The 55,166-nt window shown below is 62.7% G+C and carries 58 protein-coding genes and 1 pseudogene (2 of these 59 running past the window's edge); 30 read left to right on the top strand and 29 right to left on the bottom strand.

Features of this window, described 5'->3' with window-relative positions:
* A protein-coding gene (gene rsmA, locus NKJ12_RS23420) for a 16S rRNA (adenine(1518)-N(6)/adenine(1519)-N(6))-dimethyltransferase RsmA (protein ID WP_352705350.1) crosses the window boundary here: on the top strand, positions 1–445 show its 3' portion. It extends 386 nt beyond the left edge of the window; the window shows 445 of its 831 coding nt (coding positions 387–831); the start codon falls outside the window, past its left edge; the stop codon is at positions 443–445.
* 75 nt (positions 446–520) lie between these two features.
* Positions 521–807, top strand: a pseudogene (locus tag NKJ12_RS23425) (DUF1330 domain-containing protein).
* On the opposite strand, the gene gmk reads toward NKJ12_RS23425, so the two are convergent.
* The 7 genes from gmk to fabD all read right to left on the bottom strand — a co-directional run bounded on the left by gmk (position 808) and on the right by fabD (position 7,324).
* The gene (gmk, locus tag NKJ12_RS23430; RefSeq protein ID WP_254820312.1) at positions 808–1,464 is read right to left on the bottom strand and encodes a guanylate kinase; all 657 of its coding nucleotides are present in this window, start codon (positions 1,462–1,464) and stop codon (positions 808–810) included. It lies immediately after the preceding pseudogene.
* Positions 1,465–1,497: 33 nt separating this feature from the next.
* Positions 1,498–2,388 (bottom strand): YicC/YloC family endoribonuclease, encoded by an 891-nt coding sequence (locus NKJ12_RS23435; protein WP_023677702.1) that lies wholly within the window; start codon positions 2,386–2,388, stop codon positions 1,498–1,500.
* Positions 2,389–2,525: 137 nt separating this feature from the next.
* Complete coding sequence (gene mltG / locus NKJ12_RS23440) at positions 2,526–3,746, bottom strand: endolytic transglycosylase MltG (RefSeq protein WP_352705352.1); 1,221 nt, start codon at positions 3,744–3,746, stop codon at positions 2,526–2,528.
* 93 nt (positions 3,747–3,839) lie between these two features.
* Entirely contained in the window at positions 3,840–5,102 is a 1,263-nt protein-coding gene (fabF, locus tag NKJ12_RS23445; protein WP_352705354.1) for a beta-ketoacyl-ACP synthase II, read from the bottom strand.
* Between the two features lie 34 nt (positions 5,103–5,136).
* Complete coding sequence (locus tag NKJ12_RS23450) at positions 5,137–5,373, bottom strand: acyl carrier protein (RefSeq protein ID WP_006203723.1); 237 nt, start codon at positions 5,371–5,373, stop codon at positions 5,137–5,139.
* Between the two features lie 187 nt (positions 5,374–5,560).
* Complete coding sequence (gene fabG, locus NKJ12_RS23455; RefSeq protein WP_352453223.1) at positions 5,561–6,298, bottom strand: 3-oxoacyl-[acyl-carrier-protein] reductase; 738 nt, start codon at positions 6,296–6,298, stop codon at positions 5,561–5,563.
* A 60-nt stretch (positions 6,299–6,358) separates the two neighbouring features.
* Positions 6,359–7,324 (bottom strand): ACP S-malonyltransferase, encoded by a 966-nt coding sequence (gene fabD / locus NKJ12_RS23460; RefSeq protein WP_352507935.1) that lies wholly within the window; start codon positions 7,322–7,324, stop codon positions 6,359–6,361.
* Between the two features lie 247 nt (positions 7,325–7,571).
* Between fabD and NKJ12_RS23465 the strand changes: the two genes are divergently transcribed.
* The 15 genes from NKJ12_RS23465 (at position 7,572) to NKJ12_RS23535 (ending at position 22,512) form a co-directional block, all read left to right on the top strand.
* A complete protein-coding gene (locus NKJ12_RS23465) occupies positions 7,572–9,497 on the top strand; it encodes an LTA synthase family protein (RefSeq protein WP_352507936.1) in 1,926 nt (641 codons plus the stop codon).
* Between the two features lie 551 nt (positions 9,498–10,048).
* Positions 10,049–10,540 carry a 30S ribosomal protein S6 gene (gene rpsF, locus NKJ12_RS23470; RefSeq protein WP_254820244.1) on the top strand — a complete coding sequence of 164 codons (492 nt, stop codon included), beginning with the start codon at positions 10,049–10,051 and terminating at the stop codon, positions 10,538–10,540.
* On the top strand, positions 10,540–10,788 hold the full coding sequence (gene rpsR / locus NKJ12_RS23475) for a 30S ribosomal protein S18 (RefSeq protein WP_006203718.1): 249 nt from the start codon (positions 10,540–10,542) through the stop codon (positions 10,786–10,788). Before rpsF ends, rpsR begins: the two co-directional genes overlap by 1 nt.
* A 214-nt stretch (positions 10,789–11,002) precedes the next feature.
* Complete coding sequence (gene rplI / locus NKJ12_RS23480) at positions 11,003–11,587, top strand: 50S ribosomal protein L9 (RefSeq protein ID WP_254820243.1); 585 nt, start codon at positions 11,003–11,005, stop codon at positions 11,585–11,587.
* Positions 11,588–11,740: 153 nt separating this feature from the next.
* Positions 11,741–13,030 (top strand): cyclopropane fatty acid synthase, encoded by a 1,290-nt coding sequence (locus NKJ12_RS23485; protein ID WP_352507937.1) that lies wholly within the window; start codon positions 11,741–11,743, stop codon positions 13,028–13,030.
* A gap of 81 nt (positions 13,031–13,111) precedes the next feature.
* Positions 13,112–13,435: a YnfA family protein gene (locus NKJ12_RS23490; protein ID WP_352507938.1), complete on the top strand. Its 324-nt coding sequence runs from the start codon at positions 13,112–13,114 to the stop codon at positions 13,433–13,435.
* A gap of 3 nt (positions 13,436–13,438) precedes the next feature.
* Entirely contained in the window at positions 13,439–14,407 is a 969-nt protein-coding gene (locus NKJ12_RS23495) for a small ribosomal subunit Rsm22 family protein (RefSeq protein WP_352507939.1), read from the top strand.
* 207 nt (positions 14,408–14,614) lie between these two features.
* Positions 14,615–16,105, top strand: coding sequence for a replicative DNA helicase (locus NKJ12_RS23500; RefSeq protein WP_023677714.1), 1,491 nt, complete (start codon positions 14,615–14,617; stop codon positions 16,103–16,105).
* 1 nt (position 16,106) lies between these two features.
* Positions 16,107–16,619 carry a hypothetical protein gene (locus NKJ12_RS23505; RefSeq protein ID WP_352479227.1) on the top strand — a complete coding sequence of 171 codons (513 nt, stop codon included), beginning with the start codon at positions 16,107–16,109 and terminating at the stop codon, positions 16,617–16,619.
* Positions 16,620–16,890: 271 nt separating this feature from the next.
* Positions 16,891–18,309, top strand: coding sequence for a DNA repair protein RadA (radA, locus tag NKJ12_RS23510; protein ID WP_352705357.1), 1,419 nt, complete (start codon positions 16,891–16,893; stop codon positions 18,307–18,309).
* 46 nt (positions 18,310–18,355) lie between these two features.
* The gene (locus tag NKJ12_RS23515; protein ID WP_254820238.1) at positions 18,356–19,027 is read left to right on the top strand and encodes a CvpA family protein; all 672 of its coding nucleotides are present in this window, start codon (positions 18,356–18,358) and stop codon (positions 19,025–19,027) included.
* 132 nt (positions 19,028–19,159) lie between these two features.
* On the top strand, positions 19,160–20,629 hold the full coding sequence (gene purF / locus NKJ12_RS23520; protein ID WP_254820237.1) for an amidophosphoribosyltransferase: 1,470 nt from the start codon (positions 19,160–19,162) through the stop codon (positions 20,627–20,629).
* Positions 20,630–20,703: 74 nt separating this feature from the next.
* On the top strand, positions 20,704–21,444 hold the full coding sequence (locus NKJ12_RS23525) for an SDR family NAD(P)-dependent oxidoreductase (RefSeq protein WP_352507942.1): 741 nt from the start codon (positions 20,704–20,706) through the stop codon (positions 21,442–21,444).
* An 80-nt stretch (positions 21,445–21,524) separates the two neighbouring features.
* The gene (locus NKJ12_RS23530; protein ID WP_352705359.1) at positions 21,525–22,154 is read left to right on the top strand and encodes a hypothetical protein; all 630 of its coding nucleotides are present in this window, start codon (positions 21,525–21,527) and stop codon (positions 22,152–22,154) included.
* A 136-nt stretch (positions 22,155–22,290) separates the two neighbouring features.
* A complete protein-coding gene (locus tag NKJ12_RS23535) occupies positions 22,291–22,512 on the top strand; it encodes a hypothetical protein (protein WP_254820234.1) in 222 nt (73 codons plus the stop codon).
* A gap of 160 nt (positions 22,513–22,672) precedes the next feature.
* Here the strand turns inward: NKJ12_RS23535 and NKJ12_RS23540 are convergent, their stop codons facing one another.
* Positions 22,673–23,179 (bottom strand): OsmC family protein, encoded by a 507-nt coding sequence (locus NKJ12_RS23540; protein WP_352647369.1) that lies wholly within the window; start codon positions 23,177–23,179, stop codon positions 22,673–22,675.
* Between the two features lie 328 nt (positions 23,180–23,507).
* Here NKJ12_RS23540 and NKJ12_RS23545 point away from each other — a divergent pair, with 328 nt between their 5' ends.
* Complete coding sequence (locus NKJ12_RS23545; protein ID WP_352705361.1) at positions 23,508–24,416, top strand: DMT family transporter; 909 nt, start codon at positions 23,508–23,510, stop codon at positions 24,414–24,416.
* A 195-nt stretch (positions 24,417–24,611) separates the two neighbouring features.
* Here NKJ12_RS23545 and NKJ12_RS23550 read toward each other — a convergent pair whose 3' ends face one another.
* Complete coding sequence (locus NKJ12_RS23550) at positions 24,612–25,466, bottom strand: LysR substrate-binding domain-containing protein (RefSeq protein WP_352705363.1); 855 nt, start codon at positions 25,464–25,466, stop codon at positions 24,612–24,614.
* Positions 25,467–25,580: 114 nt separating this feature from the next.
* On the opposite strand from NKJ12_RS23550, the gene NKJ12_RS23555 reads away from it, so the two are divergent.
* Both NKJ12_RS23555 and NKJ12_RS23560 read left to right on the top strand, forming a co-directional pair.
* Positions 25,581–25,988 carry a tautomerase family protein gene (locus NKJ12_RS23555; protein WP_352705365.1) on the top strand — a complete coding sequence of 136 codons (408 nt, stop codon included), beginning with the start codon at positions 25,581–25,583 and terminating at the stop codon, positions 25,986–25,988.
* A 139-nt stretch (positions 25,989–26,127) separates the two neighbouring features.
* Entirely contained in the window at positions 26,128–28,350 is a 2,223-nt protein-coding gene (locus NKJ12_RS23560; protein WP_352705435.1) for an AMP-binding protein, read from the top strand.
* Positions 28,351–28,368: 18 nt separating this feature from the next.
* On the opposite strand, the gene NKJ12_RS23565 is transcribed toward NKJ12_RS23560, so the two are convergent.
* From NKJ12_RS23565 to NKJ12_RS23580, 4 genes are all read right to left on the bottom strand, one after another.
* Positions 28,369–28,632 carry a hypothetical protein gene (locus NKJ12_RS23565; RefSeq protein ID WP_352705367.1) on the bottom strand — a complete coding sequence of 88 codons (264 nt, stop codon included), beginning with the start codon at positions 28,630–28,632 and terminating at the stop codon, positions 28,369–28,371.
* 191 nt (positions 28,633–28,823) lie between these two features.
* Positions 28,824–29,639, bottom strand: coding sequence for a CDP-alcohol phosphatidyltransferase family protein (locus NKJ12_RS23570; protein WP_352705369.1), 816 nt, complete (start codon positions 29,637–29,639; stop codon positions 28,824–28,826).
* A gap of 3 nt (positions 29,640–29,642) precedes the next feature.
* Positions 29,643–30,341, bottom strand: coding sequence for a phosphatidylserine decarboxylase (locus tag NKJ12_RS23575; protein WP_352705371.1), 699 nt, complete (start codon positions 30,339–30,341; stop codon positions 29,643–29,645).
* Positions 30,342–30,474: 133 nt separating this feature from the next.
* The gene (locus NKJ12_RS23580) at positions 30,475–31,803 is read right to left on the bottom strand and encodes a DMP19 family protein (protein WP_352705372.1); all 1,329 of its coding nucleotides are present in this window, start codon (positions 31,801–31,803) and stop codon (positions 30,475–30,477) included.
* Between the two features lie 229 nt (positions 31,804–32,032).
* On the opposite strand from NKJ12_RS23580, the gene NKJ12_RS23585 reads away from it, so the two are divergent.
* Positions 32,033–32,899: an SMP-30/gluconolactonase/LRE family protein gene (locus NKJ12_RS23585; RefSeq protein ID WP_352705374.1), complete on the top strand. Its 867-nt coding sequence runs from the start codon at positions 32,033–32,035 to the stop codon at positions 32,897–32,899.
* A gap of 5 nt (positions 32,900–32,904) precedes the next feature.
* On the opposite strand, the gene NKJ12_RS23590 is transcribed toward NKJ12_RS23585, so the two are convergent.
* The 4 genes from NKJ12_RS23590 to NKJ12_RS23605 form a co-directional block, all read right to left on the bottom strand.
* Complete coding sequence (locus NKJ12_RS23590; RefSeq protein ID WP_352647426.1) at positions 32,905–33,252, bottom strand: antibiotic biosynthesis monooxygenase; 348 nt, start codon at positions 33,250–33,252, stop codon at positions 32,905–32,907.
* 89 nt (positions 33,253–33,341) lie between these two features.
* On the bottom strand, positions 33,342–35,228 hold the full coding sequence (locus NKJ12_RS23595; RefSeq protein ID WP_352705375.1) for an ABCB family ABC transporter ATP-binding protein/permease: 1,887 nt from the start codon (positions 35,226–35,228) through the stop codon (positions 33,342–33,344).
* A gap of 20 nt (positions 35,229–35,248) precedes the next feature.
* A complete protein-coding gene (locus NKJ12_RS23600; RefSeq protein ID WP_352705377.1) occupies positions 35,249–35,638 on the bottom strand; it encodes an ArsR/SmtB family transcription factor in 390 nt (129 codons plus the stop codon).
* 60 nt (positions 35,639–35,698) lie between these two features.
* Positions 35,699–37,144, bottom strand: a complete 1,446-nt coding sequence (locus NKJ12_RS23605) for a LysM peptidoglycan-binding domain-containing protein (RefSeq protein WP_352705379.1) — start codon at positions 37,142–37,144, stop codon at positions 35,699–35,701.
* 113 nt (positions 37,145–37,257) lie between these two features.
* Between NKJ12_RS23605 and NKJ12_RS23610 the strand changes: the two genes are divergently transcribed.
* Positions 37,258–37,869 (top strand): LOG family protein, encoded by a 612-nt coding sequence (locus NKJ12_RS23610; RefSeq protein WP_352705437.1) that lies wholly within the window; start codon positions 37,258–37,260, stop codon positions 37,867–37,869.
* A gap of 132 nt (positions 37,870–38,001) precedes the next feature.
* On the opposite strand, the gene rarD is transcribed toward NKJ12_RS23610, so the two are convergent.
* The 9 genes from rarD to cysS all read right to left on the bottom strand — a co-directional run bounded on the left by rarD (position 38,002) and on the right by cysS (position 45,779).
* Positions 38,002–38,934: an EamA family transporter RarD gene (gene rarD, locus NKJ12_RS23615; RefSeq protein WP_352705381.1), complete on the bottom strand. Its 933-nt coding sequence runs from the start codon at positions 38,932–38,934 to the stop codon at positions 38,002–38,004.
* A 154-nt stretch (positions 38,935–39,088) separates the two neighbouring features.
* On the bottom strand, positions 39,089–39,628 hold the full coding sequence (locus NKJ12_RS23620; RefSeq protein ID WP_352479210.1) for a hypothetical protein: 540 nt from the start codon (positions 39,626–39,628) through the stop codon (positions 39,089–39,091).
* Positions 39,629–39,632: 4 nt separating this feature from the next.
* Positions 39,633–41,255 carry a citramalate synthase gene (gene cimA / locus NKJ12_RS23625; RefSeq protein ID WP_352705383.1) on the bottom strand — a complete coding sequence of 541 codons (1,623 nt, stop codon included), beginning with the start codon at positions 41,253–41,255 and terminating at the stop codon, positions 39,633–39,635.
* A complete protein-coding gene (gene pip, locus NKJ12_RS23630) occupies positions 41,252–42,208 on the bottom strand; it encodes a prolyl aminopeptidase (RefSeq protein ID WP_352705385.1) in 957 nt (318 codons plus the stop codon). Before pip ends, cimA begins: the two co-directional genes overlap by 4 nt.
* A complete protein-coding gene (locus tag NKJ12_RS23635; RefSeq protein ID WP_352705386.1) occupies positions 42,205–42,681 on the bottom strand; it encodes a GFA family protein in 477 nt (158 codons plus the stop codon). The genes pip and NKJ12_RS23635 overlap by 4 nt, the downstream gene beginning before the upstream one ends.
* On the bottom strand, positions 42,678–43,169 hold the full coding sequence (locus NKJ12_RS23640; protein ID WP_352479207.1) for a GFA family protein: 492 nt from the start codon (positions 43,167–43,169) through the stop codon (positions 42,678–42,680). The genes NKJ12_RS23635 and NKJ12_RS23640 overlap by 4 nt, the downstream gene beginning before the upstream one ends.
* 6 nt (positions 43,170–43,175) lie before the next feature.
* Positions 43,176–43,562 carry a VOC family protein gene (locus NKJ12_RS23645; protein ID WP_352705388.1) on the bottom strand — a complete coding sequence of 129 codons (387 nt, stop codon included), beginning with the start codon at positions 43,560–43,562 and terminating at the stop codon, positions 43,176–43,178.
* Positions 43,559–43,966: an endonuclease domain-containing protein gene (locus NKJ12_RS23650; RefSeq protein ID WP_352705439.1), complete on the bottom strand. Its 408-nt coding sequence runs from the start codon at positions 43,964–43,966 to the stop codon at positions 43,559–43,561. Before NKJ12_RS23650 ends, NKJ12_RS23645 begins: the two co-directional genes overlap by 4 nt.
* 280 nt (positions 43,967–44,246) lie before the next feature.
* On the bottom strand, positions 44,247–45,779 hold the full coding sequence (cysS, locus tag NKJ12_RS23655) for a cysteine--tRNA ligase (RefSeq protein WP_352705389.1): 1,533 nt from the start codon (positions 45,777–45,779) through the stop codon (positions 44,247–44,249).
* Positions 45,780–46,197: 418 nt separating this feature from the next.
* Between cysS and NKJ12_RS23660 the strand changes: the two genes are divergently transcribed.
* Positions 46,198–46,347, top strand: coding sequence for a hypothetical protein (locus tag NKJ12_RS23660; protein ID WP_254820210.1), 150 nt, complete (start codon positions 46,198–46,200; stop codon positions 46,345–46,347).
* Between the two features lie 57 nt (positions 46,348–46,404).
* Here NKJ12_RS23660 and NKJ12_RS23665 read toward each other — a convergent pair whose 3' ends face one another.
* A complete protein-coding gene (locus NKJ12_RS23665; RefSeq protein WP_352705441.1) occupies positions 46,405–47,166 on the bottom strand; it encodes an SOS response-associated peptidase in 762 nt (253 codons plus the stop codon).
* Positions 47,167–47,287: 121 nt separating this feature from the next.
* Here NKJ12_RS23665 and NKJ12_RS23670 point away from each other — a divergent pair, with 121 nt between their 5' ends.
* The 4 genes from NKJ12_RS23670 to NKJ12_RS23685 all read left to right on the top strand — a co-directional run bounded on the left by NKJ12_RS23670 (position 47,288) and on the right by NKJ12_RS23685 (position 49,654).
* Positions 47,288–47,713 (top strand): NUDIX hydrolase, encoded by a 426-nt coding sequence (locus NKJ12_RS23670; RefSeq protein ID WP_352689570.1) that lies wholly within the window; start codon positions 47,288–47,290, stop codon positions 47,711–47,713.
* A 48-nt stretch (positions 47,714–47,761) separates the two neighbouring features.
* Positions 47,762–48,139, top strand: a complete 378-nt coding sequence (locus NKJ12_RS23675) for a TIGR02301 family protein (protein WP_023677748.1) — start codon at positions 47,762–47,764, stop codon at positions 48,137–48,139.
* Positions 48,140–48,512: 373 nt separating this feature from the next.
* Positions 48,513–48,770 (top strand): hypothetical protein, encoded by a 258-nt coding sequence (locus NKJ12_RS23680; RefSeq protein WP_008874920.1) that lies wholly within the window; start codon positions 48,513–48,515, stop codon positions 48,768–48,770.
* An 80-nt stretch (positions 48,771–48,850) separates the two neighbouring features.
* The gene (locus NKJ12_RS23685) at positions 48,851–49,654 is read left to right on the top strand and encodes a hypothetical protein (RefSeq protein ID WP_352705391.1); all 804 of its coding nucleotides are present in this window, start codon (positions 48,851–48,853) and stop codon (positions 49,652–49,654) included.
* Between the two features lie 33 nt (positions 49,655–49,687).
* Here NKJ12_RS23685 and NKJ12_RS23690 read toward each other — a convergent pair whose 3' ends face one another.
* A complete protein-coding gene (locus NKJ12_RS23690) occupies positions 49,688–51,019 on the bottom strand; it encodes a dihydroorotase (RefSeq protein WP_352705393.1) in 1,332 nt (443 codons plus the stop codon).
* Between the two features lie 83 nt (positions 51,020–51,102).
* Between NKJ12_RS23690 and ygfZ the strand changes: the two genes are divergently transcribed.
* From ygfZ to NKJ12_RS23705, 3 genes are all read left to right on the top strand, one after another.
* Positions 51,103–51,963 (top strand): CAF17-like 4Fe-4S cluster assembly/insertion protein YgfZ, encoded by an 861-nt coding sequence (ygfZ, locus tag NKJ12_RS23695; protein ID WP_352705395.1) that lies wholly within the window; start codon positions 51,103–51,105, stop codon positions 51,961–51,963.
* Positions 51,963–52,595, top strand: coding sequence for an HD domain-containing protein (locus NKJ12_RS23700; RefSeq protein WP_023677753.1), 633 nt, complete (start codon positions 51,963–51,965; stop codon positions 52,593–52,595). Before ygfZ ends, NKJ12_RS23700 begins: the two co-directional genes overlap by 1 nt.
* Before the next feature lie 64 nt (positions 52,596–52,659).
* Entirely contained in the window at positions 52,660–54,798 is a 2,139-nt protein-coding gene (locus NKJ12_RS23705) for a putative bifunctional diguanylate cyclase/phosphodiesterase (protein WP_352705397.1), read from the top strand.
* 129 nt (positions 54,799–54,927) lie between these two features.
* On the opposite strand, the gene NKJ12_RS23710 is transcribed toward NKJ12_RS23705, so the two are convergent.
* Positions 54,928–55,166 carry the 3' portion of a DUF3303 domain-containing protein gene (locus tag NKJ12_RS23710; protein WP_254820204.1) on the bottom strand. The gene runs 34 nt beyond the window's last position, so 239 of the gene's 273 nt are visible here — the last part of the coding sequence; the start codon falls outside the window, past its right edge — the gene reads right to left on this strand; it ends in the stop codon at positions 54,928–54,930.

The following is a 55,166-nucleotide window of genomic DNA, read 5'->3' on the forward strand; positions in this document are numbered from 1 at the left end:
CGGCACCGAATTGCTGATCCGCTGGCTGACCGTGACCGAGTGGCCGCCTTTCTACGCGTCGATGACGCTGATGTTCCAGCGCGAGGTCGCCGAACGCATTGCAGCCAGCCCCGGCAGCGAGGCCTATGGCCGGCTCGGCGTGCTTGCAGGCTGGCGGACGGAGGCGAGGATCGTCTTCGACGTGCCGCCCCAGGCGTTCACGCCGCCACCCAAGGTGACGTCCTCGGTGGTGCATCTAGTGCCGCGCGCCAGCCCCTTGCTGGCAGAGGTCAAACGGCTTAGCCGCGTCACCGAAGCGGCGTTCGGCCAGCGCCGGAAAATGCTGCGGCAGAGCGTGAAAAGCCTCGGCGGCGAGGCACTGCTCATCCGCGCCGGCATCGATCCGACCAGGCGTGCGGAGACGCTCAGCGTCGAGGAATTCGTTCGCCTGACCAACGCGGTGTGATGCCGGGAAGCGTCCGCGTGGAATTTCCGCTCTCATGGCATAGATAGCCGGACAAACCCTGCCCGGAGACAAACAGTGGCCGCCTATGTCATTTCCGACGTCACGATCCGTGACACAGAGGCTATCGAAGCCTATCGCGCCCGTGCGGCTGCCTCCATCGCCCAGCATGGCGGGCGCTATCTGGTACGCGGCGGCGAGGTGGAAATGTTGGAAGGCGACTGGTCTCCCGGATCATCGTGGAATTCCCCGACATGGACACGGCGCGGCGTTGGTACCGCTCCGCCGAATATGCCGCGGCATTGGAACTGCGCGACGCCGCGCTCAGCCGCAATCTGATCCTGGTCGCGGGGACAACGCCTTGATCAATCCGTCTTCTCATCGAGCAGCCCCGAGACGAAATCGAACAGGCCCGGCCGGCGATCGCGTCTGAGCCGTTCGGCCGTGACGATGCCGCGCACCTCGGCGAAAGCGCGGTCGAGATCGTCGTTGACGATGACGAAATCATACTCCTTCCAGTGCTCGATCTCGTTGCGGGCGTTCTTGAGCCGCGTCTCGATCACCGCTTCCTGGTCCTCGGCGCGACGCTTCAGCCGCGCCTTCAATTCCTTCATCGATGGCGGCAGGATGAAGATCGAGACGATGTCGGCGCGCATCTTCTCCTTGAGCTGCTGAGCGCCTTGCCAGTCGATGTCGAACAGCATGTCGCGGCCTTCGGCCAGCGCCTGTTCGGCCGGCTCGCGCGGCGTCGCGTAGCAATTGCCGTGCACCTCCGCCCATTCGAGCAGCGCATCGGAATCGCGTAGCCGCTCGAACTCGCGCATGGTGCGGAAGTGGTAATGGACGCCCTCGATCTCGCTGCCGCGGCGTGGCCGCGTGGTGACCGAGACCGACAATTCGAGGCTGGAATCGCTCTCCAGCAGATTGCGCGCAATCGTCGACTTGCCGGCGCCTGACGGCGACGACAAGACCAGCATCAGCCCGCGGCGCCGAATGCGGGAACCCAAATCCCTAGCGGTCATGGGGCTTGGCAGTCATGTGGCTTGGCATCGGGATCATTCCAGATTCTGGACCTGTTCGCGAAACTGGTCGACGACCGCCTTCAGCTCCAGCCCGATGGCGGTGACTGCGGCAGCATTCGACTTGGAACACAGCGTATTCGATTCGCGGTTGAATTCCTGTGCCAGGAAATCGAGCTTGCGGCCGATGGCGCCACCGCCGGCGAGCAGCGCCCGCCCCGACGCCACGTGCGTCTTCAGCCGGTCGATTTCCTCGCGTATGTCGGCCTTGGTGGCCAGAAACGCCGCTTCCATATGCAGCCGGCTGGCGTCCAGATTGGCGGACGCGTCCATCAACAGCCGGATCTGCTCGGCGAGCCTTTCGCGGATCGTGGCCGGCTCGCGTGATGGATCGGCCTCGGCCCGCAGCGTCAGCGCCTCGATGGCATCGATATGGCCGGACAGCAGGGAACGAAGTGCGGCACCTTCGCCCTGGCGCGCCTGCTGCAGCCCGTTCAGTGCTGCTTCCAGCGCCGACAGTATTGCGGTATCGAGCGCACTGCGCGCCTCTTCGGTTTCGATGGTTTCGGGAATGTCGAGGACGCCGCGCAGCGCAAGCAGGCCGTCGGCCGCCGCAGGGGCTACTCCGAACTGCTCCTGCAGCCGCTTGGCCAAGCCCGCCAGATCCTTCAGGAAAGCCTCGTTGACCACGGGTTGCGCTTGCGCGCCGGCGGCGCGGCCAATGGTCAGCGTCATCTGGAAATTGCCGCGCGCAAAACGCTTTTGCACCGTCTGCCGGACGGCCGGCTCCAGCCGGTCGAAACCTTGCGGCAGCCGCAACCTGACCTCGACGCTTTTGCCGTTGACGGACTTGGCTTCCCAGGCAATCGAAGTGCCGTCGTGTTCGGCGACACTGCGCGCAAAACCGGTCATGCTCTGCAAGTTCATGTAGCGGTGCGTCCCTTTGCCGAATGCCCTCAAGCCGGAGCGATTTTCTCCGGGCAGGATCATGTGAATTTCAATGCCATAGCAGCCCTTGCACATCCACCCGGACATGCACAGGGCCAACCTGATGGCGTCCGGCCCTACTGGGCGGCGGTGGCGCCCGCATCGTCAACGATGGCTCCCGCCGGCGTGTCGGCTCCGGTATTGGTTGCCCCGGCCTTGCCGGCGTCCTGCGCCTGCTTTTTCAGCAGTGCCCGGTAGCGAGCGACATTCTCGTTATGCTCATCGAGCGTCGAGGCAAAGACGTGGCCGCCGCTGCCGTCGGCGACGAAGTAGAGATCGCTGGTCTTCGACGGATTGGCGACGGCCTCCAGCGCCGCACGGCCGGGATTGGCGATCGGCGTCGGCGGCAAACCGTTGATCAGATAGGTGTTGTAGGGTGTCGGCTTCTGGATGTCCGACTGATAGATCGGGCGGTCGATGGGTTTGCCCTTGCCGCCGAACAGGCCGTAGATGATGGTCGGGTCCGACTGCAGCCGCATACCCTTGGCCAGCCGATTGAGGAAGACGGCGGCTACGCGCGAGCGTTCATCGCCCTTGCCGGTCTCCTTCTCGACGATCGAGGCCAGGGTGACAAAATCCTCAACATTGGCGATCGGCAGATCCGGCGCTCGGCGCTGCCAGACCTCGTCGACCAGCTTCTTCTGGTCGGCCAGAAGCTTGTCAACCATCTGCTGGCGTGTTGCGCCGCGGGTGAAGCGCAGCGTGTCGGTGGCGAGGCTGCCCTCAGGTGGGGTGGTCGACGGCATATCGCCGGTCAGCGCGTCCTGCTCGGCGATCCGTTGCAGCGCCTGCTCGACCGTCAGCCCCTCGGGGATAGTCAGCGAATACATCACCGACTTGCCGCTCTTCAGGAGTTCCATGATGTCGTGCATCGACGCCTGCGGCTTGATCTCGTATTCGCCGGCCTTCAGGGCGGAATCATTGCCGAAGGCGCGCACCCCAAGGCGGAAAATGCGGGCGTCGCTGATCAGTCCTCGCCGCTCAAGCTGGTCGGCGATCTCCTGGACGCCGCTATTCGGCTTGACCAGGAAGGTGTCCCCATTGGCCGACGGGCCGGGCTCGTTGAACTCCTGCTTGCCGAAATACAGCGCAACGCCCGCCGCCAGAACCATCAGCATCACCGAAGAGATGACGAAGTTCATGAACACGACGAACTGGCTGCGCGAGGCACGCGAGCGCTTCGGCGGCGGCGTGCCGGCCTCGGGCCGCAACGCCTCGCTGGCCGTTTTCGGCACGATCGGGCCGGACGTTGCTGGCCGTTGCCCAAATTCCCCGTTATCGGCCAGATTTGTGTTCATAGCGCCCTACCATCTGATCTTGCGACGAATCCCCTCGGGCAGAGTAGGGGCGAATATGGCAAAATTGACGGCAGACGGAAACCGGCAGAGCGGTCAGCCATTGTAGCGCTGGAAGACGAGCGAGGCGTTGGTGCCACCGAAGCCGAAGGAGTTGGACAGCGCCACGTCGATCTGCCGGGCTCGCGGCTTGTGCGGCACCAGGTCGATCGCCGTTTCGCGCTCCGGATTGTCGAGATTGATGGTCGGCGGCGCGATGTTGTCGCGAATGGCGAGGATCGAAAAGATCGCCTCGGCAGCACCAGCCGCGCCCAGCAGGTGGCCAATCGACGATTTGGTCGACGACATCGATATCTTAGAGGCGGCGTTGCCGACCAGCCGCTCGACGGCGCCGAGTTCGATCGTGTCGGCCATGGTCGATGTGCCGTGCGCGTTGATGTAGTCGACATCTGCGGGCGTCAGCTTCGCCCGGTCTAGCGCCGCTGTCATGCAACGGAAAGCGCCGTCGCCATCCTCGGCAGGCGCGGTGATGTGATAGGCGTCACCGGTCAGACCGTAGCCGGTGACCTCGGCATAGATCTTGGCGCCGCGGGCCTTGGCGTGTTCGAGTTCCTCGAGCACGACAACACCGGCGCCCTCACCCATGACGAAGCCGTCGCGATCGCGATCATAGGGGCGCGAGGCCGTCTGCGGGGCATCGTTGCGCTCGGTGGAGAGGGCGCGGCAAGCGGCGAACCCGGCGACGGACAGTCTCGTCACCGGCGCTTCAGCGCCGCCTGCGACCATAACGTCGGCATCGCCCCAGATGATCAGGCGGGCGGCGTCGCCGATGGCGTGCGCACCGGTCGAGCAAGCGGTGACAACGGCGTGGTTTGGGCCTTTCAGCCCATGCCGGATCGAGACCTGGCCGGAGACGAGGTTGATGATCTGGCCGGGGATGAAGAACGGGCTGATGCGGCGCGGGCCGCGTTCCTTGAGGATCATCGCATTCTCGGCGATGCCTTCGATGCCGCCGATGCCAGAACCGATCAGCACGCCGGTGGCGCACTGATCCTCGTGCGTCTTCGGCTGCCAGCCGGAATCCTTGAGTGCCTCGTCGGCGGCCGCGATTCCGTACAGGATGAAGTCGCCGATCTTGCGCAGTTCCTTCGGCTCGAGAACGGCTTCAGGATTGAAAGTGGCGTTGGAGCCGTCACCGCGCGGAATGACGTGGGCGACCTTGCAGGCAAGGTCTTCCACCTCGAATTCGGTGATGCGTTTGGCTGCGCTGCGGCCGGTTAGAAGCTCCTTCCAGCTGTGCTCGAAGCCCATGCCGAACGGCGAAAGCAGCCCAAGGCCCGTGACGACGACACGCCTCATCGCAGGTCCTCCTCGGTGATGACTGCAAATAGCGTCAGGCCGAGGCCTTGTCGATGTATTTCACCGCATCGCCAACAGTCAGGATGGTCTCGGCGGCGTCGTCCGGGATCTCGACACCGAACTCTTCTTCGAACGCCATAACAAGTTCGACCGTGTCGAGGCTGTCCGCGCCCAGATCATCGATGAAGCTCGCCTGCTCCGTCACCTTGTCGGCATCGACGCCAAGGTGCTCGATGACGATCTTCTTGACGCGCTCTGCGGTGTCACTCATTTGGGCATCCTCGTCTTTTGGTTGTCTGTCTTCGTTAGCGGGCAGAATGCCGCTAATCAAGCTGAAAGATGGTCCTGCCGGAAACGCAGCGGAACAGGACCGGTTTTTGCCCGAACCGCCGGGTTGCGGGCGGCATTACACGAAAAATCCCATGCATCCAAGACGGAATGAAGCGTTTTCCCAAATGTTAGATCATTGCCATGCCGCCATTGACATGAATGGTCTGGCCGGTGACGTAGGCTGCCTCGTTGGAAGCGAGGTAGGCGACGGCAGAGGCGACTTCGGCGCCCGTGCCCATGCGCCGGGTCGGGATCGCCGCCATGATCGCCTCTTTCTGCTTGTCGTTGAGCTTGGCGGTCATCGCCGATTCGATGAAGCCCGGGGCGACGCAGTTGACGGTGATATTGCGGGTGGCGATCTCCTGCGCCAGCGATTTGGAAAAGCCGATCATACCGGCTTTGGAGGCGCAGTAATTGGTCTGGCCGGGATTGCCGGTGACGCCAACCACTGAAGTGATGTTGATGATGCGGCCATGGCGGCGCCGCATCATCGGATGGGTAAGCTCGCGGGTCAGCCGGAACACGGCGGTCAGGTTGACCTCGAGCACGCTATCCCAGTCGGCGTCAGCCATGCGCACGAACAACCCGTCCTTGGTGATGCCGGCATTGTTGACGAGGATGTCGACGCCTTCGAGGTCGGCCTCCGCCTTCTGGCCGAGCGCCTTGACGTCGTCGCGGTTGGAAAGATTGGCCGGGAAAAGCTTGACCCGGTCGCCCAATTCGGCGGCCAGCGCCTCCAATTTCTCGATACGTGTGCCATGCAGGCCGACGATGGCGCCCTGGCCGTGCAGCACGCGGGCGATCGCCTCGCCGATACCTCCCGATGCGCCGGTGACGAGCGCCTTGCGGCCGGTCAATTCGAACATTCTTGCCTCCTGATCTGAGCGAACACCCTTTGCATGGAGCGGGGTCAAATCGCCAGTTGATTATGCAAGCGCCGCCAGCGCCGCCTCGACATCCGCCGCGGATCCGATGGCAGTGGTGGCAATATCGCGGTTGATGCGGCGGGCCAGCCCCGACAGCACCTTGCCGGCGCCCACTTCGTAAAGCGTCGCAACGCCGTTGCTGCCGAACCACTCCACCGTTTCGCGCCAGCGCACGCGCCCGATCACCTGTTCGACGAGGCGGCGGGCAATCTCGTCAGGATCGCTCGTCGGGGTCACAGTAACATTCGAGACCAGCGGCACGACCGGCGCACGCTTCGTCACGGCGGCCAACGCCTCCCGCATGATCTCGGCCGCAGGCTTCATCAATGCCGAATGGAAGGGCGCCGAGACCTGCAGCATCAGCGCCCGCTTGGCGCCCTTTTCCGTGCATAGCTTCGCCGCCAGTTCGACCGCCGGCCTGGCGCCGGAGATCACCAGCTGGCCGCCGCCATTGTCGTTGGCGATCTGGCACACCAAGGCTTGCGCGGGATCTTTGGCGGTGCCTTGGGCGGCCTCTGCGCAAGCGGCCTCGACGTCGGCCTGTTCCAGCCCGATGATCGCCGCCATCGCGCCCTCGCCGGCCGGTACAGCCGCCTGCATGGCATTGCCGCGGATACGCAACAGCCGGGCGGCGTCGGCGACCGAAACGAAACCAGCGGCCGCAAGTGCCGAATATTCACCGAGCGAATGGCCGGCGACATAGGTGACCTTGCCGTTCAGGGAGAAGCCGCGCGCCTCCAGCGCCCGGACTGCGGCAAGTGACACCGCCATCAGCGCCGGCTGAGCATTGGCGGTCAGCGTCAGCGTCTCTTCCGGGCCTTCCCAGATCAGCTGCGATAGTTTTTCACCGAGCGCGTCGTCGACTTCCTCGAAGATCTGCCGCGATTCCACAAAAGTATCGGCGAGGTCCTTGCCCATGCCGACAGCCTGGCTGCCCTGCCCCGGAAAGGTGAATGCGATGGCCATCGTCGGCTCCCAGCTGCTGGTTCTCGCTGCCTGTGACGCAAGGCGTGCGCCCAAGTCAAGTCCAACCTTGACCGCTCGGCGTCGGCCGAGTGCCTGTTTCGGCAGGCTTTTTGGCGATCACTCATGATGAAAACCGCTCACGATTTGTTTGCTGGCTCTTCTTATTTCCGCCGCAGGCGCTAGGCTTTGCGTGACAGTTCGATGACAATCGAGTGACGCCTTTGTTGCGGGCCGGGGAACTATTGAAGTGGCAAAGACCAAGCAGAGCGCAGCCGAGGCGGCGCCACAGTTTCTTGAAGGCGATCCGTCGACTGGCTATCTGCCGGCGCGCAGATGGCCTGTCATCCGCTATGGCCTTATCAGCTTGCTGGCTGCGGCTATCCTGGTGTTTGCCATCGAACTGATCGTGCGCGGCAACTTTGCCGGCACCATTGATTTCTTTCTGCAGCCTTTCAAACCCGGCTGGACCACGATCATCATTTTTGCGCTGATCCTCATCGGCCTCGACGCCGTGCTCGGCCGCAGCCATCAGAGCCTGATGATCGTCGCGCCGCTGACATTGTCGCTGGCGTTCGTCGGCCACCAGAAGTCGCTCTATCTCGGCGATCCGCTCTATCCGACCGATTTCCTCTATTCCCGGCAGATCGTGGCACTGATGCCACTCCTGGTCCGCGATCGCCCGGGAACCGCCATTGCCCTGGCGATCGGCATCGTCGGCGGGCTGTCGCTGCTCGTCTATGGCTGGCGGTTATGGCGCCGCCGCGTTCCGGCGCTCAGCCACAAGGGCCGCCTTGCCCGGCTGACGCTGACGGTGCCGCTGATCGCTTTCTTCGTCTCCATCATGGACTATGCCACTTTCTCGTGGACGCGCGACCGGCTGCAGATCATCCCGATTATGTGGGACCAGAAGGAAAACTATGCCTCGAACGGTTTTGCGCTCGCCTTCGCGCTGAACGTCCCGATGGCGCATGTCTCGGCGCCGCCCGGCTATTCCGACAAGGCGATCGAAGCGATCGGCAAACCGCAGGTGATCGCCTCGGTACCTGCCGAGAAGCCCGACATCATCGTCGTGATGAGCGAATCCTTCTGGGATCCGACCAAGCTGCCCGGCGTCACCATCACACCCGACCCTATCCCCAATGTGCGGGCACTGCGCACGGGCTACATGTTCTCGCCCGAGTTCGGCGGCATGACGGCCAACATCGAGTTCGAGGCCCTGACCGGCTTTTCCAACGCCTTCCTGCCGGCGGGCAGCATTCCCTACCAGCAATATGTGCGGACACCGACTCCCTCGCTGGCGACCTTCCTGAAAAGTCAGGGCTACCGAGCGCGCGCCATCCATCCCGGCACCAACTGGTTCTGGAACCGGGGGGCCGTCTATGCCGATTTCGGCTTCAACGACTTCAAGTCCGAGGAGACGTTGCCGCCCATGCAGAAGCGCGGACCGCTCGCGTCGGACGCAGCGATGACCGACGAGATCATCCGCGAAGCCGATACCAGCGCCGAGCCGGTCTTCTTTTTCGCCGTCAGCCTGCAGAACCACGGGCCGTATGAGCCGTATCGCTATACCAATCCGACCCACAAGGTGCAGGCGCCGATCAGCCAATGGGCACGTGAATCGCTGTTGAGCTACGCCGAAGGCTCTTCCGACGCGGACCGCGGCCTCGAGCGGCTGATCGAATGGGCGAAGAAACGCGAGCGGCCGACCGTCATCGCATTCTTCGGCGATCACCTGCCGCCGCTTGGGCCGGTCTACGTCGAGACCGGTTTCCTGAAGGACAATGTCGCGCCGCGCAAGGAGCCGGCCGACCAGATGCTGCAGCACCACCAGACGCCATTGATCGTCTGGTCGAACCGCAGCGGCCCCTCCGAGGATCTGGGCGCCGTCAGCCCGGCCTTCCTGCCCTACCATATCCTGAAAACGGCCGGCATCAGCCATCCCTATTACACCGGCTTCCTCGGCCAGTTGCGAGAGCGCTACCGCGTCATCGACCGTAATTTGCTGTTGGCACCGGGGGGCGAGGCCACCCCCGATTGGTCGCGTCAGAAAGAGATCGACCCGGCAATCCGCGACTTCCGTCTGCTGCAATACGACATGATGTTCGGCAAGCGCCATGCGGCGCCCGATTTCTTCCCCGAAACCACAGGCAAAGTGGCTGCACACACGAGCTGAGGCAGCTGAAGTTGCAGCGTGATGCGCGAACTCCGATCGTGTCGTCGAGAGACGGGAATTGTTGCAGCTGATTGCCGACTGCGTAGAGCTGTTCGATTTGTTGGCGTTACCTCGACCGTCTCCCGCGATTATACGAACAGGGCATCCGGTTTGTTTTGTCAGGCGAGGAAAACATTCTTGGGTCCGGGCAGGGAATCCGTAAGACCTTGCGAATGAGGCCAGCAGCCCAATAAGACCGGACAACTCATGTGCTACCTAATCCGGACAACTCATCTGCTTACGACACGTCGGCCGTTTGCCCTTGCCTTGCGGCCAAATTCCTGTATAGACGCCCGCAATCTGCCGGTCCTTGCTGGGGGCTGAACGGAGGGCCGGAGGTTTTTCGAAACCTTCGCGTGAAGCCAGAAGCGCTTCCGCCTCCCGTGTCTCCGCTCTCGACCGTCTCGTCATGCTCCTTTCTTCCCCGCCTTCGCAAGGATTGCGGGTCAGAGAAGTTGCAGAGGCTTTTGCCGCCGGGAACCGGGAGAGAAACGAAGAAAGGCACGAACACTATGGCTCTATACGAACATGTGTTTCTTGCTCGGCAGGACCTCTCGCAGCAGCAGGTCGATGCGCTTGTCGAACAGTACAAGGGCGTCATCACCGCGAATGGCGGGTCCGTCGGCCGGGTCGAGAACTGGGGACTGAAGTCCCTCACCTACCGGGTCAACAAGAACCGGAAGGCATATTATACACTCATGGACATCACCTGCCCCCCGGCCGCGCTCAACGAAATGGAGCGCCAGATGGGTCTGTCCGAGGACGTACTGCGTTTCCTGACCATCAAGGTCGATGCGCATGAGGAAGGTCCGTCGGCAATGATGCAGAAGCGCGAAGAGCGCTCGGAACGCGGCGGCTTCGGCGACCGCGACCGTGGCCCGCGCTCATTCGGCGACCGCGATCGCGGTGACCGTGGTGATCGTCCGCCGCGCAGCTTCGGCGATGGCGGTGCCGATCGTGGCCCGCGCCGTCCGCGCGAAGGCTTTGAAGGAGCCGCAGAATAATGGTCGACATCAATCAGATCCCAACCCGGCGCCCCTTCCACCGCCGCCGCAAGACTTGCCCGTTCTCTGGCGCCAACGCGCCGAAGATCGACTACAAGGACGTGCGGCTTCTGCAGCGCTACATCTCCGAGCGCGGCAAGATCGTGCCATCGCGCATCACCGCCGTCAGCCAGAAGAAGCAGCGCGAACTCGCCAAGGCGATCAAGCGTGCCCGCTTCCTCGGCCTGCTGCCCTACGTGGTCCGCTAAATCTACGCGGGCGGTTCGCCGCCCGCTTTTTGTCACCGGCCACGACGGGCGTAGCCGGATCGAACACCAAATCCCGGGTTGGATTTCGACACGAGATCCTAACTGCCGCGACAGGCAGGACAGCGACACAGGCGGTGACGCCCCAGCTTTCTGACCTGTTCCAGACAACTCGGCGCCGATCCTGAGGATAGCGCCCAAGCGAAGGAACAAAACCATGGAAGTCATTCTTCTCGAACGCGTTTCCCGCCTCGGCCAGATGGGCGACACCGTCAAGGTCAAGGACGGATTCGCCCGCAATTTCCTGTTGCCGCAGGGCAAGGCGCTGCGCGCCAACGAAGCTAACAAGAAGAAGTTCGAGGGACAGCGGGCGCAACTGGAAGCCCGCAACCTGGAGCGCAAGTCCGAGGCCGCGCAGATTGCAGAAAAGCTCGACGGCAAGAGCTTCATCGCCGTGCGCTCAGCCGGCGAGACCGGTCAGCTTTATGGTTCGGTCTCGACACGCGACATCGCCGAGCTGGTGACGGCGGAAGGTTTTTCGGTCAACCGCAACCAGATCCTGCTCAACCAGCCGATCAAGACCATTGGCGTCACCAATGTGGCGATCGCGCTGCATCCGGAGGTCGAGGTTACCATCACGCTCAACATTGCCCGCACGGCCGACGAAGCCGAGCGCCAGGCCAAGGGCGAAACGCTGACAACCGCGGAAGCCATCTACGGCGAGGACATCAACGATAATGCGCGGCCGGAAAACTTCTTCGATCCGAATGCGGAGTTCGAGGGCGGCGAAGACAACGGCTGATCGTCATTCGTCGGCATTCGCCGGCTAATCGCTATTCTGGACCAATGCCCGGGCCTCGTACCCGGGCATTTTTATGCCAAATGGAACTTTTCGAACCCCTATATCTTGATGCAGAATAAGACAGCCTGTCTGACCGAGAGGGGACATTTGGTCATGAATATTCTGCTGAAACGCATTCTCGACCGCCTGGTCCGCACAGGCAATCTCAAGGTGACAGGGCCGCAAGGCTCGATGGTGACTTTCGGTGACGGCAGCGGCGAACCGGTGCACATGCACATCAAGACCAGGCATGCCGAGCGCGCCATCACTTTCGATCCGATGCTGGCGGTGCCGGAAGCCTACATGGACGGTGAACTCGACATTCTCGAGGGCGGCGTGCTGGGGGTGATGCGGATTGCCTTCCAGAACATGGGCAGCGGCGGTATCGATGCCACCTGGTCGAAAGCAATCGAAGGTCTGCGCCACGCCTTCCGGCGCCTGCAGCAGATCAACACGGCGTCGCGGGCGCGCCGCAACGTGCAGCGCCATTACGATCTGTCGGGCGACCTCTACCGCCTCTTCCTCGATGAGGACATGCAATATTCCTGCGCTTATTTCGAGCAGCCGGATATGACCCTCGACGAGGCACAAGCGGCCAAGAAGCGCCATATTGCCGCCAAGCTCAGGCTGAAGGCCGGCCAGACGGTGCTCGATATCGGCTCCGGCTGGGGTGGGCTTGGCCTTTATCTCGCCAAGGCGTTCGACGTCGACGTACAGGGCGTGACGCTGTCGACCGAGCAGCACGGCGTTGCCACCGACCGCGCCCATGCGCAGGGCCTGCAAAACCGGGTTCATTTCGACATTAAGGACTATCGCGAACTCAATGAACGTTTCGATCGCATCGTCTCGGTCGGCATGTTCGAGCATGTCGGCGTCAATCATTTCCGCACCTTCTTCGACAAGTCGGCGACGCTGCTGAAACCGGACGGCGTCATGCTGCTGCATACGATCGGCCGCTCCGGCGTGCCGTGGGCGACCAGCGCCTTCATCCGCAAATACATCTTCCCGGGCGGCTATATTCCGTCGCTCTCCGAAGTGATGCCGGCCATCGAAAAATCGGGGCTCGTCGTCACCGACATCGAGGTTCTGCGGCTGCATTATGCCGAGACGCTGAAGCATTGGGGCGAACGCTTCGCGGCCAACCGCGACAAGGCCAAGGCGATTTATGACGAGCGCTTCTGCCGTATGTGGGAGTTCTATCTTGCCGCCTCGGAAGCTGCGTTCCGCTGGCAAGATCTGGTGATCTTCCAGATCCAGATTGCCAAGAAGAACGACACGCTGCCGATGACGCGCGACTACATGGCCAATTGTGAGAAGGCGCTGGAGATGCGCGATCTTGGACGTCGTGAAAAGGCTCCGGCGGCCAAGCCCGCTCGCCGCCGCAAAATGGTGGATCCGGAGTAGACGGCCGGCGATCGCGCCATTGCCGCTTGCCATTTGCCGACTGGCACGCTGAAAAGGCTCCCGTCAACGCGGGACCTTTTTATGACCTACCTCCTCTACGTCGCTGCCGCACTTGCCGAGATCGCCGGCTGCTTTTCGTTCTGGACATGGTGGCGGCTGGAAAAATCGCCGCTGTGGTTGGCGCCCGGTCTCGTCTCGCTGGTGCTATTCGCGTGGCTGCTGGCGCTGGTCGACACCAGCGCCGCGGGCCGGGCCTACGCCGCCTATGGCGGCATCTACATTGCCGCCTCGCTGGCCTGGCTGTGGCTGGCGGAAGGCGTGCACCCCGACCGCTGGGATCTTGCCGGTGCCGCGATCTGCATCGTTGGCGCCTCGGTCATTCTGCTCTCACCTCGGACTGTCTAAGCGATGGAACTGCCCGTCCCGCTTAGACAAGGCGTCGATCGCCTTCTCGAACAGGTGCCGTTGCCGATGCTTAAGCAAGCGGCAAAGACGCTGTCGGACCGCTACCGCGCAGAGTTGCGCGACGGTCGCCTGCACATGGCCGAAGACATGGCGGTGAAGGCCTATCTGGCAACGCGGCTGCCGGCGACTTATGCTGCCGTCCGCGCCAGCCTCGACGCGGTAAGCGAGGCGCGGCCCGATTATGCTCCGAGAACGCTGCTCGATGTCGGCGCCGGCCCTGGCACGGTGCTTTGGGCCACAATCAATCTCTGGCCTGATCTCCAGCAGGCGGTGCTGCTCGAGGCCGGCGCCGCGGTACGAAGGGTCGGCGAAGCACTTGCCGCGCATGCGATCACGGCCAGGACCGCCTGGCGGACCGGCGACGTCACCGTCGACCTGGTCGATCTGGAGCCGGCCGAGTTGGTGACTTCAGCCTATGTGCTGGATGAGATCGCGCCGGCATCGCTGGCAAAACTCGTCGACCGGCTCTGGCAGCTGACCGCCGACACGCTGCTGGTCGTCGAGCCGGGCACGCCGGCCGGCTGGCAGCGTATTCTTGCCGTGCGGCGGCAGCTGATCGATACGGGGGCGCACGTGCTTGCGCCCTGCCCGCATGAGGCGCCCTGCCCTCTCGTCGCTCCCGACTGGTGCCATTTCGCCCGCCGGGTCGCCCGCTCGCGCCTGCACCGTCTGGCCAAGGATGCCGAGGTGCCGTGGGAGGACGAGAAATTCATCTTTGTCGCGGCTTCCCGCCATCCGGCCACTCCGCCTCGAGCGCGAGTGATCGCACCGCCGAAGTCTGGCTCCGGCAAGGTCTTGCTGAAGCTTTGCCAACAGGATGGAAGTGCTGCCGAGCGACTGTTCACCAAGCGCGATGGCGAGACGTTCAAGGCCGCACGGCGACTGGAGTGGGGTGATGCCTTGCCGGAATGACCGGCAGCTATTTTCCTGTTTTGTTCTCGCCCAAGAACGGCTAGGCTCGCCATCTTGATTCGAGTCAATTGAGATTCTTTCCACCGAAAGAACCTGGCTGTGAATCGCGGGCATCAAAGTTGGTTGGTTGGGGACTGATGCAGATAAGTCATCACCGACTTGTCTCGTTCTGATATCGAGAGACCGGGGATCAGGACCGGGGACATCATGGCAGAGGCAGCACGAAAATTCGGCGTGGCGGAAACACCGCTCTATCGCGAGGCGCCGAACAACATCGAGGCCGAGCAGGCGCTGCTCGGCGCCATACTGGTCAACAACGATGCCTTCTACCGCGTCTCCGACTTCCTGAAGCCCGGCCATTTCTACGAGCCGCTGCATAGAAAGATCTTCGAGGTCGCGGCCGAGCTCATCCGCATGGGCAAGATCGCGACGCCAATCACGCTGAAGACCTTCCTGCCGGCCGACGAGAAGGTCGGCGACATGACGGTGGCGCAATATGTCGTGCGGTTGGCGGTCGAGGCCGTCACGGTCGTCAACGCCACCGACTATGGCCGCGCCATCTACGATCTGGCCACGCGGCGCGCGCTGATCACCGTCGGCGAGGACATGGTCAATATCGCCTATGACGCGCCGGTCGACATGTCGCCCTCCGACCAAATCGAGGATGCCGAGCGGCGCCTGTTCGAGTTGGCCGAGACCGGCCGCTATGATGGCGGCTTCGAGAGCTTCACCGACGCCGTCAAGACCGCCGTCGACATGGCCAATGCCGCCTATATGCGCGACGGGCATCTGTCGGGCGTCGCCACCGGCTTGCGCGACCTCGACCGCCGCATGGGCGGCCTGCAGTCGTCCGACCTGATCATCATTGCGGGGCGCCCCGGCATGGGCAAGACCTCGCTCGCCACCAATATCGCCTTCAATATCGCCGAGGCCTACGTCCCGGCGCAGCAGGCCGACGGGTCGTTCAAAGCGGCCAATGGCGGCGTCGTCGGCTTCTTTTCGCTCGAAATGTCGTCCGAACAGCTGGCCACCCGCATCATCTCCGAACAGACCGAAATCCCGTCGTCGAAAATCCGGCGCGGCGAGATCAGCGAGATGGATTTCGAAAAGCTCGTCGCGTGCTCGCAGACGATGCAGAAAATCCCGCTGTTCATCGATCAGACCGGCGGCATTTCCATTGCTCAGCTGTCCGCCCGGGCACGTCGCCTGAAGCGCCAGCGCGGCCTCGACGTCATCGTCATCGACTATATCCAGCTGATGCAGGGGTCGAGCGCGAAATCATCGCAAAACCGCGTCCAGGAGATCACCGAGATCACCACCGGGCTCAAGGCGCTAGCCAAGGAGCTGGCGGTGCCGATCATTGCGCTGTCGCAGCTGTCGCGCCAGGTCGAGAGCCGCGACGACAAGCGCCCGCAGCTTTCGGATCTGCGCGAATCCGGTTCGATCGAGCAGGACGCCGACGTGGTGCTGTTCGTCTACCGCGAGGAATACTACCTGAAGAACCGCGAGCCGAAGCCGGGCACCGACGAATACATCAAATGGGAACACGAGATGAACGAAATGCGCGGCAAGGCCGAAGTCATCGTCGCCAAGCAGCGCCACGGCCCAACGGGGTCGGTCAGCCTCGCCTTCCAGGGCGAGTTCACCCGCTTCTCCGACCTTGCCGAGGAACATCATTTGCCGGATCGGTTTGAGTAGCATGGGTAACCACTTCAGATGCGCCGCCGTTCTTGCTTTTGCGCTCATTGGCGCGGTTGCCGCCCTCGCAACCGCCTCTGCTTGTTCCATGCCTCCAGATTGGACGCCGCAGCGAGCGTTTGCGGAGGCCTCCCTGGTATTCCGAGGCATGGTTACTGAAACTGAGCTTAGCCCAATCAAACTTGGAACTGTTCCGCCTGATGAGGGTGATGGCCGAATACTGGTTAACGTACGATACGAGATTGCCGAGGTGTTCAAGGGCAAACCGGAACCGAATGGCGTGGTCTCCACGACCACTCTGATCATGGGTGGATGCGGTGTGCCTGTTCTGGCCGGGCAGAATTTCCTGTTTTACGTGGATGCGATCACTGAGGAAGCGCGGAAAGCGGAGCCGGAGTTTGCCACCCAGACACAGGGGATGATTTCCATCTACAACTCGCAGATGCTGCCACCCAACCCGGAATTGCTCGACGAGGCGCTTGCCGAAGTTCGCGCTCTCGCCAAGAAGCACTGAATTTGAACCAGCTCGCTAAACCACGCCCCGAAAATGCGGTCGGCGCTCTACGGCGCCCCCCTCTGTCCTGCCGGACATCTCCCCCACATGGGGGGAGATTGGCCGTCACTCGCGACGCCACTCTTTTTTGCGACGCGGAAAATTGGCGAAATCCTACGTTCAGTCCGATCTCCCCCCTCGTGGGGGAGATGTCCGGCAGGACAGAGGGGGGCGCTGTCCCGCCTCCCTATCCTGCGCTGGCACCTGCCACACCCGAACCGGGCCACGCCTGATGGCCAAATCGCGCGTCCAGTTCATCTGCCAGAATTGTGGTTCGGTGCATCAGCGCTGGGCCGGCAAATGCGATGCGTGCGGCGAGTGGAACACGCTGGTCGAGGAAGGTACGTCCGGCGGCATCGGCTCGGGTCCGGCCAATAGCCGTAACGCGCGCAAGGGTCGCGCCGTAGTGCTCACCACCTTGTCCGGCGACATCGAGGACGCGCCGCGCATCGTCTCCGGCATCGGCGAGCTCGACCGCGCCACGGGCGGCGGCTTCGTGCGCGGCTCGGCGCTGCTGGTCGGCGGCGATCCCGGCATCGGCAAGTCGACGCTGCTCACCCAGGCCGCGGCCGCGCTGGCGGCAAAGGGCCACCGCATCGTCTACGTCTCGGGTGAAGAGGCGGTCGCCCAGATCAGGCTGCGCGCCCAGCGGCTCGGCGTCGCCGACACCCCGGTCGAGCTCGCCGCCGAAACCAATGTCGAGGACATCCTCGCCACCATCGCCGATGGCAAGCGGCCGGATCTGGTCATTCTCGATTCGATCCAGACGCTGTGGACCGACATGGCTGATTCGGCGCCCGGCACGGTGACCCAGGTGCGTGCCGCGGCCCAGGCGATGATCCGCTACGCAAAATCCACAGGGGCGGCGATCGTTCTGGTCGGCCATGTCACCAAGGAGGGCCAGATCGCCGGCCCACGCGTCGTCGAGCACATGGTCGACGCGGTGCTCTATTTCGAGGGCGAAGGCGGCCACCACTTCCGTATCCTGCGCACGGTCAAGAATCGATTCGGGCCAACCGACGAGATCGGCGTCTTCGAAATGTCGGACAAGGGCTTGCGGGAAGTCGCCAACCCGTCCGAGCTTTTCCTCGGTGAACGCCACGCGAAGTCGCCGGGCGCCGCGGTTTTCGCGGGCATGGAAGGCACACGGCCGGTGCTGGTCGAGATCCAGGCGCTGGTAGCACCGTCGTCGCTCGGCACGCCGCGCCGCGCCGTCGTCGGCTGGGACGGTGCCCGGCTGTCGATGATCCTGGCGGTTCTGGAAGCTCATTGCGGCGTCCGCTTCGGCACCCACGACGTCTATCTCAACGTTGCCGGCGGCTACCGCATTTCGGAGCCGGCGGCCGACCTGGCCGTGGCGGCGGCACTGGTTTCCTCGCTCACCGGTCTTGCCCTTCCCGCCGATTGCGTCTATTTCGGCGAAATCAGCCTTTCGGGTGCGGTGAGGCCGGTTGCGCATGCGCAGCAGCGTCTCAAGGAAGCCGAAAAGCTGGGTTTCGGAAGCGCGGTTCTGCCCTTGGGCAGCGAGGAACTTGTTGGTGGTAATGGGGTCGGGGGGATCGGAGCCGGCGCTTTCCAGCCCACCGAGCTTGCCGATCTCGTGGCGCGCATAGCCGGCTCACGGCGTAGCCGCGTCGACGAGCGAGAGTGATGCGGCTCGTCGAGCCGCGAAAAAGAGATCGGAGTGGGGCGAAAACATGCCGATTACGCTGCTTGACGGAATTCTCGTCGGCTTCACCCTGGTCTCGGCGATGCTCGCCATGGTTCGCGGCTTTTCGCGCGAGATCCTGTCGATCATCTCCTGGGCAGCCGCTGCGGCGGCCGCCTTCTTCTTCTACAAGCCGGTGCTGCCTTACATTCAGCCCTATATCGACAACGAAAAGGCCGCCATGGCGGCGGCCGCCGGTATCGTATTCATTGTCGCGCTGATCGTCGTTTCGGTCATCACCATGAAGCTCGCCGACTGGATCATCGATTCCAGGATCGGCGCGCTCGATCGCACACTTGGCTTCCTCTATGGCGCGGCGCGCGGCATCCTGGTGGTCGCGGTTGCGCTGCTTTTCTTCAATTGGCTGGCCGGCGCCAAGGCCCCAGGCTGGATTGCCAACGCCAAGTCAAAGCCGCTGCTCGAATCGATCGGCGCCAAGCTCGAAAGCCTGCTGCCCGAGGATCCGGAAAACGCTATCCTCAACAAGCTCAATCCGAATCAGCCAGCCACCGAGACGCCTCTGGCCCCAGACGCCCCTGCAGCGGAAGCACCTGCCGCCGGCGACGACGCCACCGCTCCGGCACCCGATGACAGCGACGCGCCACCGGCCGACAATGCGCCCGCGACGCCGGCACCTGCAAACCCGGCGCCGGCAAACTGATTTCGACAGACTTGCCAATCTGCAGACTTGGCGAGGCATCAAGACTGACGATCATGTGAACGCCGCACGACGTGCGTTGCTTTCGATGCGCTATGACCTTATATGGCGACTTTAGCGGAGCTTGAGCCCCCAATGGCAGACGCAGACGACGTGCTTTCCGCCGAAGCCGACGACCATTTCCACGACGAATGCGGCGTGTTCGGCATTTTCGGCCGGCAGGACGCCGCAGCCATCGTAACCCTCGGCCTGCATGCGTTGCAGCATCGAGGCCAGGAAGCGGCCGGCATCGTTTCCTACGACGGCACCCAATTCCATGTCGAACGCCATGTCGGCCTGATCGGCGACACCTTCACCAAGCAGCGTGTCATCGACAGCCTGCAAGGCAACCGTGCCATCGGCCACACGCGCTACGCCACCACCGGCGGCTCCGGCCTGCGCAACATCCAGCCTTTCTTCGCCGAACTTGCCGATGGCGGCTTTGCCGTCGCCCACAACGGCAATCTCACCAACGCCATGACCGTGCAGCGCGCGCTGCAGAAGCAAGGCGCCATCTTCTCTTCCACCTCCGATACCGAGACGCTCTTGCATCTGGTTGCCACCAGCAAGGAGCGCGACCTGAATTCGCGCTTTATCGATGCGGTGCGCCAGGTCGAAGGCGCCTTCTCGCTGGTGGCGATGACGTCCAAGAAGATGATCGGCTGCCGCGACCCGCTCGGCATCCGCCCGCTGGTACTCGGCGATCTCGACGGTGCCTGGATCCTCGCCTCGGAAACCTGTGCGCTCGATATCATCGGGGCGCGTTTCGTGCGTGACCTGAAGCCCGGCGAAATGGTCGTCGTCACCAGCAAGGGCATCGAAAGCCTGTTCCCGTTCGAGCCGCAGAAGACCCGCTTCTGCATTTTCGAATATGTCTATTTCGCGCGGCCGGATTCGTCTGTCGAAGGCCGCAATGTCTACGAAGTGCGCAAGCGCATCGGCGCCGAGCTGGCGCAGGAAAGTCCGGTCGAGGCCGACATCGTCGTGCCGGTGCCGGATTCGGGCACGCCGGCGGCGATCGGCTTTTCACAGGCCGCGGGCATTCCGTTCGAGCTCGGCATCATCCGCAACCACTATGTCGGTCGTACCTTCATTCAGCCCGGCGATTCGATCCGCCACATGGGCGTCAAGCTCAAGCACAACGCCAATCGGCGCATGATCGAAGGCAAGCGCGTGGTTCTGGTGGACGATTCGATCGTGCGCGGCACCACCAGCCAGAAGATCGTGCAGATGGTGCGCGATGCCGGCGCCAAGGAAGTGCATATGCGCATTGCCTCGCCGCCGACGCGCGCCTCCTGCTTTTACGGCGTCGACACCCCGGAGAAATCGAAGCTGCTGGCATCGCGCATGTCGGTGGAGGAGATGGCCGAGTTCATCCGCGTCGATTCGCTCGGCTTCCTGTCGATCGACGGGCTCTATCGTGCCGTCGGCGAAGCTGGCCGCGACAACGAGCAGCCGCAATTCTGCGACGCCTGCTTCACCGGCCAGTATCCGACCCGGCTTGCCGATTTCGAAGGCTCCGACAATGTGCGCACGCTGTCGCTGTTGGCGGCCGGCGGGTCGTAGGCCTTGCCCGTCCGTTTGTCTCCGTCCCCTTGGCCCCTTACGGCGGTTTCACCTTGCCTGTCGGAATCCATCGTATGAGCCTTGACCTCTCCGGCCGCGTTGCGGTCGTCACCGGCGCGTCGCGCGGTATCGGCTATTTCATCGCCAGGGAGCTTGCCGCGGCCGGTGCGCATGTGATTGCAGTTGCTCGCACCGTCGGCGGCTTGGAAGAACTCGACGACCAGATCAAGGCAGATGGCGGGCAGGCGACGCTGGTCCCGCTCGATCTTGCCGACATGGCGGGGATCGACCGGCTGGGCGGCGCCATCCACGAGCGCTGGGGCAAGCTCGATATACTGGTCGCCAACGCCGCTGTGCTCGGCGTCATCGCCCCGATCGGCCATGTCGAGGCCAAGACCTTCGAGAAGGTGATGACCATCAACGTCACCGCAACATGGCGGCTGATCCGCTCGGTCGACCCGCTGCTCAGGCTTTCAGATGCCGGCCGTGCTATCGTGCTGAGCTCCAGCCTTGCCCACTCCGCACGCGCCTTCTGGGCGCCTTATGCGGCGTCGAAGGCGGCGGTCGAGGCCATGACGCGTTCATGGGCGCATGAGACCGAAAACCTGCCGCTCAGGGTCAATGCCGCCGATCCCGGGGCAACGCGCACCGCGATGCGGGCGCAGGCCGTACCCGGCGAGGATCCTGAAACACTGCCGCACCCTTCGGAGATCGCCAAGCGTATCGTGCCGCTGGCCAGCCCTATGCTCAAGGAGACCGGGCTGATCTTCCAGGCCAAGCACAATCGCTTTGTCGCCTACCGGCAGCCGGAGTAGCCACACATCGCATTTTGCCGGAAGAATTGCGCCGGCACCAACGTTGTTCGGGTGCCACAATTCGAGGAACGGAGGACCATATGCGGAGACTGCTTCTCTTGACTGCCACCGCGCTGCTTGCAGTTATCGGCGCCACGTCGTCGCAGGAGGCAACGATGAGCTTTTTCGTCACCAGCGTCGGCTCCGGCAAAGGCGCCGATCTCGGCGGTGTGGCCGGCGCCGACGCCCATTGTAGTTCACTGGCCGAAGCCGCGGGCGTTACCGGCAAGACATGGCGCGCTTATCTCTCGACCAGCGATACCGATGCACGCGACCGTATCGGCAAAGGCCCGTGGTTCAACGCCAAGGGCGTCAAGATCGCCGATGATGTCGCTTCCCTGCATAGCGATGCCAACGCCATCACCAAACAGACGGCACTCGACGAAAAGGGCCAAATGGTCAACGGCCGCGGCGACACGCCCAACCGGCACGACGTTTTGACCGGCTCCAAGCCGGACGGCACGAAAATAGCCGACCAGACCTGCGGCGACTGGACGCTGAGCGGAGCAGAAGGTGTGGCGATGATGGGTCATCACGATCGTACCGGCCTCGATGATTCGGCAGCCGCCAAATCGTGGAATTCCTCGCATGCGTCACGCGGTGGCTGCAGCCAGGAGGCGCTGAAGGGCACCGGCGGCGACGGCCTGTTCTATTGTTTTGCGGTGAACTGAACCAAAGCCGGAAAACGACCGACATCACGCGGCTGTGATGCCGTGGCTTAACGCCGCGCTTTGGCCCAGCTTTCGCCGCTGGGCCGGAGTTGCTAGGATCGTGCGACTCCCAAACAAGCAGAGCGAGGAAATACTCATGGCGGCACCGAGCGTAGCGTTAGTCTGGTATCTGGTGATCGCCGGCCCGCAAGGCGGCATGGTCGTGCTGCCCAGCACATTCGACACCCGCGAACAGTGCGCCTTCGCCATAACCGAATACCAGAAGCAACCGACGCCGGCCGGCTGGTCGGTGCAGTGCGTGCCGAGCGCCTCGCCCTTCGCCGACGAGGGCGACGCCGAGGAGCCGTCGGCGCAGTAGGACAGCGTGATCTCCCCCCTTGAGGGGGAGATGGCCGACAGGCCAGAGGGGGGTTGGTCCGATCGGGCTCGGCCTGCTGCAGCGGTTGGCGCTTCACGCGAGACAACCCCTCTGTCGCCTTCGGCGACATCTCCCCCTGAGGACCCTCAAGGGGAGATCGTCAGCGTCGGGCGCTGACCGTCAGCTCCGGCTTCTGGCTGATGGTCTGAAACACCACGCAGTAGCGCTCGGTCAGCTTGAGCAGCGCATCGATGCGCTCCTGCGGTTCGTCGGTGTCGAGCCCAAATGTCAGCCGGATGGCGCGGAAGCCAACCGGCGCATCCCTCGCCACGCCAAGCGTGCCGCGAAAGTCGAGATCGCCTTCGGCTTCCACCGTGGCGGCCCCAAGCTTGAATTCCAGCGCCGTGGCCACTGCCTTCAGCGTGACACCGGCGCAAGCCACCAGCGCTTCCAGCAGCATGTCGCCGGAGCAGAGTTCGAGCCCGGTGCCGCCGGTCGCCGGATGCAGCCCGGCAATGGCAATCGCCCTGCCCGTCTCGACCTTGCAGGCGATCGATTGGTCGTCGATCGAGCCCTTGGCCCTGAGGGTAATCAGCGCGCGCGAGGCGTCGTCGCGATAGGCCTCCTTCAGCGGCCCCTGCATGGCCTTCAATGCGATCGCGTCCATTTCATTTCTCTCCCATAGTTGTCTGGCTTCGCCGCTTAACGGCGGTGTCGCCTGCCCCAAACGCAAGTCCCCGCTGGCGTAGCGCTTGGCAGGCTTTCGCCCGTATAGCCTGACGGTACGGGTGCCCGACATCCAACGCCTTCACACCCTCTCTCGCAACACATTCGTAAGGCCGCCGGACATATGGCCGATATCGCCACCCTGGAAACCCGCGAAAGGGTTCTTGCGGGCATCCTGTTCAACGGCGCTGCCGTCTACTGTTTCGATGCACGACGCCTCGATCGAGCTGACACTATGGTGTCAGGACGGGGCAGCGTAAGCTGGTAAAATGACGGAATCGCTGGACATGTCAGGCACAGTGGAAAGCGCCCGCGAACGTACCCTCGGCATCATCCTGGTCTCGGCATCGGCGGCCGTCTTCGGCCTCACCGGCGTGCTGACCAAATCGATCCATGCCGACCCGCTGACCATCACCTGCTGGCGCGGCTTCGTCGGCTCGATCCTGATCAGCCTTTATGTGCTATGGCGTCGCCAGCGCTCCGGCGGTCGCGACAGCCTGCGGCTCGGCTGGCGCGGCTGGCTGCTGGCGATCGAGGGCGCGCTCGCCAGCATCGCCTTCATCTCGGCGTTCAAGTTCACCTTTGTCGCCAATGTCGCGATCATCTATGCCACGGCCCCTTTCGTCACCGCGCTGCTTGCCTTCATGCTGGTCCGCGAGCCGTTCCGGCTGCAGACGCTTGCCGCCGCCGCCGTGTCACTGTGCGGTGTGGCGATCATGGTCTGGTCCGGCTTCGGCACCGGCCATCTGTTCGGCGACGGGTTGGCGCTGCTGATGACGATCGGCAGCGCGCTCTACATGATCATGGTGCGGGCCTTCCGCGACACGCCGGTGGTGTGGGCGGGTGCCGTGTCGGCGTTCCTCCTGTTCGTGCTCGGCTGGCTCATCACCGATCCGCTGGCCGTCTCGGCCAGGGACGCTGTGCTTCTAGCCACCTTCGGCGCCTCGTTCGCGCTGGCCTCGATCCTGTGGACGGAGGGCACCCGGCTTATTCCGGCGGCCGAGTCAGGATTGCTGGGCTCGGCCGAAGTGCCATTCGCGATCCTGTTTGCCTTCCTGTTCCTCGCGGAGATCCCGCCGGCAGCCAGCATGCTCGGCGGGGCCATCGTGCTTTGCGCGGTGTTCGCTCACGCCGGCCGAGACTGGCTGATGGCCAGGCAGCGCGCAGCGGATGCATGACCGATCCTCGCCGCGTCCGAGGGCGAGTTGGCGGTCCGATCACGAGAAGTCCGTTCCTCAAAATAAATTTGAAAAGTCATGGAACCATCATAGGGCTCAGTCATTATGGCTGCGACGGGCCACCCCAAGTCCCCCCAAACCCCTCGGCCCGTCCTACTCAGAGCCGACCGCAAGGTCGGCTTTTTCTTTGCTGGCTCAGTTGGCTAAGGCCAGGTTGCCGCTGAACAACGCGGCCAGATCCTGCGCTGGCCGATCGGCATCCTCACGCAAGCGGATGGCGAATTCGGCGACCGGCACTGGCGGCAGATCAAGATCGCGCGGCGCCTCGACGATGCCGGAATGAGCGAAGCGCGCCGTCCTCAACGTCAAGGCGATGCCGGCGTGCACTGCCGTGCGCAGGCCGGCAAGGCTGGCACTGCCGGCAGCAATACGGTAGCGACGGCCGGCCGCATCGAGTGTCCTGGTCGCCGCTTCGCGAAACCCGCAATGAGGATCGAGCAGTGCCAGGGGCAGTTCGTCGTGGCGGGTGGCCAGCCCATTCTGTGAGCAAAGCCAGATCATCGGTCCCTTGAGCACGCCGACTTCGTCGCGTGTCGCCACCTGCCGCATGGCAATGGCCAGATCAAGGGTCCCGGCCTGCAAAGCCTGCGCCAGTTCAGCGGAACGGCCGACGCGCAATTCGATCCTGACGCGCGGATGGCTGACAGCGAAAGCCCTGAGAAGCTGCGGCAAGCCGCTGTCGGCGAAGTCCTGCGTGGTGCCGATGGCGACGCGCCCGTCGGCACGCGCCCCTTTGAGGGCCAGCCACGCCTCGCGGTGCGCGGCAAGGATGCGACGCGCGTGGCCGACCAGATCCTCGCCTGCCGGCGTCAGGCCGCGTCCTCGTCCCTGCGGCACCAGCAGCGCTTCGCCGACAACATCCTCCAGCCGCTGCATCTGCGCGGTTACTGCGGACGGCGAGCGACCGACGATCCACGCGGCCCGCGCCAGGGAACCGCCATCGACGAAAGCGAGGAAAGTCTTGAGGAGGTCGGGATCGAACACTTGCATAATTCGATAATATCAAAGTGTTTATCAAAAACAATTCGATTTTTCTGATCAAAGGACGATGGCATGATTTTCTCGACGGCGAAGAGACGCCGCTTGAAGCCGAGGAGAAGAAACATGCCGATCATCAATGTCAGCGTCACCGGCAAACCCGACACCGGTTTGTCAGCCGCCATTGCCAAGGAGGTAACTGAACTGTCGGCCATGCATCTGCGCAAAGACGCAACGATTACAGCTGTTGCCATTTCCTATCACGACCCCGAGCACTGGTTCGCCGGCGGCAAGTCGCTGGCCGAGCATGGCGCCAACACGGCTTGGCTCGACATCAAGGTTGTCGACGGCACCAACACCAAGCTCGAGCTGGAGGCGTATCTGCAGGCAATTTTTGCCGCATTCGGCCGGCTTCTGGGCAAGGTGCATGAGGAAAGCTACGCCCTCGTGCATGAAGTACCTGCGGCGGCCTATGGCTTTGGCGGCAAAACGCAGGAATTCCGCTTCATCAGCGGAAGGATGAAAGCGGCGTAGCTGCGATAGGCAGCCGAATCCAGTGATGACAGGAGAAAAGGAAAATGGAGCCGCATTGACGTTGATCCAACTTCGGCTAGGTTCTCACCCGAAGCGGCCACTGAAGAGCCGTGACGTGAGATTGTTGGGAGATGCGGCGATGATCCTGACACTGGCGCTGCTTGCGGGTCTTGTCGCGGCCTGGCTGCTGATCGGCGTGGTGGAGACGTTCCGCCTCGGCCTGCGTTTGAGCCAGGCGCTGCTCTACGTGCCGTTCAAGCTCGCCTACCGGATCAGCGACGAGCGCATCAAGATTGCCCGCAAGTCGGCGGCCCCGGTCATCTACGTCGTTTGGCATCAGTCACGCATCGAGCCGGCGCTGATGCTGTCGCTGCTGCCGGAGGACACGCTGCACATCCTCGACCAGGCTTCGGCCAGGTCGCCGTGGCTGGAGCCGTGGCGTGAGCTCGGCCGCACCATCGCCTTCAACGCCGAGCATGTCTTCGTCAGCCGCAGATTGGTGCGGGTGCTGAAGGGCAAGGGCCGGCTCGCCGTTTACCTGCCGGATGCGGTCGAGCCCGACGTCAAGTCGTTTCGGTTGTTTCGCGCCATCACCCGTATCGCCATGCAGGCCGACGCGCGCATCGTACCGATCTTCGTTGCCGGCGCACGCAGCCTGCCGGCTTCACTGACGCCAGCGGACAAGGCGCCCCGCCACTGGTTTCCGCAGCTGTCGATCAGCGTGCTGGAGCCGATGACCATTGCCGAGTTGGTGGCGCGGAATCCCGATCAGGCCTCCAACACAAATGCGTTGTTCGATCGCTTCGCTGAGGCCAGGCTTTTCGGCAACGATCTCGATCGCGGCCTGTTTCTTGCCATGCGCGATGCCGCCGACCGGGTTGGCGCTTCCCATCCAATTGTCGAGGACGTCATTGGTGGCGCGCTGAGCTACCGGAAAATGTTCATCGGCGCCAGGGTTTTGGGCCACCGCTTCGAGGCAATAACGGCGCCGGGCGAAGCGGTTGGGCTGCTCCTGCCCAACGCTAATGGCGTCGTGCTGTCGTTCGTCGGACTTTTGTCGGCTGCGCGGGTGCCAGCAATGATCAACTATACCGCCGGCCCGGCCAGCGTCACCGCCGCCGTCCGCACGGCGATGATCCGCACCGTGGTCTCCTCACGCGCCTTTGTCGAAAAGGCCAATCTCGCCGACATCGTCGAGGCGGTGGAAAAAGGCGGGGCGAAACTGTTGTGGCTGGAGGATGTTCGCGCAAGCGTGACCGTGCTGGACAAGGCCGCAGCCGCCTTGCTGTGGCGCTGGCCGCTGCAGCGCCAGGATGCGGCCAAGCCGGCGGTGATCCTGTTCACCTCCGGCTCGGAAGGCACGCCCAAGGCCGTGGTGCTGTCGCACCGGAACCTTCTTGCCAATGCGATGCAGGCGGAAGCCCGCATCACCATCTCGCCTGCCGACATCCTGCTAAACGTGCTGCCGGTGTTCCACTCGTTCGGGTTGACCGGCGGCACCATCCTGCCGCTGGTCACCGGAGTAAAGCTGTTCCTCTACCCGTCACCGCTCCACTACAAACTTATTCCGGAGGTGGCGCGCAAGGTCCGGCCAACGGTAATGTTCGGCACCGACACGTTCCTCGCCAACTATGCCCGCACCGCCAAGGACGACGATTTTTCCAGCCTGCGCTTCGTCGTCGCCGGTGCCGAGGCGGTGAAGCCGGAGACGCGCCGGGTGTACCGCGAGCGCTTCCAGGCCGAGATCATCGAAGGTTTTGGCTTGACCGAGGCCGCACCGGTGGTTGCCGTCAACACCGCCATCCACGGCCGCGACGGAACGGTCGGGCGGCTGCTGCCGGCCATGCGCATGAAACTCGAACCGGTCGAAGGCATTAGCGACGCCGGCCGGCTGTGGCTCGACGGGCCAAACCTGATGATGGGCTACATGACCGCCGATAGGCCGGGCGAGTTGCAGCCGCTCGAAGGCTGGCACGACACCGGCGATATCGTTTCGGTGGATCGCGAAGGCTTCATCACCATTCGCGGCCGCGCCAAGCGCTTCGCCAAGATAGCCGGCGAGATGGTATCACTTGGTGCGGTCGAGATGCTGGTGCAGTCGCTGTGGCCGGAAGAGCATCACGCCGTGGTGGCAGTGCCGGACAAGCGGCGCGGCGAGCGCCTCGTTCTGGTCACCACCGCCGACAATGCGGATCCCGACGAATTGCGCGAATTCGGCAAAAAAGCCGGGGCGGCCGAACTGATGGTGCCGAACGACATCGTCAAGGTCGAAGAGATCCCGGTGCTGGGCTCCGGCAAGACCGACTATGTCTCGACTAGAAAGCTGGCGCTCGAGAGGCTGGGACTGAGCGCAGCCGCCTGAGGTTTGCTGTCGAAAACTCTAGAGGACCACCACCGACAACAGCAGAATGACGCCGACGGCCATCATCAGCAGGCCCGGCCAGTTCTGCGACAGGCCGAGAAAACGGAGCCCGCGCTGCCGCGGCTCCAGCGTCGGACCTGGTGTTGCGAGATTGGGCGTCGGACTATCCGGCGCGGTGGAGACAGCGGCCGGCTCACTAAGCCGCCCGCGCATGATGGCCGCAACCGCCATATAGACGAGGCCGGCGACAGTCAGTAACGCGCCGATGAGGATGACAGCCATTTCTCCTCGTTTCCGATGGTTTTGCGCCCGATGCGGCAGCTTGCGCGACGTTGACGACGTATCACGACCAGCCGCTCAAACGGACCTACCAACACAAACGGTCTGGCCGCCCAGCAAGTTCCGAAAACGGGTTTTTGAGGTGCGTTCCACAGCGCCGCGTGCTCTGCGAGCCGCTCCCAAGTCAAAATCCGTCAGCCAATGTCCGACGACAGCACCTTCTCGCCTTCGCGCTTGGCGCGTCTCGAATAGGCGCGCACGCTGAACGGCAAGAAGACCAGATAGCCGGCAACCGAGGCCGTCAGCGTATACCAGGGATAAGTCATCAAAAGCAGGACGTAGAGAACGACTGCGAGAATGATCGGCAGCACCCTGTCGCCCGGTATCCTGACGCTCTTGCCGGAATAGACGGGCAATCTGCTGACCAGCAGGAACGCCACCAATATTGTAAAGCCGGTGGCAATGAAGGCCGCCAGGCGGCTGGGTTCAAGCCCAAGCCTGAGGAAGAACAGATAGAGCGGCAGCATCACCAACACCGCACCCGCCGGCGCCGGCACGCCGACGAAATATTCGGTCTGCCACTGCGGACGGTCGAGCTCTTCGTCGAGCACGTTGAAACGGGCAAGCCTCATCCCACAGGCGATGGTGAACAGCAGTGCGGCGATCCAGCCCGGTGAACCTGCCCTGTCGAGTAGAAAGGCATAGAGCACCAGCGCCGGTGCCACGCCGAAATTGACGATATCGGCCAGCGAATCCATTTGGGCGCCGAATTTGGAAGTCGCCTTCAGCATTCGCGCCAGACGGCCGTCGATACCATCGAGGAAGGCGGCGAGCAGCACCATCACCACCGCTGGCTCGAAGCGGCCCTCGAAGCCGAAGCGAATACCGGACAGGCCAGCGCAGATGGCAAGCACCGTGACCAGATTGGGCAGCACCATGCGCATCGGGATTTCGCGAATGCGCGGGCCACCGCCGCCATGCGCCTCGAATTTCTTGAACGGCGGCGCCACCGGTCAGGACACCCGCACGAGCGGCGTTGCAGCAACGCCGCCGAATTCCGCCAGCACCGTCTCACCGCCAACCGCGGTCTGGCCGACGGCGACACGCGGCGTCGCGGTGGAGGGCAGGAATACATCGACGCGCGAGCCAAAGCGGATCAGCCCGAAGCGCTCGCCGGTGCCGATGGCGCCGCCGGCCTCGGCCCAGCAGACGATGCGCCGCGCCACCAGGCCGGCAATCTGCACTGCGGCGACCGTTCCATTGGGGCTTTCGATGACCAACCCGTTGCGCTCGTTCTCGGTGCTTGCCTTGTCGAGTTCGGCGTTGAGGAATTTTCCTGGCCGATGCTCGATCCTGGAAATGCGGCCACGCACCGGAGAGCGGTTAACGTGGCAGGAAAAGACGTTCATGAATACCGAGATGCGGGTCATTTCGCCGCCGCCGAGGCCAAGCTCGCGCGGCGGCACGGCCGGGCCAACCGCCGAGACGATGCCGTCGGCCGGGCTGACAACCAGCCGGTCGTCGATCGGCGTGACACGCTCGGGATCGCGGAAGAAATAGGCGCACCAGGCTGTCAGGATGAGACCGATCCAGAACAGGGTCGAGGAGAAATAGCCAAGAAAGAGCGTCGCCGCGCCGAACGCAGCGATAAAGGGATAACCCTCGCGATGGATCGGAACGAACGCATTCTTGATCGTGTCAACGAGGCTCATGGGATCAGGACAACCTTGGTTCCAAGTCCGGCCTCAATAGCGGAAACACCCCGCGGTCGCAACGCGACAATGGGGGCGGTTGAGGGTTTGGCGGTCGCGCCGCCGTCTCTCAGAACGACCAAGCGAAATCCACTCAGGCACCCGCTGCCGCCGCTTGGTCGAAATACTCGTCGAGCTCGCGCCGATCGGCCTCCGCCAGGCTCTCTTCGTGGCTGCCGCGCAGCTCGGCGCCGTTCGGGGTCGACTGGAGGAAGAATACGTGCCCGTCGGCCATAACCACCCAGTTCACAACCGTGTCGCCTTCCCTGGCCACGACCGAGTTCGCCGAGACAATTGCTTCGGTCGGATCGAACCCGGCCCTGCGTAGCAAGAGGTCGACAGCGACCGGCGCATGATAGGCTGCGGCCAATTCGAGCACCGTTTCTATTGCCTGCGCTTCAACACGGGCAAGTCTCTTGCCGACGCGCGGGGCGCCGGCAGCGAATGGATTCTCGCCTGGACGCGCGACGGACGGATCCTTCGGGGCGATATATTCATAGACGGCCGCATGCGTGGGCGTGGCGACGGCTAGACGCGGCTCCTTGGCATTGGTGCGCAGCTGAAAAGCCAACAGTTTTTCGCCCTCGACGTCCAGCACCCTTGCCATGCCGAGCGCCAGCTTGACCTCGGGCCTAGGCGCCTCGGCGCATGCAAGGCCGACGCCGACATCACGCCAGCCCGTCATTTGATTGACCAGCTTGCCAACAGAACGATGGAGTAGCCTCGGCTGGCGCCGGGGATTGGTCACGGCCAGCTGATGAATGGCTTCTCGGTAGTCGGCATCCTCAACGATTGCGAGTTCAGGCCACGAGTTTATCCAGCGCGCCGATAGAGCGAGCATCGATGCGGCCTGATCGGCTTGGTAGAATAGACGGTCGAGAGTACTGAGCTTATCGTCAGTACCTCCTTCGAAGCCTGTCTGTTCCTCAGTCTCCTCGGGGTGCTCCGCGACCCAGGCAGCCATTTGGTCCAAAGTCGCCAGTTGTCCGTGCGCGCCCATCTCAGCGAGGGCGGTGCGTGCGTCGGCAATGACGGTGTCGAGTTCTTCGCCAGAATTATAGATGAACTGGCTATGGCCGCCATTGTTGACCTCAGCCAAATAGTCATCGGCATGACAGGCCTGCATTGCCTTGTGGCTGATTTCCGTGGAACGGTAAAGGCCTTGCGAGACCATGGCTTCGACGAATTCTCTGACGGCTACAATGAGACCGAAAGGATTGTCGGCCGCGTCTTCCACGACTGAGCGCGGCACGATCACCGAAGATGATGGCTTGCCTGGGAATGACTGCTTGGACCGAGTCGGTGAAATGGTCGCTGATCGCTGAAATTTCTTCTTAGCCCAGCTGGAAAATCTTTCAAACACGCCAAACGCCCTTCCTGCTTGCCACAACAGGATTTCTGCGGGCCAACGTGATTCTTGCATTTGACTTTCCCGTCCGCAAGCACCGGCCGGTTATACTTCTTGAAGAAGAATGACTGAAGGCGCACGGCGCATCGCGCGGTTCCGTGCGGCTACTCAGGTCAAATATAAACGACGCCGTCGCCATCCTCATTGTCGGAACGCAGCACTCTCGCCCGTCCTTGGCAAGACAGCGCCTCTCATCGGCCTTTTCGGCCATGACGATTTGCGCAAACCCGGAGGTTCTCGGCCCATGCAGGAATCAGCAGCTAGGCAAGTGCAAGTGGTGATGAACGGCTTGGCCTTCGGCGAGTCGCCGCGCTGGCATGATGGCCGGCTGTGGTTCTGCAACTGGGGTACGGGCCAGATCATCGCCGTTGAAGCCCTAGGCAACAGTGAGATCGTGCTCACCGTGCCGGCCACCCTGCCCTATTCCATTGACTGGCTGCCGGACGGGCGCCTGCTTGTCGTCTCCGGCCGCGAAGGGCTGATCCTCAGGCAGGAGGCAGACGGGACATTGGTCACCCATGCCGATCTGAGACAACTATCAAAGAGCCCGTGGAACGAGATCGTCGTCGATGGACGCGGCAACATTTATGTCAATGGTGGTGGGCCTGCTCCGGGTCCCGGCCAGCATTTCGGCCCCGGCGCCATCGTGCTGGTCGCGCCTGACGGCTCGGTTCAGCAGGTGGCTGAGAACCTCGCCTTCGCCAATGGCATGGCGGTGACGCCTGACAACAAGACGCTTATCGTTGCCGAATCCCACGCCAACCGGCTGACCGCCTTCGACATCGCTGCCGATGGTGGCCTTTCCAACCGCAGGGTCTGGGCCAATCTCGGCAACGGTTTTCCCGACGGCATCTGCCTCGATGCCGAAGGTGCGGCGTGGTATGCCGATGTTCCGAACCGGCATTGCGTGCGGGTGCGCGAGGGCGGCGCGATGCTCGAAAGCGTCGATGTCGACCGCGGCTGCTTTGCCTGCATGCTCGGCGGCAGCGAGGGAAAAACGCTGTTCATCGTCGCCGCCGAATGGCGCGGCTTCGAACATATGATCAGCGATGCCCGTACCGGCCAAGTGCTCAGCGTCGACGCTACTGCGCCGGGCGCCGGCTGGCCGTAGAGAGCTTACATCCCGGGAATCCGCTGATAGTTGGCAATATCGGCCTTGACGCCAAGTCGCGCAATGGTCTCCTGAGGATTGAAGCCGCTGCGCTCATGCGCAGCCTTGATGATCGGCACGACCTTGTCGACAGCGGCCTGCCCTTCCCATTCGACAATGGTCACGAGGTTGAACTCGCCCGGCCCCGAGAATTGCTCAAGCAGGAAATCTTGGACGAACCCTTGCTGCTGGCGCAGCAATTCATGCGTCATTCGGACCTTGGCAAGAATCTCCTCGCGGGCGTTGGCTGGAACGACAAACTTGTCCACCCGGAATACGCTGCCGCCGCTACCTGCCTGATTTATCCCATTCATGTCGATTGTCTCCGTTTTTGAACGACGCATCTTGCTGCGATCCAAAACGGCCTACGATCTCAACTTAAGTTGAGGTCAAGCACAAATTTTCAGCTCACCTCCGAGGTGCGGCGGCGGACGACGACGCCGAACTCGTCGCTTTCGCGGGCAATGCGTAGCCGCTCCTCGGCCTCGCTTGCCTCGCGCTGGCGGTCCCACATCGATGCATAAAGGCCGCGCTTGGCCATCAAGGCGGCATGGGTGCCGCGCTCGGCGATCCGGCCGTCCTGCAGGACGATGATTTCGTCGGCGGAAATCACTGTAGACAGCCGATGGGCGATGACGAGGGTGGTGCGGCCCTGGCTGACCAGGTCGAGTGCCGCCTGGATCTCCTGCTCGGTGTGGCTGTCCAGCGCCGAAGTCGCCTCGTCGAGCATCAGGATCGGCGGGGCCTTCAAGATGGTGCGGGCAATCGCCACCCGCTGCTTCTCGCCGCCGGAGAGTTTCAGCCCGCGCTCGCCCACCATTGAGCGATAGCCGTCGGGCAGCCGCTCGATGAACGGTCCAATCTGGGCCAGTTCTGCCGCCTTGCGCACATCCTCTTCGCTGGCGCCGATGCGGCCGTAGCGGATGTTGTAGGCGATGGTATCGTTGAACAGCACCGTGTCCTGCGGCACCATGCCGATGGCGGCGCGTAAGCTCTCCTGCGTCACGTCGCGAATGTCCTGGCCGTCGATCAGAACCTTGCCGCGCTGGATATCGTAGAAACGAAACAAAAGCCGCGAAATGGTCGACTTTCCGGCTCCGGAGGGACCGACAATGGCCACCGTCTTGCCTGCTGGCACCTCGAAGCTGATACCCTTCAGGATCTTGCGGTTGGCGTCGTAGGAAAAATGCACGTCACGGAACTCGACATTGCCGGCGCTGACGACCAGTGGCTTGGCGCCTGGCCGATCGACGATCTCGCGCTTGACGTCGAGCAGATCGAACATGTTTTCGATGTCGGTCAGGCCTTGGCGGATTTCGCGGTAGATCATGCCGATGAAATTCAGCGGCACCGAAAGCTGCATGAGCATGGCGTTGACGAAGACGAAGTCGCCGACGCTCTGTGTGCCTGCCTTCACCTCGAGTGCCGACAGCACCATGACGACGGTCATGCCGATGCCGAAGATCACGCCTTGGCCGAAGTTCAGCCAACCAAGCGAGGTCCAGGTCCTGGTCGCAGCCACCTCATAGCGCGCCGTGGAACGGTCGAAGCGTTCGGCCTCCATGACTTCGTTGTTGAAATATTTGACTGTTTCGTAGTTGAGCAGCGAATCGATCGCCTTAGTGCTGGCTTCATTGTCGCTGTCGTTCATCTCGCGGCGGATCGAAATACGCCAATCGCTCGCCCTGACGGTGAACCAGACATAGAGCCAGACCGTGACCGCGATCACCAAGACGTACAGCCAGCCATAGGTGACGGCGAAGATGCCGGCGGTGAGCGCGAATTCGACGATCGTCGGCGCAGTCGCCAGCATGGTGAACCGGACGATCGTCTCGATGCCTTTAGTGCCGCGCTCGATGACGCGCGACAGTCCGCCGGTGCGCCGTTCGAGGTGGAAGCGCAGCGACAATTCGTGCATGTGCACGAAGGTACGGAAGGCGAGCCGACGCACGGCATGCTGGCCGACCCGTGCAAACAGGGCGTCGCGCAGCTGGTTGAAGCCGAGCTGCACCAGCCGCACGGCATTGTAGGCGACGACCAGCATGACCGGCGCCAGCAGAAAGGCCGGCAGCGGCGGCGGCGATTTGCTATCGCCGGCCAGTGCGTCGGTCGCCCATTTGAAGAAATAGGGTCCGGCCACCAGGGTCAGCTTGGCGACGACCAGCAGCACGGTGGCCCACACCACCCGGGCCCTCAGGTCGGCGCGGTCGGCCGGCCACATATAGGGCCAGAGATTGCGCAACGTTCTGAAGGTCGAGCCGGAATCGGCGGAAACGGTTTTCTCGGCCATTCTTGTTTACCTTTTATGTCTTAGCGGCCGGAGCAGTAGGAATCGACCAGCGCGGCCAGCGATGCCGAAACATCGGCGAGCGCGGCGCGGTCGAGCTCATAGCGCGAGCGCTGGCGGTCAGGCTCGAAGCGGATCAGCCCGGCCTCGACCAGGATCTTCAAATGCTGGGAAACGGTGGACTGCGCCAGATCGAGATGCTCGACGACCTCGCGACAGCAGCAGGAACGGCTGGCGGAAAGGTGTTTGAGAATTTCGATCCGCGCCGGATGCGAAAGGGCCGCGAGCCGGACAGCGACAGCGCGGCTATCCGGCGTGCAGTTGGCCGGCGTGCAGTTGGCCGGCGTGCAATTGGCCGGCGCGCGTTCATCTGCCGCCCGGCGTCGGTCCATTACGGGGGGAGATTCGATCATCGTGCATCGGCGATAAACGATGACTGGCCCTGCCGCAAGCTATCCTGATGGGCAGAACGGCTACTCGGTCTTGGCTGGCGCCGTCGTCATCTGGTCGCCCATTGCCTTGAGATCGGCGGGTTCGCCTTCCTTCGATTTCTCCGGCACCTTGAACACCTGTCCCGGCCAGATGCGGTTCGGATTGCTGATCTGGTCCTGGTTGGCGAGATAGATGGTCGAGTAGCGCATGCCTTGGCCATAGACTCGCCGCGAAATCCGCCACAGCGTGTCATGGCGGCGGATAATGACTGCGCCATCGGCATGTTCGAGCTTAGGAGCGACGGTCTCGGGAGTTTCGCCCGAAGGCGTTGTCGCGGCCATTTCGGCCGGGGCCTCGGTGGCGGGAGTGGGGGTGGTTGCGGGCGTTTCGGCGGCTGTTGCCGGTGTAGTCGGCGCGGCTTCGGTCGCTGGCGCATTCGGCTCGGCCGGTTTTATCTCGGCAGGCTTCGGCCCGGCCGGCGCCACGGCGGCAACCGCCTCGCCTGGCTCGCGTTCGAACGGCACGGCGGCACGGGCCACCACGCTCACGCCGTCGGCATCGAGCGCGTCGACATGGATGGTGTAGGTGCCGACCGGGATGTCACGTGTCGCTTCGACCAGGAAGTGGCGGTCGGGCGAGGTCTTCGCGTCGCCGAGCAGGATATCGTTGGCATAGGCGCGCACCTTGCGGCCGGGATCGGTGACGCCGGCAATGAAAATCTTGTTGCCGTCGATTTCGACGGCTTCGACGACGATCTTGGGCTCCGCCGCGGGAGCAGCAGGCGCTACCGGTGTGGCGGGCGCCACCGGAGCCGGTGCGGCTTCAATGGCGGCCGGCGCGGCTGGCGCCGGCGCGGCGGCGGCCGGCAGTTCGGTGCCGGGGGCAGGCAGCGCGGCATCAGATTTTGCCTCAGGGGCCGGAACAGTGAGCAGTTCGGACGGCTTGCCCGGCTCCTCGACCATTGCCAGCACTTGGCCGGTGGAATTCTGGGGGATCGAAACGACGGCGGTCTGCGCCGAGGCGGTCACGACATTGCCAGCCGTCGAGCGCAGCGTGATCGTGTAGTCGCCGGGCTTCAGCGGATCGTCGAGAATAATGGCAAAGGCGCCGTCGGGACCGGCGACCGTCGAGCCGAGCACAGTCGAACCGTTGAGAATCTCGACCTTGGCGTTGGGCGCCGCATTGCCGGCGACGACGATCGAGCCGTTGCTTTCGACGCGCACGATGTCGAAGGTCGGCACGATTGCACCTGCTGCGGTCGGCGCAGCGGGCGCTGCCGCATCGGTGGAGGCCGCGGGCGCAGGCGGCAGCCGCCCCTCGGTCGCCGGAGCGACCGGTTTCGAAGCCGGCGGCGTCAGCGCCGCGACCTCCGCAGGCCGGGTAGAATTGAGATACGGGTCGAGCGCGCCCGATAGATAGGCGGTTCCCGCCGCGGCGACAGAGCCGCCAGCCGCGAACAAAAACGCCTTCAACGGATTAATTGCCATGTTTCCCTGCCCCTTAGCCACCTAATTTGGTCTAGCCTGTTTTACCAAATCCGACAAGAAAAAGCCCGCCCCAGGGCTTGACCATGCCAATAGTCCCTATCACCAATTATAACATGAACACGATTCGATCTGTCTGCGTCTATTGCGGCTCGTCCCCGGGCCGAGATGAAACCTATATCAAGGCCGGACACCTGCTTGGCCGCTCGATCGCCAAGTCCGGCCTGCGTCTGATTTATGGCGGCGGCACTAAAGGTATCATGGGTGCCGTCGCTGAAGGGACATTAAAGGCCGGCGGCAAGGTAACGGGCATCATTCCACGTTTTCTGATCAACCGGGAGGCGACCGAAACCGCGCTTAACCGGCTCGACGAGCTCGTCATCACCGACAATATGCATGAGCGCAAACATAGGATGTTCGAGAAATCCGACGCCTTTGTGGCGTTGCCCGGCGGCATCGGCACGGTCGAGGAGATCGTCGAGATCATGACTTGGGCCCAACTCGGCCACCACCGCAAGCCGATCGTCTTCGGTAACGTCGGAGGGTTCTGGGATCCGATGCTAGCGCTGCTCGACCACATGGCAACGGAAGGCTTCATCCACACGGCGCAACGGGTAAAGCCGCTGGTGGTCGAGGATCCGGAAGCAATCGTCGCCGCCATCATGGTGGCGGGATCGTCCGTCGACGCTCCGACGGAGGGCGTACAGTCGGTGATTGATAAGATGTAGAGTGAACAGTGAATAGTGAAACACAAGACGTTCCAGACCGCGCCTGTCTATCCACTACTGATTATTCACTATTCACTCCTTTCCCTACTGCCTTCCTTAAATCCGCAATGACCGGCCAACCGCCTTTCTTCGTTACGCGGCTCGAGCTGATGCGGAAACGGTCTTGCGCACCGAAGAAAACATCGACCAGGAGTACATCGCCAGTGCTGCCCAGATCAGCCCGAAGGCTATGGCCTGAACACTGCCGAAGGGTTCGCCGAAAATCAGCACCGCGATCAAAAAGACGATGGTCGGCGCGATATATTGCATGATGCCGATGGTGGAGAGGCGCAGCAGCCTGGCGCCGAACGCAAACAACAGCAGCGGCACGGCGGTGACCGGCCCGCAGCCGATCAGCAAGGCGGTGTCGTTCAACGAGCTGGAGACGAAATGATCCTGTCCTGTGGCGATCAGGAAGATGATGTAGCCGAGCGCCGGCACCGACAGCAGCAGCACTTCAAGTAGGAAGCCCTGGCTCGGGCCGATTGGCAGCGTCTTGCGGAAGAAGGCATAGGCGGCAAAGGAAAAGGCCAGCACCAGCGACACCCAAGGCAGCTTGCCGGCGTCGATGGTCAGTACCGCGACGGCGATTGCCGCGAGCACCACCGCCACGACCTGCAGGCGGTCGAGCCGTTCGCCGAGCAGCAGCGCGCCGACAACGACGCTGACCAGCGGGTTGATGTAGTAGCCAAGCGCGGTCTCGATGGTGCGGTCGACCGCGATCGCCCAGACATAGATGCCCCAGTTGACCGAGATCAGCGCCGCCGTCAGCACCGCCATCGAAATGATGCGCGGCGAACGAACTGCCGCTTTGAAATCGGCAGTGCGACCGGCCCAGACCAGGACAGCGGCCGCGATCGGCACCGACCAGACGATGCGGTGGGCGATGACTTCGGCCAGCGGCAGATGTGCGACAGCCTTCATGTAGAAGGGCAGCAGCCCCCAAAGCAGGTAGGCGCCGAGTGCCAGCAGGAAGCCGCGACGAGCTTTGGTGTCGGCCTCGATGTGAAGTGCTTGGGTAGTCATGGGCGAAGGCTATGCGCCAGCGGCTTGCCCAAAACCATCGCAAATTGCTGATGGATCAATGGAGTCTCGCTGATGGTTCAACCCGACCACCAAACATTGAACAATCGCGCCGTGTACGAGAGGGTAAAAGGCCCAACCAACACGACATGCGGTCTCAACGCTGAGCTGGTTTCTCGTTAAGTTCGAAAAAGACGCTGTCGGGCGAACCCTCATCGTGCCTGAAGCCCGTCAGCTCTGCCGCAAGATCGAGGGGAAGGTCAAAAACAAAATCGACCTCGGAACCCTTGGTATCTTCTTCATCCTGTTTGGAAAAACACTGCTGCTTCAGCGCTTCAAAAGAAGCGGGGAGATCACCCGTGACATGCAAGTCCCTCACAGTCTTGTCACCGCTGTGCCAGACTTTCCAAATGTTCCTTCCGTCGCGCCAGAGCTCGGCGCGGGCGAACATGACATGCTCTTCTATGTGCGCGATAACCACTTCCCGCCCTTGCGAGATCGCAACCAGATATTGTTGAGGTGGGTTTGGGAAGCTGCAGGGATCGAGAATGATAATCGCCCAGTTCTTTTCGCTGGCATAGGCATTCACTGGCGCTTCGAAAATCTCCGATGAATCGCCAATTTCGCGCCCGAACAAGGCCGCAGCTTCCTTTATTTCATAACCACGAAAACCAAGCCAGCTTATCGAGAAGCCCATCTCCCTACGCCGCCGCCGCCAATCCCGCCATGTCGCGGTTCTTCATCAGCTTGTAGACGATCGAATCCATCAGCGCCTGGAACGAAGCATCGATGATGTTTTCGGAGACGCCGACCGTCCACCAGCGCGCGCCGGTGCCGTCATGGGATTCGATCAGCACGCGGGTGATCGCCTCGGTGCCGCCATTGAGGATACGCACCTTGAAGTCGGCCAGCTCGAGATCGGCGATCTCGCTCTGGAATTTGCCGAGATCCTTGCGCAGTGCAATGTCGAGCGCGTTGACCGGGCCATGGCCTTCGGCGACCGACATCTTCTCCTCGCCCTCGACCAGGACTTTCACAATCGCCTCCGAGACCGTCTTCAGCTGGCCGTTGGCGTCGAAGCGGCGCTCGACCATGCAGCGGAACGAGGTGACGCGGAAGAATTCCGGCAGGCCATGCAGCATCTTGCGCGCCAGAAGCTCGAAGCTGGCGTCGGCGCCTTCGTAAGCGTAACCCTCCGCCTCACGTTCCTTGACCACGGCGATCAGAGCGTCGAGGCGATGGTCATCCCGGGGCACGTCGATGCCGCGCCGCTTCAGCTCGGCGAGGAAATTGGCCTTCCCACCTTGGTCCGAAACCATGACGCGGCGGCGGTTGCCGACAGTCTCTGGCGGCACATGCTCGTAGGTCGCCGGCTCCTTGGCCAGCGCCGAGGCATGGATGCCGGCCTTGGTGGCGAAAGCGGAGGCACCGACATAGGGCGCCTGCGCTTCGGGCGCGCGGTTCAGCAACTCGTCGAAGGCGCGGGACAGACGCGATATACCGGTCAACGCCTCTGCCGAAATGCCTGTAGCAAAGCGGCCCGAAAAGGCCGGCTTCAGCGCCAATGTCGGCACGATCGAGATCAGATTGGCGTTGCCGCAGCGCTCGCCGATGCCATTCAGCGTGCCCTGGATCTGGCGCACGCCGGCCTCCACGGCGGCAAGCGAATTCGCCACCGCCTGGCCGGTGTCGTCATGGGCGTGGATGCCGAGATGGTCGCCCGGTATGCCGGCGGCGATCACCTTTTCGACGATGGCGCGCACCTCAGAGGGCTGGGTGCCGCCATTGGTGTCGCACAGAACCACCCAGCGCGCGCCGGCTTCATAAGCCGTTCTGGCGCAGGCCAGCGCATAATCGGGGTTGGCCTTAAAGCCATCGAAGAAATGCTCGCAGTCGACCATCGCCTCCTTGCCGGCAGTGAGCGCCGCCTCGACCGAGGTCTTGATCGCCTCGAGGTTCTCCTCATTGGTGCAGCCGAGCGCGACGCGGACGTGGTAGTCCCAGCTCTTGGCGACGAAGCAGATGGCATCAGATTTGGATTGGATCAGCGTCGCGAGGCCGGGGTCGTTCGAAGCCGACACGCCTGCCCGCTTGGTCATGCCGAAGGCAACGAATTTGGCATCGGCCGTGCGACGCTCGGCAAAGAAGGCAGTGTCGGTTGGATTGGCGCCGGGGTAGCCGCCCTCGACGTAGTCGATGCCGAACTCGTCCAGCAGCTTGGCGATGGCGATCTTGTCCTCGACGGAAAAGTCGATACCCGGCGTCTGCTGACCATCGCGCAGCGTGGTGTCGAACAGATAAAGGCGCTCGCGAGCCATGGTCATTTCCCGGCAAACATGTCCGTTGCGCGGATCAGCCTGTCGAGGATGCCCGGCTCCGAATAGGCATGGCCGGCGCCTTCGATCAGATGGAAGTCCGCTTTCGGCCACGCCTTGTGCAGCGCCCAGGCATAGCGCGCCGGGCACGGCATGTCGTAGCGGCCGTGAACGATGGTACCCGGGATATCCTTAAGCTTCCATGCATCGCGCAGCAGCTGTCCCTCTTCCAGCCAGCCGGCATGGACGAAATAGTGGTTCTCGATGCGGGCGAAAGCCAGGGCATAATCATCCTGGCCGAAGGGACCGCTGGTTTCCGGTTCCGGCAGCAGCGTGATCGTCTCGCCCTCCCACAGGCTCCAGGCGCGGGCGGCCTCGACCCGCGCCACAGGATCGCTGCCGACCAGCCGTTTGCGGTAGGCGGCCATCATGTCGCCGCGCTCAGCCTCCGGAATGGGCGCCAAAAACCGCTCCCACTTGTCGGGGAACATCTCCGAGACGCCGAACTGGTAGTACCATTCGAGTTCGGCGCGGGTCAGCGTGTAAATGCCGCGCACGACCAGTTCGCTGACCCGCTCGGGATGTGTCTCGGCATAGGCCAGCGCCAGCGTCGAACCCCACGAGCCGCCAAACACCAGCCATTTGTCGAAGCCGCACATTCTTCGCAGGCGCTCGATGTCGGCGACCAGGTGCCAGGTGGTGTTGGCTTCGAGCGAGGCATTGGGCGTCGATTTTCCGCAGCCGCGCTGGTCGAACAGAACGAGGTCGTAGAGCTTCGGGTCGAACAGCCGCCGGTGCTTTGGCGAAATGGTGCCGCCCGGCCCGCCATGCAGGAATACAGCCGGCTTGGCCCCCTTGGTGCCGGAGCGCTCCCAATAGACCTGATGGCCATCGCCAACGTCGAGCATGCCGGACTCGAAAGCCTCGATCTCGGGATAGAGGGTACGGAATTCGCTGCTCATAATTTCAGGCCCTGCTGCGGCCAGTTGGCCGTCTCGTGATCGGGATGCTGGAAGGAGATGATGGATTCCTGTCGCGCGTAGAAATCCGGGTCGTCATGGATCGGCGCGTCGAAGATCGTCTCGACCCAAGGCAGCCTGGCGGCGTAGTTGACCTGGATCTGCGGCGCCAGATCGGAACGGTCGTCGAAGGCGCCGATGGCGATCTCCAGCGCGCCGGGCTGGCGGTAGGTCAGCGGTGTGCCGCAGCGGGCGCAGAAGCCGCGATCGATGTTGACCGACGACTGAAAGTAACTCGGCTCCTCGCGCACCCATTCGACGCCGTCGCTCGGCACTTTCACCAGCGCGCCGAAAAACGACCCGAACTGTTTCTGGCACATGCGGCAATGACAAATGGACGGGCGGCCGAGCGCCCCGTGGATGCGGAAGCGCACGGCGCCGCACTGGCAGCCGCCGGTACGAACGGTTTCGGTCATGATTTTTCCTCCGGCGGCCATTGTTCGGTGTCGTGGTCGGGATGTTGGTAGGAGACGAGGTCGGCGAGATAGGAGGCAGACGAGACGTCGGCCATCGTTTCCTCACCGGGCAATTCGTGAACATGATCCACATAGGGGAGCTTGGCTTCGACACCCCATTGGATCGTCGGCGCAATCTCCTCGGGGTGGTCGAATGCGGCGATGGCGAGCGCCACGCCATCGGGCGCTTCGAAGGTCAGCGGCGTGCCGCATTCGGCGCAGAAACCGCGCAAAGCCGCGTTGGACGAGCGGAAGCGTTTGGGCTCACCGCGCGTCCAGTCCAGCCTGGCGCCGCGCACCGAGACCAGCGGCAGGTAGAAATTGCCGCTTGCCTTCTGGCACATGCGGCAATGGCAGACGGAAGCATCGCCGAGCGTGCCTTCGACGCGGAAGCGCACGGCGCCGCACTGGCAGCCGCCTGTATACACCGGTCTGTTGTCGAGGCTCATCGCGCACTACTCCGGAGCATGGCAGACCGCCTCGACATTGTTGCCGTCGGGATCGAGGACGAAGGCGCCATAATAGTTCGGATGGTAGTGCGGGCGCAGGCCAGGCCCGCCATTGTCTTTGCCGCCGGCGGCAATTGCCGCGGCGTGAAAGGCATCGACCTCGGCGCGGCTGCGCGCGGTGAAAGCGACATGCTGATGATGCTTCGACTTGTCCTTGCCGGCGTGCAGCCAAAACACCGGCCGGTCGCGGCCGTAGCCGCCGACCTTGGCGCCGCCGGTATATTCCTGCGGCACCATGTAAAGCAGCGAGGCGCCGAGCGGCGCCATCGCCCTGTCGTAAAAACCCTTCGACGCGTCGAAATCCGAAACGGTGATGCCGAGATGATCGATCATGGAACTACCTCCGTTGCTGGCTGGCCTGCCAACACGTCGGCGCCAGTCAGGCCGGCCACGATCACGATGTGCTGGCAGACATTGTCAATATCGCGAACGACGTCGTCGTTCCAAAAGCGCAGGATGGTCCAGCCGCTGGCATTCAAGTACGCGCTTCGTGCCTCGTCACGCTGGACGCTTTCGGGATCCGCGTGTTGGCTGCCGTCAACCTCAATGATCAAGCTGTGTGTCGAGCAAGCAAAGTCGATGATGTAAGGTCCGATCGGCACCTGCCGGCGAAAGCTCATCCCCATCAGCCGATGGGCGCGCAATTCGTTCCAAAGCTTCAACTCGGCATCGGTCATGCCACGGCGCATAGATTTTGCATTCTTTCGCTGACGCGATGGAACGAGGTCGTGACCCATCAAGCACCCTCGCCTTCGCGATTGGCGAAATCATCGACGACAGCCAATCTCCTCCCTTGCGGGGGAGATGTCCGGCAGGACAGAGGGGGGTACTGTCCCTCCGGCCTGTCAACCGATCGGAGCCACGCCCTCAAGCAGGTTCCGGGGTGCGAATGGGTTACGTCGAAAGTCGGCGGTCCTTCCCACCCCCCTCTGTCCTGCCGGACATCTCCCCCGCAAGTGGGGAGATCGGCCATCACAAAAGCCTTCGCCAGCCTTGCACACATTTCGACCTCCACCCTCACCGCTTTACCTCCCAGGTGGTGATGCGGGCGCCGGTGACCGGGTCCTTTCCGTCCTTCAATTGCACGCCTTGCGCCAGAAGCTCCTCGCGGATGCGGTCGGCCTCGGCCCAGTTCTTTTCGCGAATAAGACCGAGTCTTTCGTCTATACGCGCTCTGATACGATCCTTGGTGGGACCAACAGAGCCGTATGCGTCGAGGGTGTCGTCCTCCTCCTGAATGCTTGCGTGGGCGACGGCCTTCGTCTCAGTCACAGCTGGGACGCCACGTAAGAATTCATCTGGGGTGTGCTGCATAAGACCCAGAAGTTTTAGACCAGCCAAGACTCGGCCCGCATCATCCCCAGCCCCGTACGCAGATGAAGAAGCGGTGCGGAACGCATCGTATGTCTGCAAATCGTCGAGCAGATGCTCCAATATTCGAGGTTCCGGTGTGATTGGGTTCACGGGCCAGATTTCATCAAATCGACGGTAGAGTTTCGTAAGCAGCCTTTCCGCCTCTTCCAGCTTGCGCACGGAAAAGTCGATCGGCTCGCGATAATGCGTCATCAGCATCGCCAGCCTGAGCACCTCGCCCGGCCATTTGCGGCCGCCAAAGGTATCCGTCTCCAGCAATTCTGTGATCGAATAGAAATTGCCCAGGCTCTTGGACATCTTCTGACCTTCGACCTGCAGGAAACCGTTGTGCATCCAAATCTTGGCCATCGTTTCGGTGCCGTGGGCGCAACGCGATTGCGCGATCTCGTTCTCGTGGTGCGGAAAGATCAGGTCGAGACCACCGCCATGGATGTCGAACACCTCGCCGAGATAGGCGGCCGACATCGCCGAGCACTCGATGTGCCAGCCCGGCCGACCCCTGCCCCACGGGCTGTCCCAGCCCGGCTCCTCGGGCGACGACAATTTCCACAGCACGAAATCCTGTGGGTTCTTCTTGTGCGCATCGACGGCGACGCGGGCGCCGGCCTGCTGCTCATCGAGATTGCGCTTCGACAACTGCCCATAATCCGGCATGGAAGCGGTGTCGAACAAGACTTCTCCAGCCGCGACATAGGCATGGCCGCGTTCGATCAAGCGTTGAATCAAGAAGATCATGTCGACTTTGCCGTCGGGCCTGGGCTCGACGAACTCGGTGGCGCGCGGCTCGACCGTCGGTTCCAGGCAACCGAGCGCCGCAACGTCCTTGTGGAACTGACCGGCGGTCTTTTCGGTGACCCGCCTGATCGCTTCGTTCAGCGACAGCTTGCCCGATGCAATTTCGCCGCCGAAATCGCGCAGCGCGCGAGCGTTGATCTTGTCGTCGACGTCCGTAATGTTGCGGACGTAAGTGACGTGCGCTTGCCCGTAGAGATGGCGTAGCAAACGGAACAGCACGTCGAAGACGATCACCGGCCGCGCATTGCCGATATGGGCGAAGTCATAGACCGTCGGGCCGCAGACATACATGCGCACGTTGCGCGGATCGATCGGGAAGAAATCCTCCTTGCTCCGCGTTAGCGTGTTGTAGAGGCGCAGGCTCTTCGATGCGTCAGACATACGTGCGTTCCCGGTGCGTTACTTTGGTTGAGCATGATCTTTGGGATCGTGCTCTGGATGAAGCCAGTTACGCCGAGGCGCAAATCGGGCTCCAGCCTGCTGGCCGGGGCGTTTGTCCAATCTTGGAGGAGATGAGGCGAAAACGTCCAGGACCAGCGCGAGGCTAGCCGATAATGCAAATGCCACAAATGGCGAAAGGCGTTTTCATGGCCGGCTTTATCGCCTTGCCCGGTGTTGCCGTCAAGTCGCTACCTTCGCCAAAAATATCGTTGGATCACAGGAAATGCGGCACTGAAACATTTTATTAAACATGTCGGCACTGTCATGAAACATTCGCCGGCTAGATCAGCAAGCGTCACGATTTGGTCGGATTCGGCCAGCAAACGCAGACACGAAGACGTTACTAGGGAAGAGAAGAATGCCCAAGCAGGAACCCAGCCGTGCCAAGCAACCGGCGCTCGCCAGCTATTACCGAGCGATCGGCCCGGCAGCAATCGTCGCCGCTCTTCTGCACACCGCGAAGAAGAAGAAGCCGGCACAGAAGATCGTCTCGCCGCGCGCTGCCTGAGAATGCGGTCGGGTGAAGATTGAGGCGCTCACGGCGAACCAGTAACAGTAGCTTTTGCTAAAATAAACTCATCTGACTGTCGTTCGCGCCGGACTTCTGGCGCTTGACCTTCTCGGGCTCAGGCTCGATGACGCCCTTCTCCTGAATCTCCGACCCGGTATTGGCGACCTTATTGACGAGGTCGGAAACCGGGATCGCTTCGAAGAAATCGGGCTGGGCAGGTCTCAGCAGATCGGCCACGTCGCGCGGCTCGAGCGTGCGGCAATCCAGCCAGCGTGCGAAATCCTCGGGATGGATCACTACCGGCATGCGGTCGTGGATATGGGCAGTATCGGCATTGGCGTGGGCGGTCAGAATGGCGCCGGTGTCCATTTCCGAACCGCCCGGCTCGGCATAGGTCTCAATCAGCCCGGCGAAGGCGACAAGCCCGCCCTGTCTTGGCCGCACCCAATAGGGCTGCCCTCTTCTGCCACCGGTTTGGTGCCATTCGTAGAATCCCGAAGCCGGCACCAGGGCGCGGCGATGGCGCATGGCAGCGCGAAACGACGCCTTTTCCGAAGCCCCCTCGGAACGCGCGTTGAACAGCAGCGGGAAGTTACGCGTATCCTTCACCCAAGCAGGGATCAGGCCCCAGCGCACCAGAATCGAGCGGCGGTCGGGCAGGTTCGAGCCCGGCGCCTGCGTCAATCCGGCGAGCGCCATCAGCACCGGCTGCGTCGGCGCGATATTGTAGCGGGCCGGAAACTCCTCAAGTTCCGCCAGGCCGAGAAAGGCGGCGGTCTGGTCCGGAGTGGCTGTCAAAGCAAAGCGTCCGCACATGAATTCAGCTTTCGATTGGTGGCGTATGAAAGTGGCCATGGAACCTGCCTTTCGCAACCGCTAAAGCTGTTCGCCGACGGTCGGTCCACAACGGGCTGTGCCAATCGAGCGATCCGGAGTCATGGAAGCACGCAAGATCATTCCGGCAGTCTCGGCCTGCGTCGTGCGCGAGAACACGGTGCTGCTGGTCAAGCGGGCCAGGCCGCCCTCGCAAGGCCTCTATGCCTTTCCCGGCGGCAAGGTCGAAGCCGGCGAGACGCTGGAACAGGCAGCACGGCGCGAATTGCTGGAAGAGACCGGATTGCAGGCGCGCAGCTACCGGCCGCTACGGGAAATCCACATCGACGGCAGCGGAGACGGACATCCGGTCGACTACTGGCTGACGGTGTTTGGGGCCGATTATGCCGGCGGCGAGGCGGTTGCCAGCGACGACGCCGAAACCGCGGCTTTCTATACGCTGGCCGAAATGATGGCGATGCCGCTCGCCGATGCAGTGCTTGAAATTGCCGACGATCTACTCGGTCCCAAAAAAGACGGCGAGACGTGAGCCAGAGAATCGCCTTGCAGGCGACAAATTGTTCCAGCACAAAGCCTCATGAGCCGCACGTCTTCGTTTCTCGCCGCATGCCTCGCCGTCAGTGTGGTTGTCGGTGCGCGCCCGGCGATTGCCGCCGAAGCACCGTTCGAGCCCGGGCTGATGCGGCTGGCGGAAGTGCTCGGCTCGCTGCATTTCCTGCGTAATCTGTGTGGCGAGAAGGGCGATCGGTGGCGAGCCGAGATGGAAAAACTGATCGCATCGGAAAATCCGAACCCGGAGCGGCGCGCCCGCTTCATCGCCAGCTTCAACCGCGGCTACCGGTCGTTCGGCGGCACTTATACGCAATGCACGGCCTCGGCGACGGAAGCCATCAGCCGCTACATGAAGGAAGGCGAGACGTTGTCTCGCGACATCGCTTCGCGCTACGGAAACTGACGACGGCAGCCGCTTTCCGGAAAAGCCGCATCAATGGTCGGCGCCGTCGCGGCGGACGCGTTCGACACTTCTCCGCTTGCCTCGACTGAGGTCTTGGTGCAAACCTAATGTTGCACTTTTGCAACTATGTTAACGAAACGTTAGCGCGCAGATGTGAAATTAACTCAAACTGAAGGTTTCCGTCCCCTTGGCCGACCTAATCGGCTAAGTTTGAAACGGATCGGATGCAAGTTTGCTGGACGCGACGGAATTTGTAGACAACGACCAAAAAAATGTCGCATTTACAGATACTTACTTGCGCCTGCGTGTAAAAGGGACAACTCAAGCTTGATCCCTGTCCAACGGATCACCGCTTGAAAGGGTGGACATCGCAATGGAACATGGCGTCAACGACATCGACGCGCTGGTCAGGGAAGAAAAGCGCCTGACTGCCGTGGAAAGCCACAGCGAAGCCTGGGCAGAAGGATTGTCGGCGGGGATCGAGCCGGAAATCATCGCCGAGGCAGCCCTCGAAACGGCATTCGGCGAAATGCTGCGCGCCAATGGCGAGACCTCGGCGCTTGCCCTGCTCGATCGCATGCGTGAAAAGGTGATTGCCGGGGCCTTCGAGCCCGAAAGACTGCGGCACTGATCCCGGTTCTTTGACGACGGCGCGCCGCCGGACATCATGTCCGGGCACATGGATGGGCTGGAACCAGGGAGTAGCAGGCGGTGAATTTTTCGATATCAGGCAAGCCACGCGGCCTGGTCCTCGGCATTTGGCTTACTGCTTCCTGCGCCACAATTCCCCTTGCACTGTTTCTTGCGAGCAGTCCCGCTCACGCCCTCAGCGAGATCAAACGCGAAGACCTGCCCTCGCCGGTCACGCCGCCGCCGGACGGCGACATGTCGCCGTCTGGAAGTACCGTCCCGATGCCCGGCCCACTCGGCACGGTACCACCTCCAGCCCGCCAGCCGACTCCGTCCGAGGAGCCAGAGCAAACCGAACCGAAAGGGCCAACGGACGATGGCGGGATGGCCAATCCGCATGTCGATCCGGACGCGCCTGTGCCCGAAGTCGTCTACGACCTGGCCAAGTTGCCGGAACCGGTCAGGCGCATGCACGATCTGATCGTCGAGGCGTGCAAAAGCGGCGACATCGAAAAGCTTCGGCCGCTGATCGGCACGGGAGACATGATGACCCAATTGTCGCTGGGTGACATCGAGGGCGACCCGATCGCCTTCCTGAAGGGCCTTTCGGGCGATACGGAAGGCCAGGAGATCCTCGCCATCCTGGAAGAGGTGCTCAGTGCCGGTTATGTCCATGTCGACGCCGGCACGCCGCAGGATCTCTATGTCTGGCCCTATTTCTTCGCCCTGCCGCTGGACAAACTCGATACCAGGCAGCGGGTCGAGCTGTTCAAGATCGTCACCGCCAGCGACTATGACGATATGAAGCAGTTCGGTGCGTACATCTTCTACCGAGTCGGCATCACGCCGACCGGACAATGGACGTTCTTCGTTGCTGGGGATTGAGTGGTTTAGCCTGGCCCTTATGAGGCAGGGAGCTTAGCCCGCCAACGCCTCGCAAAACTCCACCGCCCTGCCCTGGCTCGGCGCGACGATCTCGCCTTCCCACATCACGCGCCGGCCCCGAACGATGGTGCCGACCGGCCAGCCGGTCACCTGCCTGCCGTCATAAGGCGTCCAGCCGGCCTTGGAGCCTTGCTGGGCGTTGGCGATGGTCTCTCGGCGCTTCAGATCGACGATGGTCAGATCGGCATCGTAGCCGGCGGCAATACGGCCTTTCCTGGCGATGCCGAAAATACGCTGCGGGCCGTGGCTGGTCAGGTCGACAAAGCGCTGCAGCGTCAGCCGGCCGGCGTTGACATGGTCCAGCATGATCGGCACCAAAGTCTGCACCCCGGTCATGCCGGACGGCGACGCCGGATAAGGTTTTGCCTTCTCGGCCAGCGTGTGCGGCGCATGGTCTGAGCCGAGGACATCGACAACGCCTTGCGCAATGCCCTGCCAGATCCCCTCGCGATGACGCGTGGCGCGCACCGGCGGGTTCATCTGGATCAACGTACCGAGCTGCGCATAGTCATCGGCGCTCAGCGTCAAATGATGCGGCGTCGCCTCGCAGGTCGCGACATCCTTGTGCTGTTCGAGGAAGCCTATCTCCTCGGCGGTCGAGATGTGCAGCACGTGGATCCGGGCGCGAACCTGGCGCGCGATGCGCACAAGGCGCTCTGTGCAGCGCAATGCAGCGATCTCGTCGCGCCACACCGGATGTGAGGACGGATCGCCCGCGATGCGCTCGCCAAGCCGCTCGCGCAGCCGGAACTCGTCCTCGGAGTGAAAGGCGGCGCGGCGGCGTGTGTTCCTCAGGATCGAGGCAACGCCTTCGTCGTCCTCGACCAGCAGGTCGCCGGTGGACGAGCCCATGAACACTTTTATGCCGGCCGCACCCGGCAGCCGCTCGAGATTGCCAACGTCTTTTGCATTGTCGCGGGTCCCGCCGACCCAGAAGGCAAAGTCGCAATGCATGCGGCCGGTGGCACGCCGCACCTTGTCGACAAGGGTTGCCTCGCTGGTGGTCAGCGGATTGGTGTTCGGCATCTCGAAGACGGCGGTGACGCCGCCAAGCACCGCTGCCCGGGAGCCCGTCTCCAAATCTTCCTTGTGCTCCAGTCCCGGCTCGCGGAAATGCACCTGACTGTCGACGACGCCCGGCAGGATATGCAGCCCGTGGCAGTCGATCGTCTCGCCCGCCGATGCCTGGCGGAGGTCGCCGATGGCAGCGATGCGCCCACCATTGATACCGACGTCGCGAAAACCCTCGCCGTCGTGATTGACCACGGTGCCGCCTGTCAGGATGAGATCGTAGAGGGGGGCCATGCGGATCCGGTCTCTTGCGGGGGAAGTGCCAGCGGCTTACGTAATGACCGATAGTTTTGCAAGATCAGGCTCGTTTTCCCACCATGCCCTTTGCCTCGCTCAGAGATCGCGCACTCGTTTCCGTGTCCGGACCGGATGCCGAACACTTTTTGCAGAACATCCTGACCACCGACCTAGACGCGCTAGGCCGCGGCGAAGCAAAGCCCGGCGCCTTACTGACGCCGCAAGGCAAGATCCTTTTCGACTTCCTGATCTCGCGCGCTGGCGAAAATATTTTCCTGCTCGAATGCCGTGCTGAGACCACCGATGACTTCATGCGACGGCTGACGCTCTACAAGTTGCGCGCCAAAGTCGAAATTGCCAAGGCAGATCAGTCGGTTGTGACCGTCGTATGGGAAAGCGATTCAACTGCCTCGCAATTTGAATCCGCACCGGTTGCCGATGCGCGGTTTGTCGATGCTATCGTCACGCGCTTCTATGGTGGCGCCGCAGACGGCGGCGACCTTGCCGCATGGCAAGCCTTTCGCATCGCCAATGGCATTGCCGAAAGCGGCAGCGACTATCAGCTCGGCGACGCGTTTCCGCATGATGTGCTGCTCGACGAGATCGGTGGCGTCGGCTTCAAGAAAGGCTGCTACGTCGGCCAGGAGGTCGTCTCGCGCATGCAGCATCGCGGCACTGCCAGGCGCCGAGTGTTGATCGTCTCGGCCGAACGCCCCCTGCCCACTTCGCGCGCAGAGTTGGCCGTGGCGGGGCGACCAGTCGGCACGCTTGGCTCTACCGCCGGCACGACAGGCCTTGCCATTGCCCGCATCGACCGGGTCAAGGCAGCGCTCGACGCCGGCCTGCCGATCCTGGCTGACGACGTCGCCGTGTCGCTCGCCATCCCGTCCTGGGCGAAGTTCAGCTTTCCGCAGGAAGCCATCGGCGCGGAGGACGCCTGATGGCGGCCGACCGCGCCGGGGCGCCGCCGCGTGCCTGGCAACGTATGCTGTCCGGCCGCCGGCTCGACCTGCTCGATCCCTCGCCGCTCGACATCGAGATCTCCGATATTGCCCATGGCCTTGCCCGCGTCGCACGCTGGAACGGCCAGACCAGAGGCGATCACGCCTTTTCGGTCGCCCAGCATTCGCTGCTGGTCGAAACGCTTGTCGGCGAACTGATGCCGGATGCCGACGCTGACGCGCGGTTGGCGGCGCTGCTGCATGACGCGCCGGAATACGTCATCGGCGATATGATTTCGCCGTTCAAATCCGTGATGGGCGGCAGCTACAGGGATTGCGAGATCAGGCTGCAGCGCGCCATCCATCTGCGCTTTTCACTGCCGGCCGAACTCGACGCGGGGCTGCGCAAGGAAATCAAGCGAGCGGATCAGATCGCCGCTTATTTCGAAGCAACGCTGCTTGCGGGTTTTTCGACGGCAGAGGCGACCGAGTTCTTCGGCAGGCCGCGCGGTTTCAACGCCGAGCGCTTCGATGTCACGCCGCGCTCGGTGACCTGGGCGCAGAATGCCTTTCTTAAACGGTTTGCGGCAATCGAAAAGTCGCGACGCCAGACTGCCGTTCCAGCCGGCTGAAAACGGTAAATTAACCGGCAGGGACAACAGTGCCGTGGTTAACCATGGTCCATAGGCTTGCCTCATGCCCGTTGCCGGTATCAAGGCTGGTTCATCCGTCCGCCGACGGAGGGCCAAAGGCGTTGGTCTGCCGCTACGGATCGAAGACGAGCTGCGCGAACAGAACGAGCGTTTTTCGGCAGCGATCGAGAACATGTCGCATGGCCTGTGCATGTTCGATGCCGATGAACGGATGATCATCTGCAACAGGAACTACATCAGCATCTTTCGCCTCGACGCCGAAGTGGTGCGGCCTGGCATCCGGTTTTTCGACATCCTCCAGCACAGCGTGGACATCGGCATCGCCTCGCAAAGCGCTGAGCAACTCTATGCCATCCGCAAGCCCTATATCGACCAGGCAAAACCTTCCACCTATGAGGAAACGCTTGCAGACGGGCGCATCGTCAACATTTCGCATCGGCCGCTGGCGTCAGGTGGCTGGGTCTCGATCTACGAGGACATCACCGAGCAACGGCGCGCCGAGCAGGAGTTGAAGGAGCAGCACCGCCGTTTCGACGCAGCACTTGCCAACATGTCGCAAGGCCTTTTGATGTACGATGCGGACGGCAAGCTGATCGTCCGCAACGAACGTTTCCTGGAACTTTATCATGTCAGGCCCGCCGACTTCCCGCTTGGTATGAGCCACCGTGATGCGTTCAAGCGGCTGCTGGAACTGGGCATTTATACAAAGCTCGACCCCGACCGCGAAATCTCGCAAATCGAAGCCTGCCTGCGGGCGGGGAAAACACACGTAACGCATCGTCATCTCGCCGACGGCAGGACGCTGCTGGTTGCGCGCCGGCCGATGAGCGGCGGCGGCTGGGTCGCGACGTTCGACGACGTCACCGAGCGCAGGCGTGTGGAAGAGCGCATGACCCATCTTGCGCACCACGACACACTGACCAACCTGCCCAATCGCTCGATGCTTCGCGAACGGCTCGACCAAGCCCTGAGCGAGACGAGAGACGGATCGCTGGCGATATTCTCGCTCGACCTCGATCACTTCAAGGCAGTCAATGATACTTGGGGTCACCCCGCCGGCGACTGGCTGCTGAAATGCGTGGCCGAACGGCTGCAACGGTGCCTGCGCAATGAAACGGACGTTGTCTCCCGCTTCGGCGGCGACGAATTCGTCATCATCCTGTTCAATCTCAAAAGCCCGGGCGACGCGGAAAAGCTGGCCAAACGCATAGTCGAGATCATCGGAAAGCCGTTTCGCGACAAGAGACACGACATGCGTGTCGGCATCAGTCTCGGCATCGCGCTGTTTCCGAATGACGGCAAGGACGCCGAGACTTTGCTGAAAAATGCCGATATGGCGCTCTATCGGGCAAAGAGCGAAGGGCGCAACCTCTACCGCTTCTTCGAACCGGCCATGGACGCGATGGTGCGGGCACGCCGGGCGCTCGAAATCGATCTCAGGGCAGCGCTGTCGCGCCGCGAATTCGAGCTGGATTTCCAGCCGATCATGAACATCGCCTCCAGCGAAATCGTCGGCGCCGAAGCCTTGATGCGCTGGCGATCGCCGGTGCGCGGCCTTGTGCGGCCGGACGACTTCATTCCGGCCGCCGAGGAGACCGGGCTGATCGTGCCGCTTGGAGAATGGGCGCTGCGAAAAGCCTGCACGGCCGCGGCCGGCTGGGCGGCTTGGCGCATCGCAGTCAATGTCTCCGCCGTGCAGATCAAAAGCGGTATCTTTGCCCGCAGCGTCATTTCGGCACTGGCATTCTCGGGCGTGCCGGCCAACCGACTTGAACTGGAAATCACCGAAACGGTGCTGATGGACGAGAGCGATCTGGTGCTCAAGACACTCAGGCAGCTACGCGATCTGGGCGTCCGCATCGCGCTGGACGATTTCGGCACCGGCTATTCGTCGTTGGGCTACCTCAGGCGCTTTCCCGTCGACAAGATCAAGATCGATCGCTCTTTCACCCGTGACATCGACAGTCGCGATACCGCGGCGATCGTGCGCACCATCATCGGGCTTGGCGCACAGCTGGGCATCACCGTCACCGCCGAAGGTGTCGAGACCGAAGCGCAGCTTGAATTCCTGCAAAAGGAGGGTTGTGTCGAGGCCCAGGGCTATTTGATCGGCGTGCCGTCAAAGGCGTCGGACATCAATCGGCTGCTGAAGTCGAGCGCGACGATCCGGCAGTCCGGCTAAGTGCGACAGTCTCGCGGAAGCGCGGGCAACCGGCTTAGATCTCCTTGAGATGACGCTCGATTCGCGTGTTAATTCCTTGATAGAGAAGGCGGCATTCAGGTGTGGCGAACCAGGAGGTTCCTTGCCGGGTCAGAGGTGCCCGCTCAAAGCCTCAACCATATCCTTGTTCGTCGCCACAGGAACAATCTCGAATTCGACCAGATCGGCCCATTCGATAACCCACCGCTGCAGGAGCGTGATGTCATCGGCCTCCACCAGCAGGAAGCAGCGGCTCATATCCGCTGCGATCCAGCTGTGGTGCACGAGAAGCGCGTCCGGCTTCAGGCGGCCCTGGTCGCGGAAACGGCGGTAGATCTCCTTGCGGTCGC

This window comes from Mesorhizobium sp. M0195 (assembly GCF_040322115.1).
Lineage (GTDB): Bacteria > Pseudomonadota > Alphaproteobacteria > Rhizobiales > Rhizobiaceae > Mesorhizobium.

Bases quoted from the DNA above. Each gene is read 5' to 3' on its own strand.
- gmk (WP_254820312.1), bottom strand. From the start codon at position 1,464: ATGACCGCTAGGGATTTGGGTTCCCGCATTCGGCGCCGCGGGCTGATG.
- NKJ12_RS23435 (WP_023677702.1), bottom strand. From the start codon at position 2,388: ATGAACTTGCAGAGCATGACCGGTTTTGCGCGCAGTGTCGCCGAACAC.
- mltG (WP_352705352.1), bottom strand. From the start codon at position 3,746: ATGAACACAAATCTGGCCGATAACGGGGAATTTGGGCAACGGCCAGCA.
- fabF (WP_352705354.1), bottom strand. From the start codon at position 5,102: ATGAGGCGTGTCGTCGTCACGGGCCTTGGGCTGCTTTCGCCGTTCGGC.
- NKJ12_RS23450 (WP_006203723.1), bottom strand. From the start codon at position 5,373: ATGAGTGACACCGCAGAGCGCGTCAAGAAGATCGTCATCGAGCACCTT.
- fabG (WP_352453223.1), bottom strand. From the start codon at position 6,298: ATGTTCGAATTGACCGGCCGCAAGGCGCTCGTCACCGGCGCATCGGGA.
- fabD (WP_352507935.1), bottom strand. From the start codon at position 7,324: ATGGCCATCGCATTCACCTTTCCGGGGCAGGGCAGCCAGGCTGTCGGC.
- rpsF (WP_254820244.1), top strand. From the start codon at position 10,049: ATGGCTCTATACGAACATGTGTTTCTTGCTCGGCAGGACCTCTCGCAG.
- rpsR (WP_006203718.1), top strand. From the start codon at position 10,540: ATGGTCGACATCAATCAGATCCCAACCCGGCGCCCCTTCCACCGCCGC.
- rplI (WP_254820243.1), top strand. From the start codon at position 11,003: ATGGAAGTCATTCTTCTCGAACGCGTTTCCCGCCTCGGCCAGATGGGC.
- NKJ12_RS23485 (WP_352507937.1), top strand. From the start codon at position 11,741: ATGAATATTCTGCTGAAACGCATTCTCGACCGCCTGGTCCGCACAGGC.
- NKJ12_RS23490 (WP_352507938.1), top strand. From the start codon at position 13,112: ATGACCTACCTCCTCTACGTCGCTGCCGCACTTGCCGAGATCGCCGGC.
- NKJ12_RS23495 (WP_352507939.1), top strand. From the start codon at position 13,439: ATGGAACTGCCCGTCCCGCTTAGACAAGGCGTCGATCGCCTTCTCGAA.
- NKJ12_RS23500 (WP_023677714.1), top strand. From the start codon at position 14,615: ATGGCAGAGGCAGCACGAAAATTCGGCGTGGCGGAAACACCGCTCTAT.
- NKJ12_RS23505 (WP_352479227.1), top strand. From the start codon at position 16,107: ATGGGTAACCACTTCAGATGCGCCGCCGTTCTTGCTTTTGCGCTCATT.
- radA (WP_352705357.1), top strand. From the start codon at position 16,891: ATGGCCAAATCGCGCGTCCAGTTCATCTGCCAGAATTGTGGTTCGGTG.
- NKJ12_RS23515 (WP_254820238.1), top strand. From the start codon at position 18,356: ATGCCGATTACGCTGCTTGACGGAATTCTCGTCGGCTTCACCCTGGTC.
- purF (WP_254820237.1), top strand. From the start codon at position 19,160: ATGGCAGACGCAGACGACGTGCTTTCCGCCGAAGCCGACGACCATTTC.
- NKJ12_RS23525 (WP_352507942.1), top strand. From the start codon at position 20,704: ATGAGCCTTGACCTCTCCGGCCGCGTTGCGGTCGTCACCGGCGCGTCG.
- NKJ12_RS23530 (WP_352705359.1), top strand. From the start codon at position 21,525: ATGCGGAGACTGCTTCTCTTGACTGCCACCGCGCTGCTTGCAGTTATC.
- NKJ12_RS23535 (WP_254820234.1), top strand. From the start codon at position 22,291: ATGGCGGCACCGAGCGTAGCGTTAGTCTGGTATCTGGTGATCGCCGGC.
- NKJ12_RS23540 (WP_352647369.1), bottom strand. From the start codon at position 23,179: ATGGACGCGATCGCATTGAAGGCCATGCAGGGGCCGCTGAAGGAGGCC.
- NKJ12_RS23545 (WP_352705361.1), top strand. From the start codon at position 23,508: ATGACGGAATCGCTGGACATGTCAGGCACAGTGGAAAGCGCCCGCGAA.
- NKJ12_RS23550 (WP_352705363.1), bottom strand. From the start codon at position 25,466: ATGCAAGTGTTCGATCCCGACCTCCTCAAGACTTTCCTCGCTTTCGTC.
- NKJ12_RS23555 (WP_352705365.1), top strand. From the start codon at position 25,581: ATGCCGATCATCAATGTCAGCGTCACCGGCAAACCCGACACCGGTTTG.
- NKJ12_RS23560 (WP_352705435.1), top strand. From the start codon at position 26,128: ATGATCCTGACACTGGCGCTGCTTGCGGGTCTTGTCGCGGCCTGGCTG.
- NKJ12_RS23565 (WP_352705367.1), bottom strand. From the start codon at position 28,632: ATGGCTGTCATCCTCATCGGCGCGTTACTGACTGTCGCCGGCCTCGTC.
- NKJ12_RS23575 (WP_352705371.1), bottom strand. From the start codon at position 30,341: ATGAGCCTCGTTGACACGATCAAGAATGCGTTCGTTCCGATCCATCGC.
- NKJ12_RS23580 (WP_352705372.1), bottom strand. From the start codon at position 31,803: ATGCAAGAATCACGTTGGCCCGCAGAAATCCTGTTGTGGCAAGCAGGA.
- NKJ12_RS23585 (WP_352705374.1), top strand. From the start codon at position 32,033: ATGCAGGAATCAGCAGCTAGGCAAGTGCAAGTGGTGATGAACGGCTTG.
- NKJ12_RS23590 (WP_352647426.1), bottom strand. From the start codon at position 33,252: ATGAATGGGATAAATCAGGCAGGTAGCGGCGGCAGCGTATTCCGGGTG.
- NKJ12_RS23595 (WP_352705375.1), bottom strand. From the start codon at position 35,228: ATGGCCGAGAAAACCGTTTCCGCCGATTCCGGCTCGACCTTCAGAACG.
- NKJ12_RS23600 (WP_352705377.1), bottom strand. From the start codon at position 35,638: ATGATCGAATCTCCCCCCGTAATGGACCGACGCCGGGCGGCAGATGAA.
- NKJ12_RS23605 (WP_352705379.1), bottom strand. From the start codon at position 37,144: ATGGCAATTAATCCGTTGAAGGCGTTTTTGTTCGCGGCTGGCGGCTCT.
- NKJ12_RS23610 (WP_352705437.1), top strand. From the start codon at position 37,258: ATGAACACGATTCGATCTGTCTGCGTCTATTGCGGCTCGTCCCCGGGC.
- rarD (WP_352705381.1), bottom strand. From the start codon at position 38,934: ATGACTACCCAAGCACTTCACATCGAGGCCGACACCAAAGCTCGTCGC.
- NKJ12_RS23620 (WP_352479210.1), bottom strand. From the start codon at position 39,628: ATGGGCTTCTCGATAAGCTGGCTTGGTTTTCGTGGTTATGAAATAAAG.
- cimA (WP_352705383.1), bottom strand. From the start codon at position 41,255: ATGACCATGGCTCGCGAGCGCCTTTATCTGTTCGACACCACGCTGCGC.
- pip (WP_352705385.1), bottom strand. From the start codon at position 42,208: ATGAGCAGCGAATTCCGTACCCTCTATCCCGAGATCGAGGCTTTCGAG.
- NKJ12_RS23635 (WP_352705386.1), bottom strand. From the start codon at position 42,681: ATGACCGAAACCGTTCGTACCGGCGGCTGCCAGTGCGGCGCCGTGCGC.
- NKJ12_RS23640 (WP_352479207.1), bottom strand. From the start codon at position 43,169: ATGAGCCTCGACAACAGACCGGTGTATACAGGCGGCTGCCAGTGCGGC.
- NKJ12_RS23645 (WP_352705388.1), bottom strand. From the start codon at position 43,562: ATGATCGATCATCTCGGCATCACCGTTTCGGATTTCGACGCGTCGAAG.
- NKJ12_RS23650 (WP_352705439.1), bottom strand. From the start codon at position 43,966: ATGGGTCACGACCTCGTTCCATCGCGTCAGCGAAAGAATGCAAAATCT.
- cysS (WP_352705389.1), bottom strand. From the start codon at position 45,779: ATGTCTGACGCATCGAAGAGCCTGCGCCTCTACAACACGCTAACGCGG.
- NKJ12_RS23660 (WP_254820210.1), top strand. From the start codon at position 46,198: ATGCCCAAGCAGGAACCCAGCCGTGCCAAGCAACCGGCGCTCGCCAGC.
- NKJ12_RS23665 (WP_352705441.1), bottom strand. From the start codon at position 47,166: ATGTGCGGACGCTTTGCTTTGACAGCCACTCCGGACCAGACCGCCGCC.
- NKJ12_RS23670 (WP_352689570.1), top strand. From the start codon at position 47,288: ATGGAAGCACGCAAGATCATTCCGGCAGTCTCGGCCTGCGTCGTGCGC.
- NKJ12_RS23675 (WP_023677748.1), top strand. From the start codon at position 47,762: ATGAGCCGCACGTCTTCGTTTCTCGCCGCATGCCTCGCCGTCAGTGTG.
- NKJ12_RS23680 (WP_008874920.1), top strand. From the start codon at position 48,513: ATGGAACATGGCGTCAACGACATCGACGCGCTGGTCAGGGAAGAAAAG.
- NKJ12_RS23690 (WP_352705393.1), bottom strand. From the start codon at position 51,019: ATGGCCCCCCTCTACGATCTCATCCTGACAGGCGGCACCGTGGTCAAT.
- ygfZ (WP_352705395.1), top strand. From the start codon at position 51,103: ATGCCCTTTGCCTCGCTCAGAGATCGCGCACTCGTTTCCGTGTCCGGA.
- NKJ12_RS23700 (WP_023677753.1), top strand. From the start codon at position 51,963: ATGGCGGCCGACCGCGCCGGGGCGCCGCCGCGTGCCTGGCAACGTATG.
- NKJ12_RS23705 (WP_352705397.1), top strand. From the start codon at position 52,660: ATGCCCGTTGCCGGTATCAAGGCTGGTTCATCCGTCCGCCGACGGAGG.